The sequence below is a fragment of the Vibrio mexicanus genome (assembly GCF_001012815.1).
GTDB classification, from domain to species: Bacteria; Pseudomonadota; Gammaproteobacteria; order Enterobacterales; family Vibrionaceae; genus Vibrio; species Vibrio mexicanus.
In genome coordinates this window covers 1-57,671 of record NZ_JYJP01000026.1, presented here as the reverse complement: position 1 = coordinate 57,671, position 57,671 = coordinate 1, and the positions used below count along the sequence as shown (strand labels likewise).

Sequence of the window (57,671 nt, the reverse complement as noted above, 5' to 3'; positions counted from 1 at the left end):
GGTAGTGCGGGCGCTGGTTGAAGATTTTGAGCGAATCAAAACGTATCCAGAAAAAGGGTTTCAGACTTATCAAGAAGTCCCTGCCCATGTGGAATCTTCCTATCAGTACCTTAAGCAGCATTATCCCGACCTCTAAACAAATTCTGTTTTGAGCAGATACAAAAAAGCCAGAGTCTAAATCTGGCTTTTTGCTATTGCGACTTTCAAATCAATCAAATGCTTGATTAATGAAACGCCTCTTCTTTGGTACCTAAGTACTCAAACTTAAGCGAGTCTTCATCTAGCGTTACACGTACCGTACCGCCATCAACAAGAGAGCCGAACAATAGCTCATTTGCCAAAGGCTTCTTGAGCTGCTCTTGAATCACACGTCCCATTGGTCTTGCACCCATAGACTTGTCGTAACCTTTCACTGCCAACCAGTGACGAGCTTCTGGGCAAACTTCCAAAGAAACGCCTCTTGCATCCAGCTGAGCTTGCAGTTCAACGATAAACTTGTCGACCACTTGGTGGATAACGTGCTCATCCAAGCTATTGAACCAGATGATGTTATCAAGTCGGTTACGGAACTCGGGTGTAAAGACTTTCTGAATTTCGCCCATCGCATCTTGACTGTGATCTTGCTGAATTAGACCAATCGACTTCTTAACCGTCTCTTGAACACCCGCGTTGGTTGTCATCACTAGGATAACATTGCGGAAGTCTGCCTTACGGCCATTGTTGTCGGTTAGCGTACCGTTATCCATCACTTGCAGCAGCAGGTTAAAGATATCTGGGTGCGCTTTTTCAATCTCATCAAGAAGGACCACAGAGTGAGGATGCTTGATCACAGCGTCTGTCAGCAAGCCACCTTGGTCGTACCCAACGTAACCAGGAGGCGCACCAATTAGTCTACTAACTGAATGTCGCTCACCGTACTCAGACATATCGAATCTAAGAAGTTCAATGCCTAACAGCTTAGACAGCTGAACCGTCACTTCCGTTTTACCCACACCCGTTGGACCAGCAAACAGGAATGAACCGACAGGTTTGTTATCTGCACCCAAACCAGCACGGGTTAGCTTAATGGCTTCGCTTAGGACATCGATGGCATCATCTTGTCCGAACACCAGCATCTTCATCTTGTCATCAAGGTTTTGCAGGATATCTTTGTCTGACGACGAGACTGACTTTTCAGGAATACGCGCCATTTTCGCTACCATAGCTTCGATGTCCGCTACACCTACGGTCTTCTTGCGACGACTTGCCGGCGCTAAGCGGTGGCGTGCCCCTGCTTCATCAATCACGTCAATTGCCTTATCTGGCAGATGACGTTCATTGATGTATTTCGCTGACAACTCAACGGCCGCACGAAGTGCTTTGTTAGTGTAACGAACTTCATGGTGCGCTTCGTATTTCGGCTTCAAGCCAATCAAGATCTTCGTCGTGTCATCGAGTGATGGTTCGATAACATCGATTTTTTGGAAGCGGCGAGACAGCGCACGCTCTTTTTCAAAGATGTTGCTGTACTCTTGGTAAGTTGTTGAACCTATACAGCGTAGCTTGCCGCTACTTAGCAATGGTTTAATTAGGTTTGCTGCATCCACTTGACCGCCGGAAGCTGCACCCGCACCGATGATAGTGTGGATCTCATCGATGAATAGAATAGCGTCTTCTTCTTTCTCTAGTTGCTTTAAGATGGCTTTAAAACGCTTCTCAAAATCACCTCGATACTTAGTACCTGCCAATAATGAACCAATGTCTAGCGAGTAAATCACGCTGTCTTTGATCACATCCGGCACTTGGCCTTCAACAATACGCCAAGCCAGGCCTTCCGCTATCGCAGTTTTACCTACACCAGCTTCGCCAACCAGCAACGGGTTATTTTTACGGCGGCGACACAAGACTTGGATGGTACGCTCAAGTTCTTTGTCTCGGCCAATAAGCGGGTCGATATTACCTTGTTTAGCCACTTGGTTAAGATTCGTCGCGAAGCTTTCTAGTCGCTCTTCACCATTTGCCTCTTCAGCATTTTCAGTATTGAAGGAATCAGACTGCGGCTCATCGCCACCGCTTGACGCTTTAGTAATACCGTGGGAGATGAAATTAACAATATCCAAACGGCTAATGTCGTTTTTCTTCAGAAGATAAGCGGCATGCGACTCTTGTTCACTGAAGATAGCAACAAGCACGTTCGCACCTGTCACTTCATTGCGGCCAGAAGATTGGACATGGAAAACTGCACGCTGAAGAACACGTTGGAAGCTAAGCGTAGGCTGAGTTTCGCGTGTTTCGTCATTCTCTGGGATTAGAGGTGTTGTTTGGTCGATGAAAATATCGAGTTCTTGCTGGAGAGCATCAAGATCTGCCTGACATGCCAACAAGGCTTCTCTAGCAGCATCATTTTCTATTAACGCTAACAGGAGGTGCTCGACGGTCATAAACTCATGTCGTTTATCTCTCGCTCGCGCAAATGCGCTATTAAGACTCGACTCTAATTCTTTATTCAGCATAAGTACCTCCTTAAGGAACAACTTAGTTGCTCGAGCAAGCAGTTAGGCTTGCTCCATTGTACAAAGCAGCGGGTGCTCGTTTTCCTTTGAGTACATAGTGACTTGGGCCACTTTTGTCTCTGCGACCTCGGCGGTGAACGTCCCGCAGATCGCTTTTCCTTCATAATGTACCTTGAGCATGGTTTGCGTTGCTTTATCAATGTCCATCGAGAAAAAACGCTCAAGGATTTCAATTACAAAGTCCATTGGAGTGTAGTCATCGTTATTCAAAACAACGTTATACATCGCCGGCGGTTTAACTTTGGTTTTTTCTCTCTCCAATAAGTCTGAGTCTGGAGTAACCCATTCAAAATGTTTGCTCATGATTTCAATATGCTTAAGAGTGCTTTTCGGCTCAATTTTACCACTACTTTAACGGAAAGTTTTCGATATTGATCTTAAGATGTTCATCAAAACTGTTGGCGTTGAAAAGTGCCCTCACTTAAAGCCTAATCTAGCAATCGATCCCCTGCAAACTAATTTATGTTGTTTAGCTAGCAATCCCATCTCAAGTGATTAAAAACTCACCAGAAGTACCACCGATGCTACATTCTGTAATCTACAAATGAATAAGTTACATGAATGTGAATCTCATTAGTGATTTGTTTGCAATTATGTAGTGTTCTATACCTTTTTCCTATTGACTGTTTCGAATCATTGACTACATTGGTGAAATAGTGACTAGAAATTTGATTCAAATTGAATTGCTATTCACTAATCATTAGGGAAAAGATTTATTTCAAATGGTATGAAATGCCCTAGTAACAACATCAGACACAAAATGCATGAGGGATGTATAGCATGGCTACAGGTACAGTAAAATGGTTTAACAACGCCAAAGGATTTGGTTTCATTTGTCCTGAGGGGGAAGAAGGCGATATTTTTGCACACTACTCAACAATTCAGATGGATGGATACCGTACACTAAAAGCCGGCCAGCAAGTGGCCTACGAAGTTGAAAAAGGTCCAAAAGGCTCTCATGCCAGCTCTGTTGTGCCAATCGAGCAACAAGCAAAATAAGCTGTTCGTTGACAGACACAAGACATAAAAAAAGCCCGCATTTATGCGGGCTTTTTGTTTCTAACTCGTGGTCAATGGATTAGCCATTGATAATCGCGTTTAGCGTCGCGCTTGGACGCATTAGCTTAGAAGACAAGTCATCATTTAGCGCGTAGTAACCGCCTAGGTCACCAGCCACACCTTGAGCATCGTTCAGTTCTGTAACGATAGATGCTTCTTTCTCTGCCAGTGCTGCAGCAACTGAAGCAAACTCAGCAGCAAGTTCGGCATCATCAGATTGCTCTGCCAGTGCTTTCGCCCAGTATGCCGCTAGGTAGTAATGACTGCCACGGTTATCAAGCTCACCAACTTTACGAGATGGTGACTTGTTGTTGTCTAGGAACTCGCCCGTTGCTTTGTCTAGAGCATCAGCAAGAACTTGCGCTTTCGCGTTGCCTGTCACTGTTGATAGGTGCTCAAGCGAAGCCGCTAGTGCCAAAAACTCACCTAGAGAGTCCCAACGTAGGTGATTTTCTTTCTCAACTTGCTGAACGTGCTTAGGTGCAGAACCCCCAGCGCCCGTTTCAAACAAGCCACCACCGTTCATTAGTGGAACAATAGAAAGCATCTTAGCAGATGTGCCAAGCTCTAGAATTGGGAACAAGTCTGTTAGGTAATCACGAAGTACGTTACCCGTTACAGAGATAGTGTCTAGACCTTCTTTGATGCGCTCTAGAGAGAACTTACATGCTTCTAGTGGCGCTAGGATCTTAATTTCTAGACCAGAAGTATCATGATCAGGCAGGTAAGCATTTACTTTCTTGATTAACTGAGCATCGTGAGCACGATTTTCGTCTAACCAGAATACAGCTGGAGCACCAGTAGCACGTGCGCGAGTCACAGCCAGTTTCACCCAGTCTTGGATTGGTGCATCTTTAACCTGACACATACGGAAGATATCGCCTTCTTCTACCGATTGCTCTAGTAGAACTGTACCTGCGGCGTCAACAACACGGATTGTGCCAGCTGCATCTAGGATGAATGTCTTGTCATGAGAGCCGTACTCTTCCGCTTTTTGAGCCATTAGGCCAACGTTTGGTACGCTACCCATTGTTGTTGGATCAAATGCACCGTGCTCTTTGTTGAAGTCGATAACCGCTTGGTAGATGCTCGCGTAGCTGCGGTCTGGGATCATCGCTTTCGTATCTTTTTGCTTGCCATCTGGGCCCCACATTTGGCCTGATGAACGCAGCATCGCTGGCATAGAAGCATCAACAATGATGTCACTTGGTACATGAAGGTTCGTGATACCGCGATCTGAATCTACCATTGCAAGTGCAGGTTGAGTCTCGTAAACCGCTAGAATAGCTGCTTCGATCTCTTCTTTCTGCGCTTGAGGCAGTGAAGCGATTTTTGCGTACACATCGCCAAGACCGTTGTTTACATCAACGCCAAGCTTGTCGAATAGCTCACCGTACTTCTCAAACACATCTTTGTAGTACACTTTTACCGCGTGACCGAAGATAACTGGATCAGAAACCTTCATCATCGTTGCTTTCATGTGAAGAGAAAGCAGCACATCTTGCTCTTTCGCGTCTGCGATTTCTTTCTCGAAGAACTCAACTAGCGCTTTTTTGTTCATTACAGAACAATCGATGATCTCTTTGTCTTGAAGTGCTAGACCAGACTTAAGCTCTTTCACAGAGCCGTCGGCTGCAACAAATTCGATTTTCGCCTCTGTCGCGCCATCAATGGTCGTTGATTTTTCGCTACCAAAGAAATCGTTGCCAGACATGCTAGAAACGTGCGATTTAGAATCTGAAGACCAAGCACCCATTGAGTGTGGGTTCTTCTTCGCGTAGTTCTTAACAGATAGAGGCGCACGACGGTCTGAGTTACCTTCACGTAGCACTGGGTTTACCGCACTACCTTTAATCTTGTCGTAAGTTGCTTTAATTGCTTCTTCTTCGTACGTGCTTGGTTCTTCTGGATAATTAGGAAGTGCGTAGCCTTTGTCTTGAAGCTCTTTAATTGCCGCTTTCAATTGCGGGATAGACGCTGAAATGTTTGGAAGCTTGATGATGTTCGCTTCTGGTGTTTTCGCAAGCTCGCCTAGTTCAGAAAGTGCGTCACCGATGCGTTGTTCTTCAGTTAGGTGCTCAGGGAAGTTCGCAATGATGCGACCTGCTAGTGAGATGTCACGAGTTTCAACGTTAATACCTGAAGAAGCAGTGAATGATTGAATGATTGGTAGTAGCGAGTAAGTTGCTAACGCTGGTGCTTCATCGGTAATCGTGTAAATAATTGTAGGTTTTTCTGTAGGCATGAAATTTCCCTATTGTTCTAACAGCATCCTCTCTTAGTTATGCTGTGTTAAATGTCCGCCATTCGCTCTGATATAACCCAAAGGCTTCCTGACGATTTTTCACTCTTTTAAGTACTGAACTTCTTACGTTGAGCGGCAAGAAACCTTAGTCCGTGAGTGCAAGTTACTTATAATTAAACAAAACAGAGAGAATAGTCTATTATCTTCTGCGTTAATCTGTTTTTTGGGCGCGCAAATGATAGCTTATTCTGCTTCACCATCAAACTTTCAAACACACTTCGTTTACAATTTTGCAAGGTAGTTAACATGTCACCACGCTCACGTCGTGAGTCCTCGAAGAGTTCACCCCAGGGTAAATCCTCCACATTTAAACGCGGAACGAGTAAAAAACCAACAGGATTTAGCTCTTCACGTCGCAGGCAAAAACCAAAATCAACTAAACCAAAAGTCGCGCCTGAGGACCGTAAAGTGATCGCTTTTAATAAGCCATTCGACACGTTAAGCCAATTTACCGATGGTGAAGGCCGTAAAACCCTGGCGGATTATATTCCAGTAAAAGACATCTACGCGGCAGGTCGTTTAGACAGAGACAGCGAAGGCTTAATGATTCTAACCAATGACGGTATCTTGCAAGCCAAGCTCACTCAGCCTCAATCTAAGTCGCCCAAGACTTACTGGGTTCAAGTAGATGGCGCACCTTCTGAAAGTGACCTCGACAAACTTCGCAAAGGCGTTGAACTAAAAGATGGTATGACTTTACCTGCAAAGGTTGAAGTAATGGAAGCTCCACAAGTATGGGATCGCATCCCCCTGTTCGCTTTCGTGCCAATATTCCAACCACTTGGCTCTCTATTACGATCATCGAGGGAAGAAATCGACAGGTGCGCCGAATGACAGCAAACATTGGCTTCCCAACACTTAGGCTTATTCGTTACTCAATGGGAAGTGTTGTATTAGATGATTTACAGCCAGGGGAATGGAAAGAGATCCAGTTGTAAGAATTGACACACGCTTGTTTTGTTAAGTTTTTTTTCACCAAATAAAAAGCGGAGCGATTTTTAAGTACGCATCACATTTTGTTTAGGATGAGGAAGTTACTTTCTCATCCCCCTACTCTACGCCTACATCGACTAATTCCGCGGAACTATCGATCAAACATCACGCATTCAGTTGCTTATCAAACCAAATTCTGTGACCACGAGTCCCAAAACGTTAATTTTCGCACGTAGAAATAACTTAGCCTAAATTGCTCACAAATTGTTGATGTCATGTCCCCGTATGATCAGTTGACCTAACGGTAACAATGGACGTGAAACGTGAAAAAACAGATAAAAATAACCACTTTAACCAAAGCGATGGCACCGATACTCTCGCTGCCGCTACTGCTCGCTTGCCAGCAAGAAAGCGTAGACTGTGTCTCACCTCAGCAATCTGATGACCAGATCAACATACCTGCATGGTGTAAGATGCCGGAAGAACCGGAAATCGGTGAAAAACAGCGCCTCATTAGCTACATCACCACATTGAATGAACATAAATCGACCCTACCGGACCCTGCTTCGAAAAAAAACTGGCAGTTAGTCTGCGGCAACAAAAAGTATCGAGCCGATGGTGTGGACGAGTACGGACCGTACTGGATTATTAAGTCACATAAACAAGTTGGTGCTTGCACAATTAAGCACAAAGGTACTGAGATTATTTCCGCATCACTTGATTCTGACGCCAAAGTTCAAGGCATCACAGAGCAAGGCGAAGTCGTCAGTGAAAATCGTCGAGCGACGTTGCTGACTTCATTAGGTCTAGAGCAACAGGGAACTGACATTAAACTGCCTGAAGTAGAAGCCCCCGGAGAGCTTGCAGCGCCACCAGCTGGTCATTTTGCCATTCAACTCTATGACCCTATGGGCGATTATCAGGAAGCTGGGCAAGATCTAAACGGTTACGCTAACTACAACTTACATCTTTGGAACAACGGTACTCCTTGTGCCGCTGGCGACCCATCAGGCTTCAATAATGGCTGGGATGATACGTCAGTCACACCAGATGCCGCAGATCAATTCGGTCCTATTTGGTATGTCCCTGTAACGGATGACCCGAGCCAGTGTTTTAACACCATTATCCGTAATGGTAATAAAGACAAAGTCATTGGCGCTGATTTAACCATCGATATCTCTTCGATCGACACCCACCCTAGTGTGACTTTTGTACCTGGTGACAGCAATGCCTATGCAAGCCGAACTTATGTCTATGAAAACTTAGATCTTGGCTTTAATGTGGATACTGTCGGCGCAATCCTGCTAGATGAAAGAACACTGGTTTGGAAAGCGGCAGACAATGCAGACCAAGTCCAGATCATGTTCTCTGAGGATGGCAATTATCAAGTATCGGATGAGGGCATTGTTAGTGCATTATCAATCAAATTAACGCCAACCTCGTTAAGCGATGAGCAAACTGCAAAATACCCTCACCTAGCCGACTACCCAGCGTTTGAAGTACCGGCGGCACTATATGGCTTGGTTAAAACCAGCTTGGTTGCTGTCGCTTCAAGCAGTAATGGCTCAGAAGAGCCTGCGACACTGCGTTCGGTCACTGCTGTACAATACGCTGGAGCACTGGATGCTATGTTCGCTCAAGAAGCTACCGAGCTAGAATATGGCGCTGTCTTTGAGAATAGCAAAGTGACCTTTAGACTTTGGGCTCCGACGGCTCAAAGCGTCGAGCTTGTGGTATACGATGCGAACAAAGTTGAGCTTGACCGCTATCCAATGACTGAGGATATTTACTCTGGTAGTTGGAGCACTCGCCAGCGCATTAACAATGTAGACGGGAAATATTATCGCTACGCGATGAAAGTGTTCCAACCGAGAGACCAGGTCACGGTTGAATACGAAGTCACAGATCCTTACTCAGTCAGTCTGGCAATGAACTCCACCCATAGCCAAGTCATAAATCTCGATGACAGCTCACTAAAACCGTCAGGGTGGGATTCACTTCAAGCGCCGCACTCACAAAATGAAGAAAACGGCGATTTGGCTAACCTCACAATTTATGAGTCACACGTCAGAGATTTCTCCGCTCACGACTCATCAACGGTTAACAAAGGTAAATACCTTGCGTTCACTGAGTCTGGCTCGATGCCAGTTAACCACCTAAAAGAGCTTCAACAAGCAGGTATGACGCACTTGCATTTGATGCCAGTGTTCGACATCGCTACCATCAATGAAGACCCAGAACAAGTTGCTGACATCGATGAACCTTTCAGCAAGCTCTGTGATTTGGTGCCAGCCATCAAGCAAGACGCCAATTTCAGTGGCTACTGTGGTAGCAGCCAGACCATTGCGGATGTTTATTATGACGTTTTGGCCTCTGACGACAAAACTACACCACTTGTTCAGGACCTAACCCAATATGTACGTGGTGTAGACAGTTATAACTGGGGTTATGACCCATTCCACTACACCGTACCTGAAGGTTCTTACGCGACCGATGCCGAAGGAACCCAACGTATCGTTGAATTCCGTGAAATGGTACAAGCGGTTAAACAAGATATTGGAATGAATATCGTTGTGGATGTCGTTTATAACCACACCAATGCATCTGGCTATCAGAATGAAAAATCCGTTCTCGATAAAGTGGTGCCACTTTATTACCACCGACTGGTACCGGATACGGGTTTAGTGGAAACTTCGACCTGCTGTGACAATACCGCACCAGAACACACCATGTTCGCTAAACTCATCGATGATTCAATCCAGACTTGGGTTCGCGACTACAAGATCGATGCTTTCCGTTGGGATCTGATGGGCCACCATCCTCTCGACCAAATTCAACAAACATTAGCAGCGGCACGCGAAATTAACCCAGAAGTCTATTTCTACGGTGAAGGCTGGAACTTTGGTGAAGTCGCGGATGACAAGCGCTTTATTCAAGCAACGCAGAAGCATCTAGGTGGAACTGGCATTGGTTCATTCTCCGACCGATTACGCGACGCAGCTCGTGGTGGTAGCCCGTTTGAATCTGGTGATGACATTCGCCGCGCACAAGGTTTCGCAACAGGGGCCGCGGTGTTACCTAATGAGCTTACTGACTACAGCGGCGAAGAAGCTGAACAAGAGTTAGCTCGTGCGTTACATCAAGCCGACCTGATTCGCTTGGGTATGGCTGGTAACCTAAAAGCGTTCAAGATGATTGACTCAACCAACCAAACATTACTTGGTCAGGATGTCGACTACAACGGACAAGCTGCTGGGTATGCTGTTGAACCATGGGAAATCCAAAACTATGTCTCAAAACATGACAACCAAACGTTTTGGGATATCAATATGTACAAGGTATCTGAGTCTGCTAGCACTGATGTCAGAGTCAGAATGCAAACTATCGGCGCAGCATAGTTCTGCTAGGACAAGCGATGCCATTTAATCATATGGGTGGCGAGCTACTACGTTCAAAATCCATGCAGCGAGACTCTTACGATTTTGGTGATTGGTATAACCTCGTAGACTTTACCCGTGATGATAATAACTGGAACAAGGGTTTGCCTGCAGCTGAAAAAGATTTGGCTAACTATGATCAAATTGAGCGAGCGATCGCAGACGTGCATGCGCAACCTTCTCCATCCGATATTGATGTCATGTTTACAAACTACAAGGAGCTACTACACCTTCGTCAATCAAGCAAACTGTTTACTCTGCCAAGTGGTGAAGAAATCATCCGTCGTGTTGACTTCCGCAACACAGGCAGCGCTCAAACTCCGGGCTTGATAGTGATGACAATCGATAACGGTAACACCCAAAGTACCGATATTGACGCAGACATTGATGCCATTGTCGTGATGATCAACGCCACACCTGATCATCAATCATTTGGCAATTTCCGCGACCATACGGGCAACCAAATTGACCTACAAGGATTTGCACTAAGCGACACCCACAATGAAGGTAACATGGCCAATGGTGCATACTTTGATGGCAGTGCAAAGAGCTTTGAGGTACCAGCATGGTCAGTCGCCGTATTCTCTCAAGCTCGTCAAGGAGAGCGTGGACTCGGTCTACCAGTGTCAGAAAAGCTAGGAGACCTACCCCCATTTGGCGCTCGTAAGGTCTACATTGCTGGCGGGTTCCCACTGGCGGTTTGGGATCCAGCAGCCATTGAAGTGCCGTATCTAGGCGAAGGTGTCTATGGCGTAACTCGCGGGTTAGATAGCGATACGGGTTATAAATTCACGATGGGTTCGTGGGACGAGCAATACAGTTGTGGTGGCGGTGATTGCCCGTCAAACTATCAGGGCCTTGGGATGTACCAATTCAAGCTTGATGCAACGAACGTTGACTCACCCATTGTTTTAGATGCGCAACTTGTCGAGAGTTATGTTGGGAAAGGTTGGTTTATCCCTGGTTCAATATCCGGTGGTTGGGATCACACACCAGCTCGTCAAATGGTCGTTCAGGGTAGCGAGGCAGTATTTACCACATCGTCACTTTCTGCTGGTTCAGCGTATGAGTTCAAATTAACGTGTGGTAATTGGGGTGAATGTGAGCATGGAGCCGATGCGGTCACCGCTGGAGAGAACAGCCTTCCGTTTAGCAATAACTCAGGCAACATCAGCTTCGCGCCAAGCGATGATGGTGTATTCCAAGTGGAATTCAACTTCTTAACTAAGGCATTAACCATCAGCCCAAATTAATTGTTGAGTAACTAAAAAGCCGCCATAAATGGCGGCTTTTCTCGTTATTGTAGAAATCGAAAACTAGAGATTACTCTTCTTCTTTCTTCTCTGCAGCTTTAACGGCAATTGCTAGCTCTTCAAGCGCTGCTGGATTTGCAAGGCTTGGAGCGTCTGTTAGAAGACAAGATGCGTTCGTTGTTTTCGGGAACGCAATAACGTCACGAATGTTTTCAGTGCCACACAGTAGCATCACTAGGCGGTCAAGACCGAACGCTAGACCAGCGTGTGGTGGTGTACCGTACTTAAGTGCGTCTAGTAGGAAGCCAAACTTCTCTTGTTGCTCTTTCTCTTCTATACCTAGGATATCAAACACCGCAGATTGCATTTCGGCATTGTGGATACGAACAGAACCGCCTCCCACTTCGTAGCCGTTAAGAACCATATCGTAAGCATTCGAGTTAGCTGCTGCTGGGTTCGCTTTTAGCTCCTCTGCATTCACGCCTAGTGGCGAAGTGAACGGGTGGTGCATTGCGTGCAGGTTGCCTTCGTCGTCTTCTTCAAACATTGGGAAATCAACAACCCAAAGCGGTGCCCACGCATTAGTATCCGTTAGCTCTAGATCTGTACCTAGCTTCAGACGAAGTGCACCCATTGCTTCAGCAACAACGTTCGCTTTGTCTGCGCCGAATAGGATGATATCGCCAGACTCTGCACCAGTGCGCTCAAGAATGCCGTTAATAACTTCTTCGTTTAGGAACTTAGCCACTGGAGACTGGATACCTTCCATGCCAGCAGCACGGTCGTTCACCTTCATCCAAGCTAGACCTTTCGCACCGTAGATACCAACGAACTCACCGTAACCGTCAATTTGCTTACGAGTCAGTTTAGCACCGCCTGGTACGCGGATTACTGCTACGCGACCTTTCTCGTCGTTAGCTGGGCCAGAGAACACTTTGAACTCAACGTCTTTTACTAGGTCAGCAACGTCAACGAGCTCTAGCGGGTTACGTAGGTCTGGCTTATCAGAGCCGAAACGACGCATCGCTTCGCTAAATGGCATTACTGGGAAATCGCTAGATTTACATCTAAAAGCTCTTGCCACATATCGCGAACCATTTTTTCAGTGGTCGCACGTACTTCATCTGCCGTCATGAATGACGTTTCGATATCGATTTGGGTAAATTCTGGCTGACGGTCAGCACGCAAGTCTTCGTCGCGGAAACACTTAACAATTTGGTAGTAACGATCAAAGCCAGACATCATTAGCAGCTGTTTGAATAGCTGCGGTGATTGCGGAAGCGCGTAGAAAGAGCCTTTATGAACACGGCTTGGCACTAGGTAGTCACGTGCACCTTCTGGTGTCGCTTTGGTCAGTACTGGCGTTTCGATGTCTAGGAAACCGTTGTCATCTAGGAAACGACGAACAAAACTAGATGCTTTCGCACGCAGTTTGATACGGTCGCTCATCTCTGGGCGACGTAGGTCAATGTAACGGTACTTAAGACGCTGTTCTTCCGAGTTAGTTTGGTTGAAGTCCAGTGGCAATACGTCACTGCGGTTGATGATCTCAAGGCCTTTCGCGATGATCTCTACTTCACCCGTCGCCATATCTTTGTTGACTTGGCTGTCTGGACGAACGCGAACTTCACCAGTCAATTTGATACAGAATTCATTACGAAGTTGGTTAGCAACTTCGTACGCATCAGCCATATCTGGGTCAACGACTACCTGAACGATACCTTCACGATCTCGCATATCGATAAAAATAAGACCGCCCAAATCACGACGACGGTTAACCCAGCCGCAAAGTTCTACAGTTTGTCCTGCAAGGGACTTGTTCAGGTGACCACAGTAATGGGTACGCATAATGAATTTCCCAATATCTTTAAAATTGTTGATGTTTCTCCACCAGCACGAGAAATACTGATGGTTCAAAGTTCCATTTATACGCTGAAAGTCGATTTAGATCGACTCTCAAGCGGCAAATTTGTTTGGTTTTATACCGCACTGGCTGCATTTAGCTCAATTAGTATGCAAAAGTGTACCAATACGTCAAAATTTGGCGGCGATTATACCGAGTATTACTAGTGAGATATAGTCCATTTAAGTCTCTTGGGTCTCGCCGTCTATTGAGCTAACATGTCGTCAGTTGTGGCGGAGCATAGATGTAAATGGAACATTACCCAATTCAAGATTTTCCTATCAGATTAGGCTTGACCCTTTGGTCCCACAGCCAATGGCAGCAAAGCTTTTATGGTCGTGGCACCAAGCCCGCCGAAAGACTGGAAAAGTATGCTCAGGTCTTTAATACCGTTGAAGGCAACACTACTTTCTATGCAATGCCCAATCAGCAATCTGTGTTGAACTGGCGCGACGCGACTCCCGATGATTTTCGCTTTACGTTTAAACTGCCAAAGCAAATCACCCACGAGCAAATGCTCAAAGGGTCACAGGCCGAACTGGTGACCTTTTTGAATATCATGGAGCCCCTAGCAGAAAAAGTGGGGCAATGGACGATTCAGCTTCCCGCAGCGTTTGGTTTTGAGCATCTCGACAGACTCAAGCGCTTTTGTCAGCACTTTCCAAGCGATTTCAATCTAGGTGTCGAGGTCAGAAATCTTGAGTTTTTTGCCAAGCAAGAAGCGGAAACTCAGCTTAACAGTTGGCTCGTTGAAACAGGTATCAATCGTGTGATTATGGATAGCCGCCCAGTTTTTGCCGCAGAGCCAACAACAGAGGCGGTCATTGACGCTCATCAAAAGAAACCCAGAGTCCCAGTTCATGCCATCGCGACTGCAACACGTCCAATGATACGCTTTATTGGTCATCCGGACCTCGCGAGCAACAATGCTTTCTTTAAGCCTTGGTTAGCTAAAATCCCTAATTGGATCGAACAAGACATTCAGCCGTACTTGATGATTCATACCCCAGACAACGATCTCGCCCCGGAACTCGCGAAGCAGTTGTATCAATCACTGAGTGAGCAAATTCAGAGCACAAACCAGAATCTACCAAAATTGCCTGCTTTTCCCGTAGACCAAGAACGCCCCCGCAAATCACATTGTTCTAGCCTACGTTTCAGCGTGGCTATTTGATTTAACTTACCTTCTTTCATGGCCGTTTTAGATGAGTAGATCATTTATAAAACGACTCACAAACATGAACGATAGAACGGAAAATGAACGCCAGCACACTCGCTGGCAATATGATGAATCTGAACGGCCTTATGACCAACAAAGCCGTGGACTTGCCGTCGAAATCCATGAAACGGGATTTTTTGGTAAACGTATTGGTCGAGCAGTAGTAAAAGATATCAGCCTAGGTGGCGCAGGCATTTTAATCTCCAATCAACTCTCTATCCCTGAAAACATTAAGATCATTGGACCCGATAAAATTCGCTTTTATGCCAAGGTGGTTTACCAGCGCGCCGAAGGAGATAGGTTCAAGTTTGTTGGAGTCACATGGAACGACGGCAAAAACAAACAACGTGTTTCTTTGATTGCCAAGATACTCAAGCAAGCTGAAAAATCCGTCACAAACTAAACGTCAATCCTAAGACTGACCTACCTATTGAACTCTTCAATAATAATCCTTTGATTCTCTTGCCCAGTAAGATGACAAGCAACTAAAATTGCCCTAAAATACGCGCCTTTTTAATGCTTGCTTGTCTCTGACAATGCTATACGAGAATCGGTCATGAACCCCAAAAGTAATCCAGATACTATCTTTTCAGCACCTATTGATAAGATCGGTGATTTCACCTTCGACGAACGTGTAGCAGAAGTCTTCCCAGACATGATTCAGCGCTCTGTGCCGGGTTATAGCAACATAATTTCTGCCATAGGCATGCTCGCAGAACGCTTTGTTAAGCCGCACTCTACGATTTACGATTTAGGCTGCTCCCTTGGCGCCGCGACACTATCAATGCGTCGCCATATCAAGCAAGAAGGGTGTAAGATCGTTGCTGTCGATAACTCTGCGGCTATGGTTGAACGCTGCAAACTGCACGTTAATGCTTACCGAAGTGATACACCCGTTGAAGTTGTTGAAGCCGACATTCGCGACATTAATATCGAAAATGCATCCGTCGTCGTTCTGAACTTTACCTTGCAGTTCTTATCGCCAGAAGACCGTTACGCATTACTAGAAAAGATCTATACAGGCCTGCGCCCTGGCGGCATTCTGATCCTTTCGGAGAAGTACGTGTTTGAAGACCAAGTATCAAACGAGCTTATGATCGATCTCCATCACGACTTTAAACGCGCAAATGGCTACAGCGAACTCGAGATCAGCCAAAAGCGCAGCGCGATTGAAAACGTAATGCGCCCTGACTCAAAGAAAGAGCATAAAGAGCGCTTTGAGAAAATCGGCTTCTCTAGCTTTGATGTTTGGTTCCAGTGCTTTAACTTCGGCTCGATGTTTGCCATCAAGTAGACTTAATATACAAATTAATTTAATTGCTGTTTGCTCGTTAAACGGCATTACAAAACTTGAATTTTAGATTTCCAGTTACACCGACAATAAGACCCAAACGCTATGTTTAACTTTGCTAATTTCTACCAGTTGATCGCCCAAGATACTCGCCTTCAACCTTGGCTAAATGTACTTCCTCAGCAGCTTACCGATTGGCAAAATGCTGAACATGGTGATTTTGGTCGCTGGATAAAAGCTCTAAATAAGATCCCAGAAGGCGCGCCAGACCAGGTCGATTTGAAGAACTCGGTTACGATCGCTAATGACATCCCTTTTCATCAAGGTGAACTGAAAAAGCTTGAGAACTTGTTGCGTACATTCCACCCGTGGCGCAAAGGGCCATACACGGTTCACGGCATTCATATTGATACTGAATGGCGCAGTGATTGGAAATGGGATCGCGTTTTACCTCATATTTCCCCACTCAAGAATCGCTCGGTACTGGATGTCGGCTGTGGTAACGGTTATCACATGTGGCGCATGCTCGGTGAAGGCGCGCGTTTGTGTGTTGGCATTGACCCTTCGCACCTGTTCTTAATCCAATTTGAAGCCATTCGTAAGTTAATGGGTGACGACCAACGTGCCCACCTTTTACCTTTGGGAATTGAGCAGTTGCCAAAGCTTGAAGCGTTCGACACCGTGTTTAGCATGGGTGTGCTGTACCATCGTCGCTCACCACTCGATCACCTTATCCAGCTCAAAGACCAGTTAGTTTCAGGTGGTGAGTTGATTTTAGAAACACTCGTTATTGAAGGTGACGAGAAGGCGGTGTTAGTGCCTGTTGATCGCTACGCTCAAATGCGCAATGTCTACTTTTTCCCATCGGCGTTAGCATTAAAAGTATGGCTAGAGCAAGTTGGCTTTGAAAATGTGCGTATTGTCGATGAGAACACAACGACGGTTGGCGAGCAAAGAACGACTGAGTGGATGACACACAACTCACTACCTGATTACCTCGATCCAAACGACCCAAGTAAAACAGTGGAAGGCCACCCTGCCCCGCGTCGTGCGATACTTATAGCAAATAAGCCATAATTGACACAGTTCTAACTTGTTGCCAGAAATGTCACTGTACTCTCTGCAAAATTTTCTGGTAAGCATGCCGCTTACCAGAAGGTTCTACTACGCTACTGATTTACAAATAACTAATAACATCTCAAGGTTTACCATGTTACCAAGATTGGTCCCTATTCTTGCCCTTGGCCTGCTTGCAGGCTGTGCCTCATCAGATCGCGAAAGTTATCATCTAGCTACACTTGAGGCGATTGAACAATCTGAAGCCAACCTCAGCAACCAAATTAACAATCTTCAGCTTCAACTGAGCAATCAAACCGATTACATCGAGAGCTTAGAAACTGAAATTGAAGAAATGACGGTACACCTTTCTAAAGTGACAGCCCTTTTCTCACTCCCACCAGAACCAAAAGTTGAAGAAGAGGAAGAAGAGCCAATCGTCCAACAAAGCTACTCATACTCTCCAACTGCCACTTATGTGTTAGGCGAGATAGAGAAAGTCAGCATCGGTTCAATCCCAACTCAATTTGACGCTCGCGTCGATACAGGCGCGGCAACCTCTTCCATCAATGCGGTCGACATCGAAGAGTTCGAACGAAATGGTCAAACATGGGTGCGTTTTCACCTGACTGATGGTGAAACCACGCTCGATGAGAGCAATTGGATTGAAGCACCTGTAGTACGGTCCGTTAAGATTCGTCAGTCGACAAGTGAAGAGGTTGAACGCCGTAAGGTTGTGGAACTTTGGATTAAACTTGGGGAAATTCACGAAAAAGCACAGTTTACCTTGGCAGACCGCTCTCAAATGAGTCATCCTGTACTCTTAGGACGAGAGTTTATTCGCGACATTGCAGTTGTCGATATCAGTCGCAAATATCTACATACGGAAATTAAGTAAAAACAATAAGGTAAGTTATGACGTCAAGAGTTCCTTTTTACCTGTCTATTCTCCTTTTGGTCGTAGCAGGGATAACATTGAGTGTCTTACGACATCAATCCTATGGTGTGCCTTGGACACCGGGTGAAACACGTCAAGTTTGGGATATTGAGGCTCGCGTAGAATTCAACGCACAGCAACAACCCGTTAAAGCCTCACTGGCAATACCAGAGACTCAAACTGGTTACACACGCATTAACCGTTCAGCTTCTTCTCCAGGCTACGGTATCTCTTACATTCAAACTGAAGCGGGCTCTCGCGCAGAATGGTCTATTCGCGAAGCCTCTGGTGCACAAACCATCTACTATCGCACCCAGTTTCTTGTCGATCCTCAGGCTAAAGTACATTATGCAGCACCTACAGGCGATATCACTCCACCAACCTTTGATGGCCCAAGTGAAGCGGCAGCAAAAGCGCTGATTGAACGTGCGAACCAACGTTCAGCCGATGACGTTACCTTCACTCGAGAGCTAATCAAAACCCTTAACGATGGTGACAGCCAAAATGCAGCTCTTATCCTCAGCAAAATGGATAAAGTTGAGGCAATCAACAAATTGCTTTCCTATGCTCAGATCCACAATAAAGTTGTTGGTGTGATTGAGCTAGAAGATGGCCGACGCCGTCAAAGCATTCAACACATGAACCAAGTATGGAGCGGGACGGATTGGGTTCTCTACAACCCAGAATCTGCTTCTCCAGAAGAACAAGCCAATCTACTGGTTTGGGATGAATCTAACGTTTCTCTACTTGACCTAGTCGGTGGTCAGAACAGCCAAGTTCATTTCTCAATGATTGCTCAAGAAGTCTCACCTAAACAGGCAACAATGGAGAAGGTTGAAGCCGATAATCTCCTGAATCTATCCATCCACAGTCTCCCGTTGGAAGAGCAATCGATGTTTAAGACCATCATGCTTATCCCAATCGGAGCACTGATTGTAGTGTTCCTGCGCGTGATTGTGGGTCTTAAGACATCAGGTACATTCATGCCAGTTCTGATTGCAGTAGCCTTCGTACAAACCCAACTAGTCACGGGTATCGTTGGTTTCCTACTTATCGTGGGTACGGGTCTTGTTATTCGCAGCTACCTATCTAAACTCAACCTACTGTTGGTTGCACGGATATCCGCGGTAATCATTACTGTAATCATGATCATCTCAGTATTTACTGTGGTGGCGTTTAAGATTGGTCTTACCGAAGGTCTGTCTATCACCTTCTTCCCAATGATTATCCTTTCTTGGACAATCGAACGTATGTCGATTCTATGGGAAGAGGAAGGCGCGAAAGAGGTGGCTCTGCAAGGTGGTGGTTCACTATTGACCGCTGTACTTGTTTATCTGGCTATGACCAACCCGTACATCCAGCACCTGACCTTCAACTTCATCGGTCTACAACTGATTGTTCTAGCAGGTATCCTACTACTAGGTACTTACACAGGTTACCGTTTAACTGAATTACGTCGATTCAAGCCACTAGCGGAGGACTAAACGATGTTTTCACGTTTTACTTCGCAATTTACATCCCCAAGCAAGCTTCGTCATAAGGGCATCATGGGGATGAACCAACGTAACCATAGCTTTATCGGTCGTTACAACGACCGTTCAAAGTACCCATTGGTGGATGACAAGCTAAAAACTAAGATCATCGCAGAGCAGGCAGGTTGTACTGTGCCAAAGCTCATTGGTGTGATTAGTAACCAAGCAGAAGTTAAGCGCATCCACAAGATGGTAAAAGACTGGCCAGGATTTGTAATCAAACCTGCTCAAGGAAGTGGTGGTAAAGGCATCCTCGTTATCATCTCGCACAAAGACGGTGTTTACACCAAGCCTTCTGGTGCAACGATTAACGAAGAAGATGTAGAGCGCCACATCAGTAACGCCCTCGCGGGTTTGTTCTCGCTCGGCGGTAAGAACGATGTTGCCGTGGTTGAAAACTTAATTAAGTTTGATAACTGCTTCGATGGCTACAGTGTTGAGGGTGTGCCAGATGTTCGAATCATCGTGTTCAAAGGCTACCCTGTGATGGCAATGATGCGCTGTTCTACAACTGCATCGGATGGTAAAGCGAACTTGCACCAAGGGGCCGTCGGTATCGGTATTGATATCGCCACAGGCCGCGCCGTTCGCGCTGTTCAGTTTGACCAACCGGTTACGCATCACCCTGACACTGGCCAAGACTTAAGTCAGCTTCAGGTTCCCCATTGGGAGAGGCTACTCACCCTAGCCGCAAGCGCTTGGGAGATGGCTGGATTGGGTTACATGGGTACCGATATGGTGCTAGATAAAGAAGAAGGCCCAATGGTTCTAGAGCTCAATGCTCGCCCAGGCCTTGCTATCCAAATCGCCAATGGCGCAGGCTTACTGCCTCGCCTGCAGCACATCGAAAACATGGGTACTCCTGCAGAGTATCCTAAGCCTGCCGAGCGTGTAGCTTACGCAGCGAAACAGTTCGGTGTGTTTGCTAAAGAGATTAGCAAGTAGCTGATTGCTTCACTCATATTAGAAAAGCCCGCATCCGCGGGCTTTTTGTTTATCTGCACCTAATTAGTGAATAAGTGCTAGGTAGTATTTGTTCATCTAAAAAGCATAAAAAAGTAAGGCTAGGGTTTCCCCTAGCCTTTTTACTTCAGCGCATATTGCTACAACACTTCTTCTATTAGTTGCTCTGTTTGACTTTGCGGTTTCGACTCACTGCCAAAACCTCTCAAACCCACCACGTGTACATGTTCGTGGTCTTTAAACACTTTACGAACCAGCTTGTAGGTCGTGCCTTTCTCAGGGCTAATGTTCTCAGGTGCTGCGATGAGAAGCTGCATATCAAGACGGTCACAAAGCTCGAACAAGGTATTGATCGACTTGGTATCCAAACGTGCGGCTTCATCAAGGAACAACAGACGACAAGGCACAATGTCTTTACTGCGCAAGCGGCGGGACTCTTCTTCCCAGCTTTGCACTACCATCAATAGAATCGACTGACCGGTACCGATCGCTTCACCTGTCGATAACGCGCCAGATTCGGCTTGCAGCCAGCCATCAGAGCCTCGATTGACTTCAACGCTTAGCTCTAGGTAGTTACGGTAATCTAATAACTCTTCGCCTAAAACTTGCGGCGAGCGTTGACCCATATCGATATGAGGATTCACGCGCTGGAACAGCTTGGCAATCGCTTCTGAGAAGGTGAAGCGGTTACTTTCAAACAGGTCTTTGTGCTGAGCTTGTTGCTCGGCAAGACCGTTCAATAGAATCTCGTGACTTTCACGCACTTTTACGTTCAAGCGCACACCTTTCACCTGGCCAAAGCCAATGTTCGACAAACCTTGGTTAAGCATGCGAATACGGTTTTGCTCACGCTGAATGGTCTTCTTGATGATGCTTGCGACAGAATCCGAGCTGATCGCCAGTCGATTTTCACGCTGAGTCAGCTCTTCCGTTAGACGAGCAAGCTCAACTTCCATCTCTTCAATCGCTTCCACCGGATCGTCGGTATGGATAATATCCTGACGAATACGCTCACGCAGATGTTGGTAAACGGCGATGTAGAACAGAACTTTACGCTCTGGATGCGCGGTGTCTTCCGACAAACGCAGTGCATCACGCAGATCATCATTATCCGCAACCGCCAAACGCAGCGCACCTAGCGACTTATCCGACATCGAACGAAGCTCTCCTGCCGATAGGTAAGCCAGCTCGCGTTTATGAAGTCGGCGCTCAACATCGTTTGCACGTGCCAAGCGAAGAACCGAGCACCAACCTGCTTTCGCAGCCACCACGAAGGTACGCAGTTCAACATACTCTTTTTGTACTTTCTTAAGGCGCTTCGCCAAGCCTTTCATTTCAAGTTCAGTCGATGTCAGCGTACGCTCATATTCGCTCTTACGGCTACGTGAGGTATGCAAACGCTCTTGCAGCTCATCACGACGACGTACAGCACGCTCTTGCGCACCTTCGTCAGCGGTGACACCATACTCTTGTAGCTCTTGCTTGAACTCTTGTACTGTTTCAAGTTTCGCCTGATGGGAGCTCTTCAACGACGCCAATACTTGATTGTATTGGTTCATCTGACCTTGAGCTTGCTTCAACTCCTCGCGAGAACGGCTTCGAGCCTGCTCCGCTTGGCTAAGTTTCGCTTTCAGCTGCTCGCTCAGTTCGCTGCTCTTGTTAAGCAAATCAACCGAATCTGAGTAGTCAAAGTAGTGACGACGTTCCACAAGATCAGACAACGCAAAGATCTGTTTCTTTAGATTTTGTAGCCCTTCATCCGCCGCTTTGTATTGCGCTTCTAAAGCATCAAACTGCTCGGGATCGGCATCCAATGCAGAAGCTACTTTTTCAAGCTCCGTTGCCGCTTTTCCGTGATTGTTTAGGAACGATTTTGCTTCTGACAACTGAGCTATTTTCTCTTCCAATTCGTCAAAACGAGCTTGAAGCGTATCGTCTTCAATCAGCATCATGTTCGGCGCAAGCTTATCTAGAGACACAAGGGCTTGCTTGCTGGATTGAAGCTGTGAACGTTGCTGCTGTTCTTTAGACTCTAGGTCACTTAGGACACGAGACACCTGATTGCGTTTCTCTCGGGCAACATTCAGAGCTTGTTCAGGGTCCGATTCAAAAGCTACTTGAATGTGGCTTGCCACAAACTGGTTGAACGATTGGAATAAACGCTGCATTTTCTGAGAGTCAAATGCCGCTTTTGCGTGTTTCTCTACCACTTCTTCGCGCTCATTGCGAAGTAGTTCCAAACGCTGTTCACGCGCCGCGCGGCCAAACAGTGGAATTTCAGGGAAACGCGAGTAACGCATTTGGCGCTCGTTCATACGAACACAAACCGCGCCCTCTAGCTCTTCTGCGTCAAATGAACTGTCGTCGAAGGCATCAATGTCGCCTTCAATGATGTACAAATCTTCAGGGCAGTCATCTAGCTCAACGAGTTTTTCTTCGATGCGTGATAAGTCAGACACCACAATCGCATGGCGCGCAGGGCCATACATGGCACTAAAGTAAGGCGCGTCATCAATGGTAATGTCGTCGTAGATCTCAGACAGCAACACACCACCAAGCGTGTCTGCTAACCCTTTCAAGCGAGGGTCATTTGAACCACCCGGCGATGCTAGGCGTTCAATTTCACCGTCAAGTTCAGAACGGCGCTGAGCAAGCTTGTCCTTAGCCAAAGAAAGCTCTTTCTCTTGCTCAAGTACAACTTGCATTTGACCCATGACTGCTTGGCTATCTGCTAGCTCTACGCCACTTTGTTCGCGCAGTTTTTCTAGCGCATCATTTGCGGCAATCCATGTTGGTGCAATGGCTTCAAGTTTGGTGATTTCAGCATTGGCATCTTGTTCAATCCGGCGCTGGTCACTGCGCTGGTCACGCAGTTCCTCTTGAGCTATCTCAAGGGACTCGATTTGCATCGCATGACGTTCACGCTCTTGCTCAAAAGCCATTTCATCAACAAGCTCAACGTGGAACTGCTTCTGGTATTCAGTGAGAGATTCACGAACTTGACGCTGCTGATTCAGGTTGCGTTCTAAATCACGATGCTGAGCTCGCCACTGCTGATCATTTTGCGCGATTTGCTGAGACTCACGAGCTTTAACAAGCGCTTTCTTCGCATGCTCAGACGCATCTTTACGTTCGATTTGGCCAACAATGCTCTGAACAAGCTTTAGAGCAGTTTCGAATTGCTCTGCCGCTGCAGATGACATATCCAGACGATGCTTGATTGAAAGTAGCTCATTGGTACTTTGCGACTCTTTATTCTTAAGATCCGCCACCAAAGCCTGAGCCGACTCCGCAGTTAGACCATCTTCGCCAAGTAGCTGTTTCGCTTTATCCAACGCCTGTACAGCTTGCTGATATTGAAGCGCTCGGGTTTGCTGAACATCGAGTGCCTGTTGGTAATCCGCAAGCTGAGTCTTGAGGCTATCCACTTCCTCTTCAGAAACCGTCGCCTGCTCTTCAACCATCAGCACGCGCTCTTGGGCTTCTTCAACCACCATCATCTGTTCTTCAAGGCGCTCACTTAGTTCCTCGAGATCTTCTTGATAGCGTTCAATTTTCTCTTGTTGACGAAGCGCGTTTTGAACAAGCTGCAAGTGATCGGATGCCGCTTGATAGTCTTGTTCTAGCGCCGACTCAGATTCCACTAATAACTCGAGTTCTTCTTGAACTCGATTGAGGAGATTGTTTTGCTCAACTAATGTTTCACGAGAACCGAACAGTTCTGAGCGCAGTGAAAGCGTCTGTTCAAGCTTGTTGCGACGATCATTGGCATGGCGCATGTAGTCAGCAGCCACATAGTTAGTCGACTCAGTGATGAGATGCTTAAAGAGGTCACGATCTGCCTGCGTCGTTTTGATCGCTTCCAGCGTCATACGGTTTTCACGCAGCGCGGATTCCATATCTTGGAACGCTTTCTTCACCCCGCCGTTTTGCGGCAATAAGTAATCACGTAAAGATCGAGTAATCGCACTTGAGATACCACCGTATAGAGAGGCTTCAATCAGGCGATAGAACTTAGAGCGATCGCTTGAGTTACGTAGTTTTTTAGGCACTACGCCAAACTCAAACATCTGCGCGTGATAATCAACGATCGAGTTAAACGCTTTAAAATGCGCCGTTTCGTATTGCGCGATCGACTCTTTTACTTCCGCAATTTGACGCACGCGAGCGTGATTGCCCGAAACCGCTTCGATAAGGATATCCGTTGGCTTTACGTCACTTGGTAAGCCTTGAATCACGAAAGGCTTGATGTCGACTTTCTTATCACGACCCGCGACTTGCTGAAGCTTAACCGCAAACAATAAGCGCTGATTTCGTGAGTTCACCACATCCAGTGCTGCATAACAGGCACCAGGCTGAAGCTTACCGTACAGGCCTTTGTCTCGTGATGCCTGTGAGCTGCCTGCTTCAGTGGTATTTCTAAAGTGAAGTAGGCTCTGATCTGGGATAAGTGCGGTGATGAACGCCGCCATCGTGGTTGACTTACCCGCACCGTTACCACCAGAAAGTGTAGTTACGAGACCATCGATATCAAAGGTACGTGCAAAAAAGCCGTTCCAGTTAACCATGGTCAGTGATTGATATTTACCGCGTTCAATCATGCTTCACCTTCTTGTTCTTCTAATGACTCAGCATTATCTTGATTGTCGTCTTCTTTAAGCAAGCTGCCTTGGCTTGGCTCTTGGGTGTGCACTACAGCTTCACCATCGCGGATCAAACGTAGTTGCGCTTCACGCATATCATCGCCAACTCGTACATCCGCACCAAAGCGGAACACCGCCTCACTGATTCTGAATTTACCCGTTTCACCAATATGGATGATCATTCCTAATCGGCGAAGACGACGAAGTGACGTTCTCACTTTATCGAACAGTTTTTCTTTGTCTAAGTCAGATCCAGTAGCACGGTTAGTCACAAGCTTCATAAGCTTCTGCTCATCCGCTAACTGCATCAACTCATCGTACAGCTCTTGGTTGGTAAAAATACCTTCGTGAGCCAAACGCTCTGGGCTTAGGTAAAGGAAACACAGCACCTTTCCAACTAGCATATCTAGCTCAGAAAGCACACTACGGCTGATCAGTGTGGTAGAACGAGGACGCAGGTAAAAGAAGCCTTCTGGCGCTTTTACAAGCTCAGTGTTATAGCGTTGATAAAACAAAGCAAGCTCGGTTTCAAAATCGGATAGCAACGCATGGTTATCGAGATCTTCACTTGATATGTGACGCCCTGCACGCAACATGCTATCCAACGCAGGAAATAGCGGGTTGGAAATCGCTTTTACCAGATTCTCTGGCATGTATTCATTAGTATCTGTCGATGACATTTGCTTGTACCTTTGCGCCAAAATCGTTGATTGCTTGCCAGTCTGGTTGTATCGCTTGGTAATCAGATTCTGAGTAACCAAGGCGAACCGCTTGATCGACAACGATTCGAGCTAAATCAAAATGATGTGTTGTTGGATGCTGAGCTAGGTAGTCACGAAGCACGGTGCCAAGATCGATTGGCGTGCCGTGTTGCTTATGAACCACCAGCATCGAGGCGATCCTTTCGGACAACTCATCATTGACCTGTTGAAATTCTTCATATTCGACTTCGAGTGGTACCTGTCCGGTCACCTCATCATCACGGAGCACTAAGGCTTCATCGCGAAGATCACTCAAACGTTCGGCGTCTGCGTAAGTCAGGAACCAAGGTTGATCGAAGTAATCATTCACTGATTGACGTAAACGCTGACTGAAGGCGCGGTTTTTATCCATATCGATAGCGGTACGGATGAATTTATGGACGTGACGGTCGTAGCCAATCCATAGGTCGATCGCTTGTTGCCCCCAGCTTGTGATACGGTCGAGCTTCATCTGCAAGCCAAACAGAGTCTCACCGATAAACTCAAGTTCTTCGTCACCGTAGACAATTTCTTGAATATCAAGGATCTGTGTTTGCAGATCATCACCCGCCGCTTGAAGGGTATCTTGCAGCTCCTTCAAAGTGTTTGAAGTCTCTGACAGCAGAGTTTCACAGTTATTGATCGCTTCGCGCCAATCTTTGTTAAGTAGTTCTGCTATCTGTAGTTTGACGGCTTGTTGCTGCTCATCCATCACACGTTGGTTAAGATCGATCTGATCGAAGATCTCACCCACCGAGTATTTCAAAACGCCATAAACATTTTTCTTCCAGTGCTCTGGAGTACCGCCTTTTTGCGCCGCTTCAATGGCTTTTGCCATTTCATCCGCCACCATAGAAAGCTGAATCGAAAGCTTCAGCTTTGAGAACTCACGGTGACGAACGTAATAATCGGTAATACCAATCGCGAGTGGAGACAGCCTGTAAATACTTGCTCCATCAGTCACTTCACTAGTAAAGCGACTAATAAGCCTCTGCTTGACCAGTTCATTGATGGCATTGTTGGCTCTAAATGCTGACGCATCGCCAGTTTCATCGAACATGCGAGTGACGATAGCGAATGTGTCGTGCAACTCGCCTTCACCCAATTCCTCATCAAAACGTTCACTACTGAGTACGGCAATCGAAATTAAGAATGCCAGTCGTTCAGTCGATAAGTTTAGCGAGAAATCATTATGCTTAACCCAGGTTACCAATTCTTCGATTGGTTGTTCGGTAGCATTGAGAGTCATCCCACTCATTGTTTATCCTGTTTCTTCTTTGCCCATACATGTATGTATCGGCCTAACGAGAGGTAAGGCTCTTGGCGACATAACTGCCTTTCAAGTTCCAGTACATCTTCAAACTGGTAGTCACCCATGTATTCCATGTTTCCAATATAATCACTAAAGGAGCGAATACCTGACTTTCCACATATTTCAAATCCGCAAGCTTCTATCCATTGATAGACATCTTCCGGCTTCAGCCCTCTTTGAGGCTGAAGTTTAAACCGTTTTCTGTGCGGCATTCCATCTAATACATGAGGAATGTTTCCGCAAATAACATTTTTGTAAACCAAGCCGTGATGGTTGTAGAACATAATAGAAGCCATGCCTTCAGGCCTGACTTGTTCTAATACTTTTTCTAGCGCTGGCTTGGGATCCGCTAACCATTCCATCACTGCGTGAAACATCACCAAATCAACCGATTTATTGAGGTGTTCATCAATAGACTGGACTGGAGAATGGACGAACCGATACTGCTCAAGCAGGTCGTTCTTTTCAATATCCTGACGAGCCAGTTGTAGCATTTCCGAAGATAGATCACACAAAGTAATTCGGTGCCCTAGTTTAGCCAACTTTTGCGAAAGCTGCGCTAGTCCACCACCCGCATCCAGCACTTGGAGAGCACTTTCGCTCGCCGCCAAATCGGCCAGTATCTGCTGAAAATCTTCCCAGACAATAACTTGGCGGATCTCGCCTTTGTCAGAGCCGTAAATATTTTTTGCAAATTTGTGGGCAATATCGTCGAAATTACGGTCTTGAGTCACGTTGCTTAGGTTATGATAATGAATCGTGCCGCTATTCTGTCATAGGAATAGTAGGAATAAAGAGGGTTTCTCTCTTTTTATTATCAACTGATGTTTTTTCGGACTATTTAAGTATGTTTGAGCTGAAAAAAGTGGTTTCTTCTATACTCATGCCGTTACCTGCGATGCTAATCATCGGTTTTCTTGGCTTGATGTTGATAATGTTTACCACCAAACGAAAAACTGGATGTTTCGTTGTTCTGTTTTCCCTTTGCGGAATTTTTCTGATCGCCTTCCAACCATTTTCTAGCCGCCTATTACTGCCTATGGAGAGGCAACACACTGTATTTTTACCCGTCGACCAGTCCATTGACTATGTCATGGTGCTTGGCAGCGGACATGTGGTCGATGACCAAATTCCACCAACCTCTGAACTTAGCCGTGCAGGTCTAATGAGACTCACTGAGGGTATTCGAATTCTGCGAATGTACCCGGGTTCGAAATTGATCCTGTCTGGCTATGATGGCGGCTCGGGCGTCAGCAACGCTCGCATGATGGCTAAAGTCGCTCTTGCGCTCGGTGTGTCTAAGTCTGACATCATTTTGCTCGAAACTGCGAAAGACACCTGGGAAGAAGCTAGGCAAGCAGCTGCTTTTGTTAAGCAGCGCCAAATAGTTTTAGTCACTTCAGCAAGTCACATGCAACGTGCGCTTAATGAATTTCATTCTGCAGGCGTTAAACCCTACCCTGCACCGACAAACTTCTTAGCCCACGCCAACATTACGCAAGGCTGGGAAAGATTTACGCCTAAGGGGAAATACCTTGAGCAAACCGAACGTTACTGGCACGAAACGCTTGGCTTGGTATGGCAAAATTTACGTGACTGGGCTTCGGACTATGAAGAACAAGCCTTAGAGGCGACGGAAAGTACCCTTTAATCTGTCAATTGTGAAGTCACCAATCAAAAAAAACCGAAGCGATTAGCTTCGGTTTTTTATTTACTTTCTTGGGCAACTTTCGTCGGGTCGTTCTATGCGTCGCCAGCGAACATATAGCCTTCACCATGCACGGTGACAAAGATTTGCGGATTCTTAGGGTCGAACTCCATTTTGGCACGCATTCGACGAATCAGAACATCAATTGTTCTGTCATTTGGTGCATCAACGCGATGGCTGATCATGTTTAAAATACGCTCTCGGCTCAGCACTTGATTTGGGTGAGATGACAAAGCAACAAGCAGTTCATATTCAGCTTTAGTTAGCTTCACAGGCTCGCCGTTGCGGCTAAGTGCTCGCCTTTGAATATCAAATGTCCATTCAGCGAAACGGACAATATTGTCATTGTGTTCTTGAGGCTGTTGAACACTCGCATTACGTGCATTCGATATACGCCACAGCAAGTTCTTAACGCGCACCAACAGCTCACGAAGCTCAAAAGGTTTGGTCACGTAATCATCCGCGCCCATTTCAAGGCCAACAATTTTATCGATGCTGTCAGTTCGGCCGGTAACCAAAATAATACCGATGTCTGACTGGCTGCGAAGTTCTCGGGTCAACATTAAACCGTCACTGCCTGGTAGATTAATATCAAGCATAACTAAATCGATCGAGTGTTGTTTTAGCATGTCACGCATTTCATCCCCACTTTCAGCTTCACTGACCGTGTAGCCTTCATTCTGGAAATAACCAGCAAGTTTGGTGCGTGTTACTACATCGTCTTCAACGACTAGAACGTGATAACTCATAAATTTTCTACTTATATTGACCGAAATGTACCCAGCCATTCTATTCATAATCCTTAACAATTCTAGCACTAGTCTTGAATAAACTAAGAAAGATGTGACTTTATTGATTCAAAACAAGCTCTCTTTGCCCCATTCATAACCGCCAATATATTGAAATTAATCATCATACTATGCGTTACCCCTATTCATTTTTATTCGTTACACTAAAGGGATAGACATTCTAGGAATGATAACCATGCAAGAACTAAAAACATTCAATGAAAAGCGTGCAGAGATCTACTGGTGGCTTTCAAGCCTTTTCGCTAAAGAACTTACCGAAGAGGATCTAGAGCAATACCATAGCCAGACCATTCGAAGCTTTCTTACCGGCCTAGGTGAAAACGAAGAACTAAGCGGCCCAATTGAAAAGTTAATCGACTCACTAAACCGACTTCAGGACAGAGAAGATGCTCAACTGGAGTTATCTGCAGACTTTTGCGACCTCTTCTTAAAGTCTGAAAAGGAATCGGCGCTTCCTTACGCTTCCATTTACTTGTGCAAATCTGGTCTTTTGAACGAGCAGCCTGCAAAGGATATGGAAAAGGTGATGGCAGAGCATGGCATTGCCGTAGACTCCAAGCTCAATGAGCCGGCTGATCACATTGCTATCGAATTGGATTTCTTGGGCAACCTTGTTATTCGCTCGAACGAGCTGGAGCAAGAAGCGCATTTTAATGACGCTCTACTGGAACAAGAAACGTTCATACGTGAACATATACTCACTTGGGTGCCACAGTTCGTCAAGCAAGCTCAAAGCAAAGATGAGTTTGGGTTCTACGCTGCGGTTGCACTCGTCACCGAGGCTTTCCTAAGACTAGATAGCCGCTATTTGTTAGGTAACTAGCCTAAGTTTTCACTGCGGTTTTGTGACTAAGACGAACATTACATCGTTTTTCGTTGCGACCACACGTAATGCGGTCTAATATTGGCAGTGAAAACTATAGATTTATAATAATGATACAAACCGCTGCATATCGGCGGTTTTTGTGTTTCTGATGCATCCTGCAAAATGTTTCGTTGAAATGGGTGCACAGTAATCGACAGGACAAGACCCTATGGCAACCATTAAAGATGTCGCACGCCTTGCTGGCGTTTCGACAACGACTGTATCTCATGTCATTAACAAAACACGATTTGTTGCGGAAGCCACGCAAGAAAAAGTCATGGAAGCGGTTAAAGAGCTCAACTACGCACCAAGCGCAGTAGCCCGAAGCCTTAAGTGTAATACCACTCGAACGATTGGCATGTTGGTCACTCAATCGACCAACTTATTCTTCTCTGAAGTGATCGATGGTGTAGAGAGCTACTGTTACCGCCAAGGTTACACGCTCATTCTATGTAACACAGGTGGCATTTACGAAAAGCAGCGCGACTACATTCGAATGCTGGCAGAGAAACGTGTCGACGGCATCTTAGTCATGTGCTCAGATTTGACTGAAGAGCTTTTAGAAATGCTGGATCGCCATGCGGACATTCCAAAAGTTATTATGGACTGGGGCCCAGAGAGCTCTCAAGCAGACAAAATCATCGATAACTCGGAAGAAGGCGGCTACCTAGCGACTAAGTACCTAATCGATAAAGGTCACCAGAAAATTGCTTGCCTTAGCGGTCATTTCGAAAAAGCCGCATGTCAGGAACGTATCGCTGGATACAAACGCGCTCTGAACGAAGCCAATATTGATGTTATCGATGACTGGATCTTAGAAGGTAACTTTGAGTGTGATACTGCGGTTCTTGCAGCCGACAAGATTGTCGCGATGGACGAAATGCCCACTGCTATCTTCTGTTTCAACGACACAATGGCACTGGGTTTAATGAGCCGTCTACAGCAAAAAGGCGTTAGAATTCCAGAGGATATGTCAGTTATTGGTTACGACAACATCGAACTTGCGGAATACTTCTCTCCGCCACTGACTACCGTTCACCAACCTAAACGTCGTGTTGGTAAAAACGCATTTGAAATTCTACTTGAGCGTATCAAAGACAAGGAGCATGAGAAGCGAATCTTTGAAATGCGCCCAGAAATTGTGGAAAGAAAAACCGTTAGAGATCTACTTAAATAGTTGATTTGATAAAATAAATCCGTTTTGTGCATCACTATTTATGCACAAAACGCGTTATAATTACGGTAAATATTTGAAGCAATATCACACTTAGCGTATTAAAATGTGATACTAACCCAAAAAACTATTTATCCTTATTATTGAAGTCACGCACAGGGCAAACCATTCGAAAGGGTGGGACGCAAAGCCTCCGGCCTCAGTCTATTATTAAAATAGAACAGGTAGCGGGGTTGCCGATGGCAAATATGCAAAGATACACACAGTTATATTTAACTTTTCTCAGACACTCTCTCTGCATCGTTTTGCTAATCTCTCGGACCTGATTTGGTGGCGTATTGTTAATACACCGAGAATATACAGCATGGATAAACCAGTATTAAAAGATTCAATGCGACTTTTTGAGCAGCTAGGACGAATCAAATCTCGTTCAATGTTCGGTGGTTTCGGCATTTTCGCCGATGACACCATGTTTGCTCTAGTCGTCAGAGATAAACTTCACCTTAGAGCGAATGACAAAACCTCTAATGAGTTCAAATCCTTAGGCTACAAACCTTACGTTTATAAAAAACGTGGGTTCCCAGTAGTGACCAAGTACTTTGCGCTGCCAGAAAGCTGGAGTGAAAACCCAGAGAAAACGCTAAGCGACGCACGTGATGCCTTAGCTGCAGCTAAAGTCGAAAAAGAAACACAAGCGACAAGTAAACCTGAGCGCCTGAAGGATCTTCCAAATCTCCGTCTTGCGACTGAACGAATGCTAAAGAAAGCAGGTATCGAGTCAGTGCCAGAATTGGAAGCCAAGGGCGCTGTAGAGGCGTTTAAAGCGATTAGGCAAACTCACTCTTCAGATGTCGGTTTAGAACTTCTCTGGGCTTTAGAGGGCGCGATTAAGGGCACGCACTGGTCCGTAATCCCTCAGGCAAGAAGAGATGAACTCGCAAATCGAGTCAACTAGATAGCTTAAAAAACCAACGCTTAGCGTTGGTTTTTTTATTTCTTGAAAGTTTCTCGATAAACACCGTGTCTGTTTAAATAGAACAGCTGCATGTAAGAGGACATCATGAACAAAAAGCTAATTTTAGGACTTCTATTCGTTTTAGTAGTGGTATTACTCGCCACCAACTTTAGTCATCATCTGACCCTTGAGAACGCAAAAGCTCAGCAACAGGCTCTTAGCCAGTTCATTGATGATAACTTTGTCGTTGCCGCTTTAGGCTATTTCGTGTTCTACATCAGTATCACAGCATTTTCGGTACCCGGCGCTGCAGTTGTTACGTTACTAGGAGCAGCACTGTTTGGTTTTTGGACAAGTTTGCTGCTTGTCTCTTTCGCCAGCACGATTGGTGCGACTCTCGCGTTTTTGAGTAGCCGATATTTACTGAAGGACTGGGTTCAAGCCAAATTTGGCGATAAGCTGTCGACTATTAATGAAGGTATCGAGAAGGATGGTGCGTTTTATCTCTTTTCATTACGCTTAATTCCTATCTTCCCGTTCTTTTTGATCAACCTGCTTATGGGTCTATCCCCTATCGCTGTGAGTCGTTTTTACCTAGTCAGCCAGCTCGGCATGCTTCCAGGTACTGCGGTATACCTCAATGCGGGTACTCAACTTGCACAAATTGACAGCCTCGCTGGAATCGTCTCTCCTACCGTGATAGCGTCTTTCGTATTACTTGGCCTATTCCCAATTGTGTCTAAATGGATTATGAATAAGGTACGCAAGACTCCCACCACTCAAGAGGGCTAACGATTGAATATCTTTACAGCGCAAAACCCACCCGAAGCCCATCTAATGCTGCAGCTTTTACGAATGGAGGGCGTTAGGTGCGAGATAAGAAACGAAGCGCTGTTTAGCTTACAAGGGGAGTTGCCTGTGGGAGAGGACTCCTCTCCCCATATTTGGTTACTAGACCAGACACAAAAAATCTTTGCGCAATCTATTGTCAGCGATTATCTAAAACAGCGCGACAATACTGCTGGATTCCAAGACTGGCGTTGCGAGCACTGCGGTGAAACAAACGAAGGTCAATTTGCTGCGTGCTGGCAATGTGGAGAAGTGGCACCGGACTAACGAGTCTAAACCTACTTAATTTATATTCTGTTTGATGAACTCAATAGAATGGCGATTAAACTCGTCAGGCTGCTCGACGTTGCATACGTGACCGCAGTTAGGAATCTCATGTAGACAACTCGACTCATGCACTTCAACCATCTCTTTCACCGGTTGGATGAACATATAGTCACGTTCTCCCATAAGGTACAATGTAGGAATTGGCAATTCCTTCTCTTTGAAGTACCTCATCATAGGGTTGACTTCCGCCGCGAGCATAAACCAGCGCTTGAACTCTTTCTGGCAAAGCTTTTTAGCTTCTCGTACAAATAACAATCGCGATTCTTTCTGACTCTTCTGTGGCATCACAATGTAAGCAAACAGCCTGTATAACCACATGTAGGGAATCACATGCTTACTTAAGTTACCCAACTGCACCAATATCTGCGAACGTACATTAAATCGAGTAACAGCTCCGCCCAACACCATGGTTCTAACTCGTTCATTGGCTAACTCGGCCAGATTTCTCACGATAATTGTACCTAGAGACATGCCTACAAAATGAGCCGACTGGATCTTCAAATGATCCAGCACTTTTAAGATATCCATCGTGACGCATTTAAAGGTGTATTTGTTCGTGATGAGGTCTTTAATAAACTCATTGGATTTGCCATGCCCACGAAGGTCAATCAGCAGCAGATTAAAGTGTTCTTTGTACGCTTTGATCTGTTTAAACCAAATGGACGAGCTACCACCTGCTCCATGCACGAATACCACCCACTCGTTGCTCGTTGGATGAGTAAAAGTTTTATGAAAAAGTAAGGATTGAGACATGGTATTTATGGGTATTGCTATCACTAAAAATTCTGCAGGGAGAGTACCACAGCCCTGCCATTAAGTATCATCGAATTGTTAGCATGAAGCTTTAATGATACTGCTCTGACAAAGGATGGCACGAAAAAGCGCATACATCAAACAAAAGAAAAGGTGCCCTTAGGCACCTTATTTTCATGCTTTCGCACTCATATAGAGCTCTATATATTCTTTGGCACTTTCCACCCAAGAGAACTCTTGCTGCATTGCATAAAGCTGCACGCGTTTTACTTCATTCGGTTGCTGAACGTAGAGCAACAAAGATCGCATCATCACATTAAGCAATGCTTGAGGTGAAGGCTCTTCGAAAATAAAGCCCGTCGCAACTTCAGGGTTGGCGTCATAATCGTTGACGCTATCCTTCAAACCACCTACCGCTCGAACGATAGGCAGTGTGCCATAAGCCATGCTATAAATTTGGTTTAATCCACAAGGTTCAAACTCAGATGGCATCAAGAAGAAATCACTGCCTGCTTCAACGAGGTGAGCAAGCTCATTGTTGTACGCCTCGACAAACTTGAACCTGTCTGGATACTTATTCGAAATTGCCGCTAATTGATGAGCCAGCACAGGATCACCTGTTCCAACAATGACAAGCTGTACATCGAACTTTAGGAAATTTTCTAAGATGGGTAACAGGTAGTGAACACCTTTTTGATTCGTCAATCGACATACCATGCCATACATGGCAACGTCGGACTGACCTAATCCTACCTTTTCTTGTAACGCAGACTTCGCAGCGTTCTTGCCACGCACCATACTCTGGCGGTTTGCCTTGTAGGTTTTTGGCAATGCTGAATCCGTTTCTGGATTCCAAGCACTGTAGTCACAACCATTTAAGATCCCGACTAAATCGCAAGCTCTCGATTGAAACTCTTGCGCCATTCCATGACTGCCAAGCTCCGTTTTAAGCTCTTCAGCGTAAGTTGGGCTAACAGCATTGATCTTATCTGCGCAAGCCACCGCCGCTTTCAGCATAGTAACGTGCGAATTACTCACTGCCGCCTCGGGCACATAGAAGCTATGCATCTCGGGTAGACATTGCAGTTCGTTGTAGCTAAATACGCCTTTAAACACCGCGTTATGAATTGAGATAACGCTCTTCATCGATGCAAAGAACTCATCGTGACCATGGCGATGCTTAAGTAGATAAGGCACAAACCCCGTATGCCAGTCGTTTGCGTGAACAATGTCAGGCCTAAAGTCTAATTTAGGCAACATATCTAGACACGCTGCACTGAAGAATGCAAAGCGCTCGCCATTATCCATGTATGCCTGATTGTTCTCTGCATACATTGCCGGTCTGTCAAAATACTCATCACAACGAATACCATAAACAGGGACATCTCCGACCTTTAGGCTTACCACTTGATAAGCCGTATGCGGCCATGAGTTTAACGTTGTTTCGAGAATAACTTCGGCATGTTCTACATTTGGAATCAAGCTGTAAGCTGGAATGGCAATACGAACATCTTGATCGAGTGTAAGAAGTGCTTCAGGCAGTGCCTTGGCAACATCTGCCAAGCCACCGCTTTTAATTAACCCTTCAACTTCAGATGCTACAAAGAGAATAGAAAGGTGATTAGTAGCCAACTCTTGCTCCTTTTGGAATGACTACAATGCCATCTTCTGAGACGTGGAAATGCTTCTTGTCTTCTTGAAGATTAATACCAATTTGAGTTCCCGGTGCGATGTCTGCATCTTTATCGATAATCACGCGGCGCAGAACACACCCTTCGCCGATCTTCACATCGCCAAGTAGGATACTCTCACTGATGTCACATGTAGATGCGATGTTACTACGGAAGCCCAATACACTCTTTTCGATACGCGAACCGCGAACGTAACTACCGTTACACACCAAGCTATCGATGATCTGCACACGGCCATTGTCCGAGTCGCTGAATGTCGCAGGAGGAAGTGGTGGGTAGTAGGTATGCAGCGGCCACTTACGGTTGTAAAGAGAGAACGGTGCATCTTTCTCTAGTAGGTCCATGTGCGCTTGCCAGTAAGCATCAATAGTACCTACATCACGCCAATAAACCTCTTCTTTCTCACCCGTAATATGGTTGGTCGAGAAGTCGTAAACAAACACATCACCACGTGGGTACATGTTTGGAATAATATCTTTACCGAAGTCATGCGATGAACCTTCACGGTCAGCATCTTCAATAAGTTCGGCAAACAACGTATCCGCTTCGAATACGTAGTTACCCATAGACACAAGTGCGTGCTCTGGATCGCCTGGGATAGACTTCGGATTTTCTGGTTTCTCGGCAAAGCCGATCATTCGACCATCTTTATCGACTTCAATCACACCAAACTGTGAGGCTTCTGCAAGAGGCATTTTCAATGCAGATACCGTCAGCGCCGCTTCCTTCTCTTTATGGAAGTCGAGCATCTGTTTGATATCCATTTTGTAAATGTGGTCTGAACCAAAGATACAAACTTGCTCAGGCTCAGCGAGCTGCATGAAACGTAAGTTTTGGTAGATTGCATCAGCTGTGCCTTCGTACCAACGTTTACCTGTGCGCATTTGAGCAGGAATTGGGTCGATGAATCGGTCTGTGATGCCGCTGATGTTCCAACCTTTTTTCATATGGTGGAATAGCGACTGAGATTTGAACTGAGTTAACACGTATACTCGCATTAGATCAGCATTAACGAAGTTGTTTAAAGCGAAATCAATGAGGCGATAACTGCCTCCAAAAGGAACTGAAGGTTTACTTCTTGACTCTGTCAATGGTCTTAAACGCGAGCCCTCGCCACCGGCAAGAATCATTCCTAGTACACCAGCCATTTTTCTCTCCATATCATTTTTATATTTCTCGAGTAGTCATCTCTTGGGGGAGCTACTCTTTTATTCCAAAACAAGAATTTTGGTACTGACATTAACCCCATCCCATATATCCTTATGGGTACGAGTGCTTACGACTTTGCAGCATTTCATCCAAAGAAATAAGCAATATGTTTATTATAAGCTACGGAAAATAGCGAGAATTACAAACCTTAATACGCTATACCTTGCGCAACGGCTAAATTAGTTTCTTCAGCCCTGAAGTAGCTCACACTATAAACCGATAAAGACACATTGCCTTAACATCATTAACACAAGATCATGACTTCGCTCGTAATATCAAACCACTTATGTCCACTGACTTGAGTAAGTAATATCAAGATTTGATGTCAGTTCGATTACAACCGAAAAGGCTACGCATCTCAAGTCATATCAATAGTTATATGTCTCTGTAGCAAATTTAACGCACGACTAAGTGCTTAACATAGTCAAAAAACATAAAAAAAAGCCACTCAATCAATGAGTGGCTTTTTAATCAGTCTATTTTTTAGGTTTTTTACGTTTGTCCGTAATTTCCCATTTTCCGTCGATATACAAAGCAGTCCAACCGGATGGCTTACCATCGACTTCAGAACGTACATAGTTTTCTTTAGTCTTGCGGCTAAAGCGAACTACAGTTGGGCGGCCATCTGGATCTTCCGTTGGCGCCGTTGCCAAATACTGGAACTTAGGAGAAATACGTTCTTTAAATCGAACTAACTCTTCCACTAATGGCGCTCGAGTCTCTCTAGATTTAGGGAAATTACTCGCTGCCATAAACAGACCAGACGCACCATCTCGCAATACAAAGTAAGCATCTGAGTTCTCGCAAGGAAGCTCAGGGAAATGCACTGGATCTTCTTTTGGCGGCGCGACTTCACCGTTTTTAAGAATCTTACGAGTGTTCTTACAATCGTCGCTGGTGCAATCCATGTATTTACCAAAGCGGCCGTTCTTCAGAACCATATCAGAGCCACACTTGTCACATTCAACAACCGGGCCGTCGTAACCTTTTACTTTGTACTCGCCGTGTTCAACGATGTAACCCTCACAGTTAGGGTTGTTACCACAAACGTGCAGCTTACGCTTATCATCAATCAGGTAAGCATCCATCGCGGTTTCACAAATAGGGCAACGCTTTTTAGCACGTAGTGCTGCGGTTTCAACGTCCTCTTCTAGAACATTGATAATGCCTTCTTCGTCACCAAGGTTAATCGTTGTCTTACAACGCTCTTTTGGTGGCAGCGCGTAACCTGAACATCCTAGGAATACACCTGTTGATGCAGTACGGATACCCATAGGTCGAGAACAAGTTGGACATTCAATATTCGTTTCAACAATGTGGTTAGGCTTCATACCACCTTCGCCTTCATCAAGTTCAGCTTTACCTAAATCTTGCGTGAAGTCTTCGAAGAAATTGTTAAGTACACCTTTCCAGTTTGTTTGGCCTTCCGCGATTTGGTCGAGTTTCTCTTCCATTCGCGCGGTAAAGTCGTAGTTCATCAGATCGTCAAAGCTGCCATCTAATCGGTCAGTAACGATCTCGCCCATTTTCTCAGCGTAGAAACGGCGCTGGTCAACTTTTACATAGCCACGGTCTTGGATCGTAGAAATGATTGACGCGTACGTTGAAGGACGGCCAATACCACGTTTCTCAAGTTCCTTAACCAAAGCAGCTTCAGTAAAGCGAGCTGGCGGCTTAGTGAAGTGCTGTTTCGGGTCCAGAGCTTCAAGTGTCAGCGTGTCACCAATTTGTACTGCAGGCAGAATTTGATCTTCATTTTTGCCTAGTGGACGTTGTACACGTGTCCAACCGTCAAACTTAAGGATACGGCCTTTAGCTTTGAGTGTGTATTCAGCAGCCTTAACACTGACCGTAGTCGAATCATATTTTGCAGGTGTCATCTGACACGCTACAAACTGATTCCAAATCAGTGCGTAAAGCTTGTGTGCATCTGCTTCCATTCCTTGTAGGTCGTCAGCAGTCACGTCAACGCTTGATGGACGAATCGCTTCGTGCGCTTCTTGCGCGCCCTCTTTACTACCGTAAACTTTTGGTGCGTCCGGCAGGTATGCATCGCCAAAATTAGATTGGATATAACCGCGAGCAGCTTCCACAGCTTCCGAGCTCAAGTTGGTTGAGTCGGTACGCATATAAGTGATGTAACCTGCTTCATACAATCGCTGGGCAAGCATCATCGTCTTCTTAACACCGTAACCTAGGCGAGTACTTGCTGCCTGTTGCAGTGTTGAGGTGATGTAAGGTGCAGATGGCTTACTTGAAGTCGGGCGGTCTTCGCGCTTACAAACTTCATAACGCGCTTTTTCAAGTACAGATGTTGCAGCTTTGGCTTCATCTTCATTGGTTGGCTTGAATGCAACGCCGTCTTTTTGAGCGACAAGTAAACGGAAAGGCGTTTTGTCACTCGTCGCAGTATCTGCGTGAATATCCCAAAACTCTTCTGGGATGAATGCTTTGATTTCTCGCTCACGCTCAACCAATAGCTTAACTGCTACCGATTGAACACGACCAGCAGACAAGCCACGTGCGACTTTCTTCCAAAGCAGTGGAGACACCATAAAGCCTACCACGCGATCCATAAATCGGCGGGCTTGCTGCGCGTTAACGCCATCCATATTTAACTCACCAGGTGTCTGGAAAGCTTGCTGGATAGCATTTTTAGTAATTTCGTTGAAAACCACTCGTTTGTATCGCTCTTCATCACCACCGATGATCTCGCGAAGGTGCCAAGCGATAGCCTCTCCCTCACGGTCCAAATCGGTTGCGAGATAAACGTTGTCTGCGTTCTCAGCAAGTTTCTGTAGCTCCGCGACTACCTTCTCTTTACCCGGCAGTACTTGGTAGTTCGCAGCCCAATCGTCATATGGGTTAATTCCCATTTTCTTGATTAACGCTTTACGATCTTTCTCTTTCTTTATGCGTGCTTTTTCTTCTGCGCTTAACCCTTTTGTAGAGACAGCAGCAGCTTTCTTGCCAGTACTTTGACCTGCGGTCGGAAGATCACGGACATGCCCAACACTAGACTTTACGATGAAGTCTTTACCAAGGTACTTATTAATAGTTTTTGCCTTGGCTGGTGACTCCACGATAACGAGTGATTTACCCATAATTGACTCAAATGCCCTTAATCACATTGCGATTTTATCGCATGACATACTTAAAATATTGCTTCTTTTTTTACTATTGAGCGAGAATACAAGAAGATCAATATCTTTTTTGAAAATAAACTTTGATTGGTCGACAATTCATCGAAAAATATCCTCTCAATATGTTAGAGAGGTCTGTCGATTAAAGTGCCACATACTAGACGCGTAAACCCTTGCCTGACCAATCAGCGGCGTGTTTTTATGCCGCCCGTCACAAAAACGATTTGCGTCAAACCCACTGTGACCACTACACTAGCCCCTCGTTTTCCAATCAAATGTAGTAGGAATATCCAATGAGTAGCAAAAAAAACATCTCTAAGTTCGACCTGTTGTTAATTGCCAATCAGGTGATTCAAGAACACGACGACTATATAGAGGGAATGCGTGCAGACTCTGTGGAAGAAAAAGAGGGAGTGCTTGTGTTCAAAGGTGAGTACTTTCTAGATGACAATGGATTGCCTACACCAAATACAACCGCTGTATTCAATATGTTCAAGTACTTAGCGCATCACTTATCTAAAGAGTTCACTTTAGAAAACGCCTAACTCCAAGGCATTCATCACCTAGCGCACTTGATGATTAAAGGTCGTTACCTATAACGACCTTTTTTAGCACTGGTTGCTTTACCCGCTAACGCCACCAACGTTTTATTGGTGTTGGCATGACAAATCGCTACACCCAAGGCATCTGCCGCATCGGCTTGAGGCTTAGCAGGCAACTTAAGCATATGTTGCACCATATGCTGTACTTGGGCTTTATCTGCTCCACCGGTTCCAACTACCGCCTGTTTAATCAATCTTGCAGCATACTCATAAACGGGGAGATCCATATTCACTGCAGCAACAATGGCACTGCCTCTCGCCTGCCCGAGTTTCAACGCAGAGTCTGCATTTTTTGCCATAAATACCTGCTCAATAGCAAACACATCCGGCTGAAATTGAGTAATGATCTCCGACACACCAGCGTAAATCTGCTTTAAACGCCCTGGTAGCGCTTCTTCTGACATTCTGATACAACCACTACCCATATAGTGTAAATGTCGTCCCTGTTGCTTTATAACGCCGTATCCGGTCACTCTTGAGCCGGGATCTATCCCCAAAATTATCGACACAGATTCACCCACTCTACAACCATAACAACTTCCAATTCCTAAAATAAAAAACGCTGTATCAAGCTTAAAGCTCAATACAGCGTTTGTATACGATCGGTTGATCTAAGTGGTTACTTATGACGCTCTTTTAGCTTATTCACCACATCGTTCATCGATAAACCTTGATCTTGAAGGAGCACCAATAAATGGTAAATCAAATCAGCCGATTCACACACTAACTCCGCCTTGTCACCCGACGTTGCCGCAAGCGCGACTTCAACGCCCTCTTCGCCCACTTTCTGCGAAATACGCTTGGTGCCACGGGAGTATAGGCTGGCAGTATAAGAAGAGCCTGGATCGGCGTCCTTGCGGGCAGCCAATAGCTGCTCAAGTTGATGAAGCCACACCATTTGGCTCTCTTCCTGCGGATCAACATCCCAACACGTGGTATTACCTAGGTGGCAAGTTGGGCCGATAGGGTTCACTTTAACTAGCAAGGTATCGTTATCGCAATCCAACTGCATATTTACTAAACGAAGCACATTGCCTGATGTTTCACCCTTAGTCCAAAGACGCTCTTTGGTTCGAGAGAAGAAAGTCACCTGCTCCGTATCTACGGTTTTTTGCAGCGCGTCTTGGTTCATGTAACCCATCATCAACACTTGGCTTGATTGGAAGTCTTGAACAATTGCAGGGACAAGGCCATCGACCTTCTCCCAGTTAATTTTTTCTATCAGAGTGTTTACTTCTGCGGTGGCAAAACTCATACACGCACCTCTACACCTTGTTGTTTTAGATATTGTTTAAGTTCACCGATGTTGATCACTTGCTTGTGAAATACCGAAGCGGCAAGTGCACCATCTACATTCGTTTGCTTGTAAGCATCAGCAAAGTGCTCCATTGCACCAGCACCGCCTGAAGCAATCAGTGGCACCTTACACACTTCACGAACCATATTGAGTTGCTCAAGGTCGTAACCATTACGCACACCATCTTGGTTCATCATGTTTAGTACGATTTCACCCGCGCCACGTTTTTGCACTTCTTGCACCCAATCTTTGGTTTCCCACTGAGTTGCCTTGGTACGCGCTTCATCGCCCGTGAACTGATAAACCTGATATTTGCCAGTGTCTTTATCGTAGTATGAGTCGATACCCACTACGATACATTGAACACCAAACTTGTCGGCAAGCTCAGTGATGAGCTCTGGGTTTGCCAGTGCAGGTGAGTTGATTGATACTTTATCAGCGCCAAACTCTAGAATACGTGCCGCATCTTCCGCAGACTTAATACCACCAGCTACACAGAAAGGAATGTCGATAACCTCTGCTACACGTTGAACCCAGCTTTTATCAACGACGCGACCGTCACTGGAAGCAGTAATATCATAGAAAACCAGCTCATCGGCACCTTCTTCAGCGTAACGCTGAGCAAGAGGAACGATATCACCGATGATTTCGTGGTTACGGAACTGAACGCCCTTAACCACTTGACCATCACGTACGTCCAAACACGGGATTATTCGCTTTGCCAACATGCAAATGCCTCCTCTGCAGTGAACTTACCGTCTAAAAGCGCTCGACCAACAATCACGCCTGACACACCCGTGCCTTTCAATGCTTCAATATCCGCTAATGAGCCAATACCGCCCGAAGACTGAAATTGCACCTGTGGGTATTGCTTACATAGGTCAACGTATAGCTCTACGTTTGAGCCCGCTAGTGTGCCGTCGCGTGAGATATCAGTGCAAAGCACGTGCTGAAGGCCAACGGTTAGGTAGTCATCGATTAGCTTCGATTGTGACGCCAGAGTCTTCTTGCCAACCAGAAATCGCCACTTTACGTGTGCCGCTTTCATCGATGTTGATGTCTAACGCCAGTACGATCTTCTCTGCGCCGTATTTTTCCATCCAACCTTTAACAAGCTCTGGTTGTTTTACTGCAGTCGAGCCAACAACCACTCGCTGAGCACCAGCTTCGAGTAGATCAACGACGTCTTGTTCACTTCGAACGCCACCACCAATTTGAATGTTTGCTGGTGTGCTCGCCAGTAACTTAGCAATCAAGTCAAGCTGACGTGCTGTCGTATCTTTTGCGCCAGTTAGGTCAACTAGGTGCAGCCAGTTAGCACCGGCTTGGTGGTAAAGGTTAAACTGCTCTGCTGGGTCAACTTTATATTCGGTTACTTGTCCGTAATCGCCTTGATATAGGCGTACTACCTGACCTTCAATTAAATCTAATGCTGGAATAATCACGTAGTTATGTCCTTATTCTTGAGTAAACGAGAGCTCAAGGAAATTTTGAATGAGCTTGGAACCGGCTTTTGAAGAACGTTCTGGGTGGAACTGAACACCGTAATAGTTGCCACTTTGCACAGCCGCAGTAAATGGTTGTCCGTACTCACATTGTGCAATAGTGTAATCACCAACTGGCATACCAAAACTATGAACGAAGTAGAAATATTCACCCTCTTCAATGTCTTTAAAGAGAGGATGTTCAGGGGTCGACTTAACCGTATTCCACCCCATATGCGGCAGAGGCAAGTCGCCTGTCTCTAAAAGCTTAACTTCGCCATCACACAGCCCCAAACACTCGACGATTTGATCCGCTTTCTGGCCCTTCTCTTGCGAGAGTTTGCCTAGTAGTTGCATACCCAAACAAATACCAAGTAGCGGTTTTTCAACTTGCTTAACAAGCTCAATCAAATTGCGCTCTTCGAGGTTTTTCATCGCCTCACTTGCTGTCCCTACACCCGGTAGGAACAGTTTATCTGCCGCTAATACAACTTCAGGGTCTTTCGAAATGGTTACCTGATAGCCGAGTCGCTCGATAGCAAACTTAACCGATGAAACGTTGGCACAACCCGTATCAATAATGACGACTTTTTGATCCGACATTAGTTACTCTCCCTTAAAGAACGCCTTTACTACTTGGCAGCTCATTTCCTTCCACTTTGATCGCTTGACGCAGTGTGCGGCCAAATGCCTTAAACAAGCTTTCAATGATGTGGTGATCATTGTCACCAGTAGAAGAAAGGTGAAGCGTACACGCTAGCGTATCGGTTAGCGAACGGAAGAAGTGGACCACCATTTCCGTCGAGAGGTCACCCACTTGCTCGCGGCTAAACTGAGCATCAAACTTCAGGTATGGGCGACCAGAAAGGTCTAGACCACATTGAGCTAGACACTCATCCATCGGCAAGCTAAAACCAAATCGGCCGATTCCACGCTTATCGCCAAGGGCGTCTTTCAGTGCTTGACCAAGTGCTAAAGCAGTATCTTCTACGGTGTGGTGATCATCAATGTGAAGGTCGCCTTTCACCGACAGCTTCAACTGGAAACCGCCGTGAGTAGCAATCTGATCCAACATGTGGTCAAAGAAGCCCATGCCGGTGTCAATCGAGTTACCACCCGTTTCGTCAAGATTTACCGCAACCTTGATGTCCGTTTCTTTAGTGGTTCTCACAACGTCTGCAGTACGAGCATTTACCGTCAAGTCTTTAACAATCTGTGCCCAACCCATAGTCTCCGGATTGTATTGGATACCACGAATCGCCATATTTTCCGCTAGCTGCAGATCAGTCTCACGATCGCCAATCACCACAGAGTGTTTAAAATCGACTTTACCGTCTTGCAGATATCCTTTTACCAGCCAAGATTAGGCTTACGGCATGAACAGTTATCTTCAGGGAAATGAGGGCAGATTAAGACATCATCAAACTTAACACCCTGTGATTCGAAGATTTCCATCATCATGTTGTGTGGAGCATCGAAGTCCGCTTGTGGGTAGCTGTCTGTACCCAAGCCATCTTGGTTTGTCACCATCACTAGGCGATAACCTGCGTCTTGAAGCCTCAAAAGACTTGGAATGACCAAAGGCTCTAGTTTGAGTTTGTCGAGTCGGTCGACTTGAAAGTCAACCGGTGGCTCAACAATCAAAGTACCATCACGGTCAATAAATAAGATTTTTTGTTGATTGCTCACAAGAACATCCTTTTACTTATAATTTTGTCTTCCATAGCAAAGCGCTCTGCACTCCTCTACAGGTAGAAATTTCGAATAAACCCAAGTGTTTTTTCACACTCTTCACGATTGCCAACGCTGATTCGAACGCAGTATCAATCGGCGAATTACGCAAGATAATCCCGCTATCCCACGCGGCTTTGAAAATAGCATCGCCATCTGGGAACTTAACCAATAGGTAGTTACCCCACCCCTCGAAGACTTCCAGACCTTCAATCATAGATAAGCCGACTTGCAGGTAAGCGCGATTAGCGTTCAAATCGAGTACCTGATACTTCGCTCGCGCTAAACCAGATTCAGAGAGAGCTTGAGTGGCGATTTCTGCAACCGGCACTGGCACTGGGTACGGAGCGATGACTTTCAGTAGAACATCGATAAGCTCTTTATTGGCGAGTGTAAAACCACATCTTAAGCCAGCCAATGCGAATGCTTTGGAAAGCGTTCGCAAAATTGCCAAATTAGGGTACTTAGCTAATAGATCTACCGTTGAGGCTTCAGGACAGAAGTCGATATACGCTTCATCCATCACGACAATGGCGCGGTCTTTAGTCATCTCAAGCAGCGAAACGATGTCATCGCGATTCACCAAATTGCCAGTTGGGTTATTTGGACTACAAACGAAAACGAGCTTGGTGGAATCTAGATTTTGCTTGATACCTTCAAGGTCTAATTGCCAATCCGATGTCAATGGAACAGTTTTGCGTTCAACCCCTATCGTTTCCGCGCTGATGGAGTACATTCCATAAGTTGGTGGACAATACAAAATGGCATCTTCACCCGGTTCACAGAAAGCTCGAATAAGTAACTCGATACCTTCGTCTGCGCCACGGGAAGTTAACGTCTGCTCAGGTTTCACGCCAGCATAGGCTGCATAAGCTTCAATTAGCTCCTTTGGCTGACATTCGCTGTAGCGATTGAGCCTTGCAAAGTCGGTCTTGTATTCATTATTGAATGGTGACTCATTGGCATTGAGCCAAACATCGCCACTACCGCCGATGCGGCGCGCTGACAAATAAGGGGTCAGCGCTTGAACTTGTTTACGTGCTAATTTTTCCATATCAGCCATCCTTACCCTTGTTGCGCCGCTAGCTTCTCAACTCGAATCGTCACAGCGCGCTTGTGCGCGTCTAGGCCTTCCGCTTCTGCCATTGTTACGACAGTAGGTGCTAAGTTACGCAGACCATCAGCAGAGAGCTCCTGAACTGTCATGCGTTTAGAAAAGTCAGCCAGACCTAAGCTTGAGTATGTGCGAGTGTAGCCGTAAGTCGGCAAAACATGGTTGGTTCCAGAAGCATAGTCACCTGCCGATTCAGGAGACCAATCACCCAAGAAAATAGAGCCTGCATTGTCTAATAGTGGCAGTAACTCTCTTGGCGCTTTTGTCTGAACAATAAGGTGCTCGGGGCCGTAAAAGTTAGAGATGGAGATACACTGAGTTAAAGACTCTGCGATGATGATCAGGCTTGACGCAAGCGCTTGCTGAGCGATGTCTGCGCGTGAAAGCTCTTTGAGCTGACGCGCTACCGCATCGGTTACTTGGTCAGCTACTACTTCCGTAGGTGTTACCAGCACCACTTGCGAATCCGGGCCGTGCTCTGCTTGGCTTAGCAAATCTGCTGCGATGAAATCTGCGTCTGCCGTTTCATCAGCAATAACCAGTACTTCTGATGGGCCAGCTGGCATATCAATCGCCGCGCCACGGAAGTCATTGCTCACTTGACGCTTAGCTTCTGTTACATAAGCGTTACCTGGGCCAAAGATCTTGTCGACTTTAGAAACGGTTTCTGTTCCATAAGCCATTGCAGCGACAGCCTGACCACCACCCACATTGTAGACTTCGTCAATGCCACACAGCTTTGCTACATAAAGGATCTCATCGGCAATTGGCGGTGGAGAACACAGCACGACTTTGCGACATCCAGCAATTTTTGCTGGCACACCTAACATGAGCACTGTTGATGGTAGTGGCGCACTGCCACCCGGAATGTATAGGCCCACAGTGTTAATCGCACGGGTTACTTGCTCACACACTACACCTGGTTGCGTTTCGACTTGAATAGGCTGAGGCTTCTGCGCTTTGTGGAATTTGGCAATATTACTATAAGCTTGCTCAAGAGCAGATTTCATTTGCTCAGTTAAGCGTGCGGAAGCTTGTTCAATCTCATCATTACTAACACGAATCGATTCAGGCTTAACCTTATCGAACTTCTCAGTCAGTTCGATAAGCGCAGCGTCACCTTTGCTGCGTACTTGGCTAATTACATCACTGACTGCAGCAGTAATGTTTGCCCCTTCAGTAATCGCAGGGCGCTCCAACACGCTATCTTGCTGCGACTCACTAAGTGATTGCCAAACAACTGTTCTCATGGCGAATTACCCCATCATTTTTTCAATAGGCAGTACAAGAATCGAGCTAGCACCTAGCTCCTTAAGTTGCTCCATCGTTTCCCAGAACAAGTTTTCTGTACTAACTAAATGAATGGCAACTTTCTCAGTGTCCATTGAAAGTGGAAGAACAGTTGGATCTTCTGCACCAGGTAGAAGGGCTTTAACTTGCTCTAATTGAGCTACTGGTGCGTGTAGCATGATGTACTTAGATTCTTTTGCTTGCTGAACGCCTTGCATGCGCGTCAGTAGCTTTTCGACTAATGCCACTTTGTCTGCATCAAATTCGCCAGTACGTTGAATAAGAGTCGCTTTCGATTTGAAAATGACTTCCGCTTCTTTTAGGCCGTTCGCTTCAAGCGTCGCGCCAGTAGAAACTAAGTCTGCAATCGCATCCGATAGGCCAGCGCGTGGAGCAACTTCTACAGAACCCGTCAGCATACAAGTGCTGAAGTTAATGCCTTGCTCATCCATGTAGGCTTTAAGAAGTTGAGGATAGGTCGTAGCAATACGCTTACCCGCAAGATCTTGAGGGCCGTTGTAAACCTCATCTTTATCAATCGCGATTGAAAGGCGGCAGCCACCGAAATCTAAACGACGCAGTTTTACGAATTCGTTTGGCTCACCTAGAGCTTTACGATCAAGACGAACTTCTTCTAACTCATTTTCACCGATGAAACCTAGGTCCACGACACCATCCATGATGAGGCCTGGAATGTCATCGTCGCGCACCAAAAGAAGATCGATTGGCATATTTAATGAATGAACCACTAAGCGCTCACCCATAATATTAAACTTAACACCGCATTTTTTAAGCAAGTCTTGGCATTCTTTACTTAGGCGGCCTTTTTTCTGGATTGCGATTCTTAAGCGCTGTGTCTGCATTGCGGTATCCCTGTGCAAAATATTGAATTTATTAAATTTTGTTAAGCTAAAAACTGAAAAACCCTCGGGAGTCTTTGGTCTCCCGAGGGTTTGAAATCTGTATTTTATGATTTAACCTCCGGGAGCTTCCTGCCTCCCGGGTATACGCATATCTCCCCGAAAGACTAGATAGGGTGATGATGGTGATGAATATTCATTACTAACTGGCGCATACTTATCAGCTCTTGGTTGTTTGCTGTCTTGGTATCCACACTAACTAAGCTAGTTGTGATTTGCAACAATTAATTAGCAGTTTTTCTATTAATTTTTTCATACACACGCAACTTATAAAAAAAGGAGGCCTAAGCTCCTTACTATATATTGCACTATGCAACTTACTTAATTTTGCAATTTATATACTAAGCGCTTTGACAGCTTGCCATTTTCGCTTTTGACATTACTGACAGACCAAAGCACACAATAACAAAAGTCACTGAGGCCGCCGCAAATGAAGCCGCTACAGATGCAGTCATACCCATAACAATAAAGCCAACACACGATACCAGTGCCACTGACAGTGCGTAAGGTAGCTGAGTAGCTACGTGGTCAATGTGATTACAACGCGCACCTGTTGAAGACAAAATCGTAGTATCTGAGATTGGAGAACAGTGATCACCAAATACTGAGCCTGCAAGTACTGCACTTAGCATTGGGAGCATTAGTGCAATATCAGTCGCTGCAGACATATCACCAGCGATTGGCAACATGATACCGAACGTACCCCATGATGTACCTGTCGAGAATGCCATCAAACCAGAAAGCAAGAACAGGATTACCGGTAGCCAATGTGGACCAATGCTTCCTTCAACCATTGATGAAAGGTAAGCACCGGTTTTCATGTCACCAATCACGGTACCAATTGTCCACGCAAAAATTAGGATGAGAATTGCACCGAACATGGATTTTGCACCAATCCACATAGTGATAACAATATCGCTAACCAATAGCTTTTGTTTTACCACTGTGATGATTGAAACCAACAAGCCTGCAATACCACCGTAGATTAGAGACGTGCCAACATCGGTATTCTCAAAAGCGCCTAATAGGTTAAACGCTTCACCGTCACCAGCGAGTGCTTGTCCACCTGTGTATAGCATCGCTGCCACAGTAGCAACAATCAAAGTCGCAATAGGAAGCACGAGGTCAGAAACTCTGCCATGCTCACTCTCTTTAATATCCAGCTCTTCATTAAGCTCGTGGGCTTCTTTAGTGTCATTCTCTTTGTCACCTTCAAAGCCACGACCTTGAGATGCTTCAATTTCATGCTTACGCATTTGACCAACATCTAGGCCGAACCAAACCACAGCAAACACCATAAGTAGTGCGAATACTGCATAGAAGTTCATCGGGATCATACGGACGTACGCACCAATTGCTGAATATTCAGTGACACCGTGCGCCACTAAGATACCTGCTACGATGGTCATAATGTATGCGCCCCAGCTAGAAGCCGGCATAAGAACACACATAGGTGCCGCGGTAGAATCTAGGATGTAAGCTAGTTTCGCACGTGATACGTAGTATCTGTCGGTGACTGGTCGCGAGATAGCACCCACGGCTAAGCTATTGAAGTAGTCATCGATAAAGATGAAAACACCCAAAAAAGCTGCTAGAAGCTTTGAGCCGCGTTTACTCTTCACTCGAGATTGCGCCCATTCAGCAAATGCGCGTGTACCACCTGACAACGTCAGTAGCGCTGTCATCATGCCAAGCAATACGAGGAATCCAACAATGCTCATGTTCCAGCTATTGATAGCGCCATCTTCGATGAACACGCTAGAAACCGTTGTACCAATGTAGCTTGCACTGTGAGAAATTGAGTAGTTTGATAGAAGCAATGCGCCTAGCACTACGCCCATACCCAAAGAGAGTAGAACGCGACGTGTGATGATCGCTAAGCTTAGCGCGACGATCGGTGGCAGCAAAGATAAAGGAGATGATGCAAAATCGATTAAATTCATGATCTTCAAAAACCAGTTATAAATGGTTAGAGATCTACTGCAGACAAATTACTCAAAGTCATTTTCAAGCAAAATGCTTATATAAGCGAAAGGGAAACGAATGCTTCACCCAACCCCACAGTAGCGCTCCATAGTGTTACAAAATTATAGACTATGGCAGTGTTGTTCCTATTCGGTAACAACCCCAGCAAGCTGCTTTGATTTGCAAGCATGCTTCGGCGAAAGCACCTTTCATAACCCGTCTTTGGTATCACCCTATTGGTTACTACTGATCGCTTTCGCTCCTCTACCGCCCTGATAACATGAAAAACTGTTGAAACTTCACTTTAACAACAATTTAACCATACAGAGCATTAGGTGGCGGCCATTCTACTTACATAGAGCCCAATTGCAATATCTTTAACTTAATAAAACATCAATTATTCTCGATATCACTCTTGATTAGACTTGGATGGAGATCACATGTATTCAATTTATGAAACTAAGCACTTAAAAATATACTAGTCTTATTTTCTCGTGTTTATTTTTACTCATCAACGCACATATATGGAATTTAAAACTAATACTTTGGTTCAATTAAAATAATCTAGATTCATAAATGAACTTCTTAGCTGAGTGTGACTCTCATTAGTTAAATCACATGTTTTTACACAGTAAACATCATATTTTGCATAAAAAATTGACCAAAATATTACGTAGCTAAGTAGTTATACTTAATTTACGCAAATAATATTGTCTAAATTAAAAATGCGGTTTAATATTGGTTTGTCGGCGAAATTTAATCCATAGGAATAGTCATGTCGGAATTAACAAAAACACTAACAAATATTCGCAGCTTGCGTGCGTTTTCTCGTGATTTAACTCTAGAGCAACTAGAAGAAGCTCTGGAGAAATTAACGATTGTTGTTACTGAGCGTCAAGAATCAGAAGCAGCAGAACGCGAAGCTAAAGCTGAACAAGAAGCTAAACTTGCTGCTATTGCTGATCAAATTGCTAAAGATGGTATCGATGTTGATGCCCTTATTTCTGCGCTATCTGGGGAAGCAACGAAAGGCAAATCTAAGCGTGCACCTCGCCCTGCTAAATACAAATATGTAGATGCTTCAGGCGCAGAAAAAACTTGGACAGGTCAAGGCCGTACGCCTTCTGTTATTCAAGCAGAGCTTGATGCAGGTAAATCGTTAGAAGACTTCGCTATCTAACCTTCTGAAAAGTTTGCATTTTCAAATTGCAGATTAAAAAAAGGCTCCTAATTAGGAGCTTTTTTTATTTTATTATCTTTCCCAGTATGCTTCTTCCAAGCTATCTTCACGCTCTGGAAGCCCACGAGAAAGTCTTGGAGAGTGTTGAACTAATACCTCATAACTTGCTCGGTTAGAATATTTACATACTTGTGAAAACGACGAGTAAGTTAAGAATGTATGCGCATGCTTGCTTGAATTAGGCACATTCTCTTTATGGTATTTATTCGCTGCCATATCATGAAGCAGAGCAGATAACGCGGCATCACCGGCACCGTTGGTATTTTTAATTTTCTCTGGTCCGCCCATATAGGGTGCAATATGAGAATAAACTTTAAGCGGCTCTTCGCATAATGACTTCGAAGCAGGGCGACTAAATTCAAATCGATTAAACTCTGCAATTGAGCCCGGTAATAACGGCAATGACGTCTCACGCTTTGCACTGTTTTCGGTATAACCCGCCATAAACAAGCCAACTGGGCCTGCAGTACATAATACTAAGTCGACCCAATCCAAAGCTTTATCTGAAGCAGCAAGTGGATCAGACTCACCGGTTAAGGCTTCTGCCTCATCTTCATTCATTGCAACCACAGCAACGTGATCATTTAGAAAATCTTGCCAGAACTTAGGATCATCTTGAATAACGAATTTAGTCCCTAGAGTTAATACTACTGGCACATCATATTTCTTCGCATACTCAATGGCTTTCATTGTTGCTTCTGGCATTGGGTCGCCTTCTTTACAACGAACTAGATAAGCCGTCAGAACCAATGCAGACGCATCTTCAAATATTTCTTCAGGGATATTCTCTGGGCTGAGTTTGTTCATTTGGCCTTCGCTAATTGCAAAGGTGCGTTCGCCATCTTCGGTAATTAATGCGAAACAGCGACCAATTGCACCGTCAACACCCTGCAAGTAATTAAGATCCATACGGCTAGAGGTATTACACAGATAACGGTATCCGTAGCTGCCAATTTTAATATCCTGACTCATAACACCGAGTAACGTTGACCGGTCATCGGCGAGAACAGAATAGTTATGAAGCGTATTACCGATAGTGCCACCAGCATACTCGTTAGTAATGAGTTCTTTGTCTTTTAGTTCGTTGTAGAGAGATTCGGCCGTTTCGTCATCAATAACTAATGAATGTCCTTTACTCAATTTGTACTTTTCAATTAACTCTGAGGTCACCGTCGCTTCTATATCAACCAAAGTTTGGTCAATCCCAATGATATGGGTAGAGGACATTGTTTTACTTTCTTGAGCTTGGCTAACAAGCGGATCACGAGCATCCACAGGAAAATAATGCTTCGACTTACGTTGACCAGGAAATTTCATAGTATAAATTCTGAACTAGAGGGACAAGGGACGGCGATTCTACCGCGCAGATCTTCAAGCGGCAATATGACTCATTATAGCAAACGTTTGCGAACGCAATTCAGAATGATGTGCTTCAGATAAGGCTCTTTAATTGGGTCAATTACAAAAAGAGCAGCTCTAAATAGCCGCTCTTGGTTCAGGTGCACGCACCTATTTAGATGGTAACGTGTTCGCAGTATTCACGCCCTAGTTACTCGCCTTCCATGAAGCTCAAATCCGGCAACATATCTAGATGTTCACTGTATCGTTTTAGATTGAATTCGCCTTCATTCTTCATTACATCAAAGATTTCAATTGCCACAGCACAAGCCATCATTGCTATCGCCTCATCACGGGGAGTACCTGTCATCATTAAACGCATTAACGTTTCTTTGGCTTTAACTGGATTGCCATCTTCCAGCTGATTTTCGACAACTTCGATCAGCTCAGCCTCTTGCATAAATTCGTTTTCAACAGTCATTATTCATCTCACACTTGTTTTCGCTAGACTATGCCATATATATGACTTAAATAGAAAGAAGATTAGCCACATAGGAAGTGTGATTTTGGTCTCGGATCTGTCCCCTAACCTCCCTTTCTGATAGAATCTGCGTCCAGTTAAATTGAGTGGTACTAAATCATGCCTAACACCTGTTCTGATAACAGCCAAAAGAAAGTCATCGTCGGTATGTCCGGTGGTGTTGATTCATCCGTTTCTGCCTATCTTTTAAAACAACAAGGCTACCAAGTGGAAGGCCTGTTTATGAAGAACTGGGAAGAAGACGACAACGAAGAGTACTGCACGGCAGCTGAAGACCTCGCCGATGCTCAAGCCGTATGTGATAAGTTAGGCATCCACCTTCACACCATTAACTTTGCAGCGGAATACTGGGACAACGTATTCGAGTACTTCCTTGCCGAGTATAAAGCGGGCCGCACTCCTAACCCTGATATTCTTTGTAATAAAGAAATCAAATTTAAAGCGTTCTTGGAGTTTGCCGACGAAGTCTTGGATGCGGATTACATTGCAATGGGCCACTACGTTCGTCGTTCATTTCCAGAGGGCGATGAGAAACCAAAAATGTTGCGTGGCTTAGACGGCAATAAAGACCAAAGTTACTTCCTATATACGCTAAGCCACGACCAAGTAGCACGCAGCTTATTCCCTGTAGGCGATTTAGAAAAGCCTGAAGTTCGTCGTATCGCCGAGGAGCAAGGACTCATCACTGCGAAGAAGAAAGACTCAACGGGCATCTGCTTCATCGGTGAGCGTAAGTTTACTGACTTCTTAGGCCGTTACCTACCTGCTCAACCAGGCAAAATTGAAACTCCAGAAGGCAAAGAGATTGGTGAACACCAAGGCCTTATGTACCATACACTAGGCCAACGTAAAGGCTTACACATCGGTGGCCAAAAAGGCGGTGGCGGTAATGAAGAGCCATGGTATGTTGCGGACAAAGATCTCAAACGCAATGTTCTAATTGCTGTTCAAGGTGCAGATCACCCACTGCTGAAGTCTCAAGGTTTGATCGCATCCCAACTTCATTGGGTTGACCGCGAAGTCATCAAAGAGCCAATGAGCTGCACAGTAAAAACACGTTACCGTCAAACAGATATCCCATGTACAATCATCCCTATTGATGATGAAAACATTAAAGTTATCTTTGACGAACCTCAAGTTGCAGTAACGCCAGGTCAGTCAGCTGTTTTCTATAAAGGTGATGCTTGCCTAGGTGGTGGTATCATTGAGCAACGCATTTAAATTTTAGGAGTATCACCAACGTGGCGAACACCATTTACGACCGCACTATCGCATTCGCAGGGATCTGTCAGGCCGTAGCTCTTGTTCAAGAGGTAGCGAAGAATGGTCATTGCGACCGAGACGCACTTGCAACCTCATTAAACGCGGTACTCAACACCAATCCAAACAGCACATTAAACGTGTTTGGGAAAGAGTCAGACTTAAAGCTAGGTTTAGAGTGCCTAGTGAAAGGCATTGACAGCACACCAGCGGGCAGTGAAGTAACACGCTATATCATCAGCTTGATGGCGCTTGAGCGTAAGCTTTATAGCCGCAACGATGCGATGGCTCAGCTTGGCGATCGCTTACAAATGCTTGAAAGACAGCTTGATCATTTTGAACTCCTTGATGAGCAAATGATCAGCAATCTAGCCAGTGTATACCTTGACGTGATTAGTCCGATTGGACCGCGCATTCAAGTAGCGGGTACGCCTTCCGTGCTGCAACAAACGTCGAATCAACACAAGGTAAGAGCGCTGTTACTATCTGGCATCAGAAGCGCTGTACTTTGGCGCCAAGTAGGCGGCAAACGACGCCACCTAATCTTTGGACGCAAAAAAATGGTTGAGCAAGCAAAGATTCTTCTTGCTCGCATGTAACACCAAACACAGAATTTTTAGCTCGCGCATGTCGCGAGCTTATTTTTTATAACGCCCTTTTTCATAGCTGGTTACCGATTCCTTCTATTACAGAACAAGCCAAACGCAAACGTTTGCGCAATGTTCGTGACAATTGTCAAAGTTATTGGTATAAAGCTCTCGAAATTTTGAAATTTGATTCAGGAGACCCCATGGAACTGTCAGCATTGACTGCTGTTTCACCAGTAGACGGCCGTTACGGAAGTAAAACTATTGCATTACGCAGCATCTTTAGTGAGTTCGGTCTACTTAAGTACCGCTCTATCGTTGAAATTCGTTGGCTACAAAAACTAGCAGCAACTGATGCGATCACAGAAGTACCAGCTTTCAGTGCAGAAGCGAACGCATTTCTAGACGAGCTAGCAGCTAACTTCAACGAAGAAGACGCAGCACGCATCAAAGAGATCGAGCGCACGACTAACCACGACGTTAAAGCAGTGGAGTACTTCCTAAAAGAGAAAGTAGCGGGTGTTCCTGAACTTCACGCAGTAAACGAATTTATCCACTTCGCTTGTACTTCAGAAGACATCAACAACACGTCTCACGCGCTAATGCTAAAAGAAGCACGTGACGAAGTTATTCTTCCTGAAATCCAAAACATCATCGATGCTATCAAAGCACTTGCTGTTGAATACCGCGATATCCCTCTTCTATCTCGTACACACGGTCAGCCAGCGTCTCCTTCTACTATGGGTAAAGAGATGGCAAACGTGGCGTACCGTATGGAGCGTCAATACAAGCAAATCGCTAACGTTGAAATCCTTGGTAAGATCAACGGTGCTGTAGGTAACTACAACGCTCACCTGTCTGCTTACCCAGAAGTTGATTGGCACCAGTTCTCTGAACAGTTCATCACTGAGTCTCTAGGCGTAACTTGGAACCCATACACAACTCAGATCGAACCACACGATTACATCGCTGAGCTATTCGATGCGGTTGCACGTTTCAACACTATCCTAATCGACTTCGATCGTGACGTTTGGGGCTACATTGCGCTAGGTCACTTTAAGCAGAAGACTATTGCTGGTGAGATCGGTTCATCAACGATGCCTCACAAAGTTAACCCAATCGACTTTGAAAACTCTGAAGGTAACCTAGGTCTTGCGAACGCAGTATTCGGCCACCTAGCTCAAAAACTGCCTATCTCTCGCTGGCAGCGTGACCTAACTGACTCTACAGTTCTTCGTAACCTAGGTGTGGGTGTTGGCTATGCAATCATTGCGTACACTTCTACTCTGAAAGGTATCAGCAAGCTAGAAGTTAACCGTGAAGCGCTTCTAGCAGAACTAGACCAAAACTGGGAAGTTCTTGCAGAACCTGTACAAACAGTCATGCGTCGCTACGGCATCGAGAAGCCATACGAGAAGCTAAAAGAGCTAACTCGTGGTAAGCGAGTTGACGGTGAAGCAATGCGTAACTTCATCGATGGCCTAGAGCTTCCAGAAGCTGAAAAAGCACGCTTGAAAGAGATGACGCCAGCAAACTACATTGGCCAAGCAATTGAGCTAACTGACAAGCTATAAGCGTTATATGAATTAGAAAGGCTTCCCTCGGGAAGCCTTTTTTGTATTCAAACTGCATTAGTAATTATTGAACAGCAAACACGCAGACACAAAAAAGGCCGCATTACGCC

The 57,671-nt window shown here is 45.4% G+C and carries 43 protein-coding genes, 5 pseudogenes, 2 riboswitches and 1 other annotated feature (1 of these 51 running past the window's edge); of the genes and pseudogenes, 23 read left to right on the top strand and 25 right to left on the bottom strand.

The window, feature by feature from the left end; translation table 11 throughout:
• Nucleotides 1-136, top strand: the final stretch of a protein-coding gene (locus UA76_RS04595) for a YdcF family protein (protein WP_157617568.1). The gene continues 497 nt to the left of window position 1, outside the view; only the last 136 of its 633 coding nucleotides appear in the window; the start codon falls outside the window, past its left edge; the stop codon is at nucleotides 134-136.
• 88 nt (nucleotides 137-224) lie between these two features.
• Here UA76_RS04595 and clpA read toward each other — a convergent pair whose 3' ends face one another.
• Nucleotides 225-2,492 (bottom strand): ATP-dependent Clp protease ATP-binding subunit ClpA, encoded by a 2,268-nt coding sequence (gene clpA, locus UA76_RS04590; protein ID WP_047043573.1) that lies wholly within the window; start codon nucleotides 2,490-2,492, stop codon nucleotides 225-227.
• A 42-nt stretch (nucleotides 2,493-2,534) separates the two neighbouring features.
• Nucleotides 2,535-2,855 carry an ATP-dependent Clp protease adapter ClpS gene (clpS, locus tag UA76_RS04585; RefSeq protein ID WP_047043568.1) on the bottom strand — a complete coding sequence of 107 codons (321 nt, stop codon included), beginning with the start codon at nucleotides 2,853-2,855 and terminating at the stop codon, nucleotides 2,535-2,537.
• 477 nt (nucleotides 2,856-3,332) lie between these two features.
• On the opposite strand from clpS, the gene cspD reads away from it, so the two are divergent.
• Nucleotides 3,333-3,551 carry a cold shock domain-containing protein CspD gene (cspD, locus tag UA76_RS04580; protein ID WP_047043565.1) on the top strand — a complete coding sequence of 73 codons (219 nt, stop codon included), beginning with the start codon at nucleotides 3,333-3,335 and terminating at the stop codon, nucleotides 3,549-3,551.
• A 79-nt stretch (nucleotides 3,552-3,630) separates the two neighbouring features.
• Here cspD and UA76_RS04575 read toward each other — a convergent pair whose 3' ends face one another.
• Nucleotides 3,631-5,856 (bottom strand): NADP-dependent isocitrate dehydrogenase, encoded by a 2,226-nt coding sequence (locus UA76_RS04575; protein ID WP_047043563.1) that lies wholly within the window; start codon nucleotides 5,854-5,856, stop codon nucleotides 3,631-3,633.
• A gap of 306 nt (nucleotides 5,857-6,162) precedes the next feature.
• Between UA76_RS04575 and UA76_RS04570 the strand changes: the two are divergent.
• From UA76_RS04570 to UA76_RS24440, 3 genes and pseudogenes are all read left to right on the top strand, one after another.
• Nucleotides 6,163-6,854: pseudogene (locus tag UA76_RS04570) on the top strand (pseudouridine synthase).
• A gap of 318 nt (nucleotides 6,855-7,172) precedes the next feature.
• A complete protein-coding gene (gene pulA, locus UA76_RS04565; RefSeq protein WP_238322184.1) occupies nucleotides 7,173-10,247 on the top strand; it encodes a pullulanase-type alpha-1,6-glucosidase in 3,075 nt (1,024 codons plus the stop codon).
• Nucleotides 10,248-10,264: 17 nt separating this feature from the next.
• Complete coding sequence (locus UA76_RS24440) at nucleotides 10,265-11,539, top strand: alpha-1,6-glucosidase domain-containing protein (protein WP_238322183.1); 1,275 nt, start codon at nucleotides 10,265-10,267, stop codon at nucleotides 11,537-11,539.
• Nucleotides 11,540-11,609: 70 nt separating this feature from the next.
• Here the strand turns inward: UA76_RS24440 and aspS are convergent.
• Nucleotides 11,610-13,387, bottom strand: a pseudogene (gene aspS / locus UA76_RS04560) (aspartate--tRNA ligase).
• Nucleotides 13,388-13,692: 305 nt separating this feature from the next.
• Between aspS and UA76_RS04550 the strand changes: the two are divergent.
• The 7 genes from UA76_RS04550 (at nucleotide 13,693) to UA76_RS04520 (ending at nucleotide 20,422) form a co-directional block, all read left to right on the top strand.
• A complete protein-coding gene (locus tag UA76_RS04550; protein ID WP_047043557.1) occupies nucleotides 13,693-14,616 on the top strand; it encodes a DUF72 domain-containing protein in 924 nt (307 codons plus the stop codon).
• A gap of 64 nt (nucleotides 14,617-14,680) precedes the next feature.
• Nucleotides 14,681-15,064: a PilZ domain-containing protein gene (locus UA76_RS04545; protein ID WP_047043554.1), complete on the top strand. Its 384-nt coding sequence runs from the start codon at nucleotides 14,681-14,683 to the stop codon at nucleotides 15,062-15,064.
• Nucleotides 15,065-15,217: 153 nt separating this feature from the next.
• Nucleotides 15,218-15,955: a carboxy-S-adenosyl-L-methionine synthase CmoA gene (gene cmoA / locus UA76_RS04540; RefSeq protein WP_047043551.1), complete on the top strand. Its 738-nt coding sequence runs from the start codon at nucleotides 15,218-15,220 to the stop codon at nucleotides 15,953-15,955.
• Between the two features lie 102 nt (nucleotides 15,956-16,057).
• The gene (gene cmoB / locus UA76_RS04535; protein ID WP_047043549.1) at nucleotides 16,058-17,029 is read left to right on the top strand and encodes a tRNA 5-methoxyuridine(34)/uridine 5-oxyacetic acid(34) synthase CmoB; all 972 of its coding nucleotides are present in this window, start codon (nucleotides 16,058-16,060) and stop codon (nucleotides 17,027-17,029) included.
• A 133-nt stretch (nucleotides 17,030-17,162) separates the two neighbouring features.
• Nucleotides 17,163-17,906, top strand: a complete 744-nt coding sequence (locus UA76_RS04530) for an ATP-dependent zinc protease family protein (protein ID WP_047043547.1) — start codon at nucleotides 17,163-17,165, stop codon at nucleotides 17,904-17,906.
• Nucleotides 17,907-17,923: 17 nt separating this feature from the next.
• Nucleotides 17,924-19,429: an inactive transglutaminase family protein gene (locus tag UA76_RS04525; protein WP_047043546.1), complete on the top strand. Its 1,506-nt coding sequence runs from the start codon at nucleotides 17,924-17,926 to the stop codon at nucleotides 19,427-19,429.
• Between the two features lie 3 nt (nucleotides 19,430-19,432).
• A complete protein-coding gene (locus tag UA76_RS04520; RefSeq protein WP_047043543.1) occupies nucleotides 19,433-20,422 on the top strand; it encodes an alpha-L-glutamate ligase-like protein in 990 nt (329 codons plus the stop codon).
• A 158-nt stretch (nucleotides 20,423-20,580) separates the two neighbouring features.
• Here the strand turns inward: UA76_RS04520 and mukB are convergent, their stop codons facing one another.
• From mukB to cmoM, 4 genes are read right to left on the bottom strand one after another with little or no spacing between them, the layout of a single operon-like run.
• Nucleotides 20,581-25,041: a chromosome partition protein MukB gene (gene mukB / locus UA76_RS04515; RefSeq protein WP_047043540.1), complete on the bottom strand. Its 4,461-nt coding sequence runs from the start codon at nucleotides 25,039-25,041 to the stop codon at nucleotides 20,581-20,583.
• Nucleotides 25,038-25,763 (bottom strand): chromosome partition protein MukE, encoded by a 726-nt coding sequence (mukE, locus tag UA76_RS04510; RefSeq protein WP_047043537.1) that lies wholly within the window; start codon nucleotides 25,761-25,763, stop codon nucleotides 25,038-25,040. Before mukE ends, mukB begins: the two co-directional genes overlap by 4 nt.
• Nucleotides 25,744-27,081, bottom strand: coding sequence for a chromosome partition protein MukF (mukF, locus tag UA76_RS04505; protein ID WP_047043534.1), 1,338 nt, complete (start codon nucleotides 27,079-27,081; stop codon nucleotides 25,744-25,746). The genes mukE and mukF overlap by 20 nt, the downstream gene beginning before the upstream one ends.
• Nucleotides 27,078-27,869, bottom strand: a complete 792-nt coding sequence (gene cmoM / locus UA76_RS04500) for a tRNA uridine 5-oxyacetic acid(34) methyltransferase CmoM (RefSeq protein ID WP_047043532.1) — start codon at nucleotides 27,867-27,869, stop codon at nucleotides 27,078-27,080. The genes mukF and cmoM overlap by 4 nt, the downstream gene beginning before the upstream one ends.
• A gap of 113 nt (nucleotides 27,870-27,982) precedes the next feature.
• Here cmoM and elyC point away from each other — a divergent pair, with 113 nt between their 5' ends.
• Nucleotides 27,983-28,786, top strand: coding sequence for an envelope biogenesis factor ElyC (elyC, locus tag UA76_RS04495; RefSeq protein ID WP_047043530.1), 804 nt, complete (start codon nucleotides 27,983-27,985; stop codon nucleotides 28,784-28,786).
• 92 nt (nucleotides 28,787-28,878) lie between these two features.
• Here elyC and torR read toward each other — a convergent pair whose 3' ends face one another.
• Complete coding sequence (gene torR / locus UA76_RS04490; protein ID WP_047043678.1) at nucleotides 28,879-29,592, bottom strand: two-component system response regulator TorR; 714 nt, start codon at nucleotides 29,590-29,592, stop codon at nucleotides 28,879-28,881.
• 235 nt (nucleotides 29,593-29,827) lie between these two features.
• Between torR and torD the strand changes: the two genes are divergently transcribed.
• From torD to UA76_RS04465, 5 genes are all read left to right on the top strand, one after another.
• Nucleotides 29,828-30,475, top strand: coding sequence for a molecular chaperone TorD (gene torD, locus UA76_RS04485; protein WP_047043527.1), 648 nt, complete (start codon nucleotides 29,828-29,830; stop codon nucleotides 30,473-30,475).
• 211 nt (nucleotides 30,476-30,686) lie between these two features.
• The gene (gene purR / locus UA76_RS04480; RefSeq protein ID WP_047043524.1) at nucleotides 30,687-31,694 is read left to right on the top strand and encodes an HTH-type transcriptional repressor PurR; all 1,008 of its coding nucleotides are present in this window, start codon (nucleotides 30,687-30,689) and stop codon (nucleotides 31,692-31,694) included.
• A 146-nt stretch (nucleotides 31,695-31,840) separates the two neighbouring features.
• Nucleotides 31,841-31,932, top strand: a riboswitch (cyclic di-GMP riboswitch).
• Nucleotides 31,933-32,055: 123 nt separating this feature from the next.
• Nucleotides 32,056-32,646 (top strand): TfoX/Sxy family DNA transformation protein, encoded by a 591-nt coding sequence (locus UA76_RS04475; protein ID WP_047043521.1) that lies wholly within the window; start codon nucleotides 32,056-32,058, stop codon nucleotides 32,644-32,646.
• Nucleotides 32,647-32,751: 105 nt separating this feature from the next.
• Nucleotides 32,752-33,438: a TVP38/TMEM64 family protein gene (locus UA76_RS04470; protein ID WP_047043518.1), complete on the top strand. Its 687-nt coding sequence runs from the start codon at nucleotides 32,752-32,754 to the stop codon at nucleotides 33,436-33,438.
• Between the two features lie 3 nt (nucleotides 33,439-33,441).
• The gene (locus UA76_RS04465) at nucleotides 33,442-33,762 is read left to right on the top strand and encodes a putative signal transducing protein (protein ID WP_047043516.1); all 321 of its coding nucleotides are present in this window, start codon (nucleotides 33,442-33,444) and stop codon (nucleotides 33,760-33,762) included.
• Between the two features lie 15 nt (nucleotides 33,763-33,777).
• On the opposite strand, the gene UA76_RS04460 is transcribed toward UA76_RS04465, so the two are convergent.
• The 4 genes from UA76_RS04460 to topA form a co-directional block, all read right to left on the bottom strand.
• Nucleotides 33,778-34,575, bottom strand: coding sequence for an alpha/beta fold hydrolase (locus UA76_RS04460; protein ID WP_047043513.1), 798 nt, complete (start codon nucleotides 34,573-34,575; stop codon nucleotides 33,778-33,780).
• Between the two features lie 174 nt (nucleotides 34,576-34,749).
• Nucleotides 34,750-36,207, bottom strand: coding sequence for a glycogen synthase GlgA (gene glgA / locus UA76_RS04455; protein ID WP_047043510.1), 1,458 nt, complete (start codon nucleotides 36,205-36,207; stop codon nucleotides 34,750-34,752).
• The gene (gene glgC / locus UA76_RS04450; RefSeq protein ID WP_337588501.1) at nucleotides 36,197-37,426 is read right to left on the bottom strand and encodes a glucose-1-phosphate adenylyltransferase; all 1,230 of its coding nucleotides are present in this window, start codon (nucleotides 37,424-37,426) and stop codon (nucleotides 36,197-36,199) included. Before glgC ends, glgA begins: the two co-directional genes overlap by 11 nt.
• A gap of 525 nt (nucleotides 37,427-37,951) precedes the next feature.
• On the bottom strand, nucleotides 37,952-40,579 hold the full coding sequence (topA, locus tag UA76_RS04445; protein WP_047043504.1) for a type I DNA topoisomerase: 2,628 nt from the start codon (nucleotides 40,577-40,579) through the stop codon (nucleotides 37,952-37,954).
• Nucleotides 40,580-40,911: 332 nt separating this feature from the next.
• Here topA and UA76_RS04440 point away from each other — a divergent pair, with 332 nt between their 5' ends.
• Entirely contained in the window at nucleotides 40,912-41,163 is a 252-nt protein-coding gene (locus UA76_RS04440) for a YciN family protein (protein WP_047043501.1), read from the top strand.
• Between the two features lie 44 nt (nucleotides 41,164-41,207).
• On the opposite strand, the gene ruvC is transcribed toward UA76_RS04440, so the two are convergent.
• The 10 genes and pseudogenes from ruvC to UA76_RS04390 form a co-directional block, all read right to left on the bottom strand.
• On the bottom strand, nucleotides 41,208-41,729 hold the full coding sequence (ruvC, locus tag UA76_RS04435; protein WP_047043676.1) for a crossover junction endodeoxyribonuclease RuvC: 522 nt from the start codon (nucleotides 41,727-41,729) through the stop codon (nucleotides 41,208-41,210).
• A gap of 110 nt (nucleotides 41,730-41,839) precedes the next feature.
• Nucleotides 41,840-42,475, bottom strand: a complete 636-nt coding sequence (hisIE, locus tag UA76_RS04430; protein WP_047043498.1) for a bifunctional phosphoribosyl-AMP cyclohydrolase/phosphoribosyl-ATP diphosphatase HisIE — start codon at nucleotides 42,473-42,475, stop codon at nucleotides 41,840-41,842.
• Entirely contained in the window at nucleotides 42,472-43,245 is a 774-nt protein-coding gene (gene hisF / locus UA76_RS04425; protein ID WP_047043496.1) for an imidazole glycerol phosphate synthase subunit HisF, read from the bottom strand. The genes hisIE and hisF overlap by 4 nt, the downstream gene beginning before the upstream one ends.
• Nucleotides 43,227-43,962: pseudogene (hisA, locus tag UA76_RS04420) on the bottom strand (1-(5-phosphoribosyl)-5-[(5-phosphoribosylamino)methylideneamino]imidazole-4-carboxamide isomerase). The gene hisF and the pseudogene hisA overlap by 19 nt, the downstream one beginning before the upstream one ends.
• Nucleotides 43,963-43,974: 12 nt before the next feature.
• Complete coding sequence (gene hisH, locus UA76_RS04415) at nucleotides 43,975-44,604, bottom strand: imidazole glycerol phosphate synthase subunit HisH (RefSeq protein WP_047043495.1); 630 nt, start codon at nucleotides 44,602-44,604, stop codon at nucleotides 43,975-43,977.
• A 13-nt stretch (nucleotides 44,605-44,617) separates the two neighbouring features.
• Nucleotides 44,618-45,690 (bottom strand): annotated as a pseudogene (hisB, locus tag UA76_RS04410) (bifunctional histidinol-phosphatase/imidazoleglycerol-phosphate dehydratase HisB).
• Between the two features lie 56 nt (nucleotides 45,691-45,746).
• Nucleotides 45,747-46,786, bottom strand: a pseudogene (hisC, locus tag UA76_RS04405) (histidinol-phosphate transaminase).
• Nucleotides 46,787-46,797: 11 nt separating this feature from the next.
• Nucleotides 46,798-48,096: a histidinol dehydrogenase gene (hisD, locus tag UA76_RS04400; protein ID WP_047043492.1), complete on the bottom strand. Its 1,299-nt coding sequence runs from the start codon at nucleotides 48,094-48,096 to the stop codon at nucleotides 46,798-46,800.
• A gap of 6 nt (nucleotides 48,097-48,102) precedes the next feature.
• Complete coding sequence (gene hisG, locus UA76_RS04395) at nucleotides 48,103-48,999, bottom strand: ATP phosphoribosyltransferase (RefSeq protein WP_047043489.1); 897 nt, start codon at nucleotides 48,997-48,999, stop codon at nucleotides 48,103-48,105.
• 52 nt (nucleotides 49,000-49,051) lie between these two features.
• Nucleotides 49,052-49,188, bottom strand: a sequence feature (His leader region).
• Nucleotides 49,189-49,397: 209 nt separating this feature from the next.
• A complete protein-coding gene (locus UA76_RS04390; protein WP_047043486.1) occupies nucleotides 49,398-50,999 on the bottom strand; it encodes a Na+/H+ antiporter NhaC family protein in 1,602 nt (533 codons plus the stop codon).
• Nucleotides 51,000-51,112: 113 nt separating this feature from the next.
• A riboswitch (Lysine riboswitch) is annotated at nucleotides 51,113-51,296 on the bottom strand.
• Between the two features lie 500 nt (nucleotides 51,297-51,796).
• Here UA76_RS04390 and UA76_RS04385 point away from each other — a divergent pair.
• Entirely contained in the window at nucleotides 51,797-52,201 is a 405-nt protein-coding gene (locus tag UA76_RS04385) for an H-NS family histone-like protein (protein ID WP_047043482.1), read from the top strand.
• A 72-nt stretch (nucleotides 52,202-52,273) separates the two neighbouring features.
• Here the strand turns inward: UA76_RS04385 and UA76_RS04380 are convergent, their stop codons facing one another.
• A complete protein-coding gene (locus tag UA76_RS04380) occupies nucleotides 52,274-53,578 on the bottom strand; it encodes an inosine/guanosine kinase (protein ID WP_047043479.1) in 1,305 nt (434 codons plus the stop codon).
• Between the two features lie 232 nt (nucleotides 53,579-53,810).
• Nucleotides 53,811-54,080 (bottom strand): hypothetical protein, encoded by a 270-nt coding sequence (locus tag UA76_RS04375; RefSeq protein WP_047043475.1) that lies wholly within the window; start codon nucleotides 54,078-54,080, stop codon nucleotides 53,811-53,813.
• A gap of 159 nt (nucleotides 54,081-54,239) precedes the next feature.
• On the opposite strand from UA76_RS04375, the gene mnmA reads away from it, so the two are divergent.
• The 3 genes from mnmA to purB all read left to right on the top strand — a co-directional run bounded on the left by mnmA (nucleotide 54,240) and on the right by purB (nucleotide 57,561).
• Nucleotides 54,240-55,361: a tRNA 2-thiouridine(34) synthase MnmA gene (gene mnmA / locus UA76_RS04370; RefSeq protein ID WP_047043472.1), complete on the top strand. Its 1,122-nt coding sequence runs from the start codon at nucleotides 54,240-54,242 to the stop codon at nucleotides 55,359-55,361.
• A 20-nt stretch (nucleotides 55,362-55,381) separates the two neighbouring features.
• Nucleotides 55,382-55,999 carry a high frequency lysogenization protein HflD gene (gene hflD, locus UA76_RS04365; protein ID WP_047043469.1) on the top strand — a complete coding sequence of 206 codons (618 nt, stop codon included), beginning with the start codon at nucleotides 55,382-55,384 and terminating at the stop codon, nucleotides 55,997-55,999.
• A 191-nt stretch (nucleotides 56,000-56,190) separates the two neighbouring features.
• The gene (purB, locus tag UA76_RS04360; protein ID WP_047043465.1) at nucleotides 56,191-57,561 is read left to right on the top strand and encodes an adenylosuccinate lyase; all 1,371 of its coding nucleotides are present in this window, start codon (nucleotides 56,191-56,193) and stop codon (nucleotides 57,559-57,561) included.
• Nucleotides 57,562-57,671 lie beyond the last annotated feature (110 nt).

Bases quoted from the DNA above. Each gene is read 5' to 3' on its own strand.
- clpA (WP_047043573.1), bottom strand. From the start codon at position 2,492: ATGCTGAATAAAGAATTAGAGTCGAGTCTTAATAGCGCATTTGCGCGA.
- clpS (WP_047043568.1), bottom strand. From the start codon at position 2,855: ATGAGCAAACATTTTGAATGGGTTACTCCAGACTCAGACTTATTGGAG.
- cspD (WP_047043565.1), top strand. From the start codon at position 3,333: ATGGCTACAGGTACAGTAAAATGGTTTAACAACGCCAAAGGATTTGGT.
- UA76_RS04575 (WP_047043563.1), bottom strand. From the start codon at position 5,856: ATGCCTACAGAAAAACCTACAATTATTTACACGATTACCGATGAAGCA.
- UA76_RS24440 (WP_238322183.1), top strand. From the start codon at position 10,265: ATGCCATTTAATCATATGGGTGGCGAGCTACTACGTTCAAAATCCATG.
- UA76_RS04550 (WP_047043557.1), top strand. From the start codon at position 13,693: ATGGAACATTACCCAATTCAAGATTTTCCTATCAGATTAGGCTTGACC.
- UA76_RS04545 (WP_047043554.1), top strand. From the start codon at position 14,681: ATGAACGATAGAACGGAAAATGAACGCCAGCACACTCGCTGGCAATAT.
- cmoA (WP_047043551.1), top strand. From the start codon at position 15,218: ATGAACCCCAAAAGTAATCCAGATACTATCTTTTCAGCACCTATTGAT.
- cmoB (WP_047043549.1), top strand. From the start codon at position 16,058: ATGTTTAACTTTGCTAATTTCTACCAGTTGATCGCCCAAGATACTCGC.
- UA76_RS04530 (WP_047043547.1), top strand. From the start codon at position 17,163: ATGTTACCAAGATTGGTCCCTATTCTTGCCCTTGGCCTGCTTGCAGGC.
- UA76_RS04525 (WP_047043546.1), top strand. From the start codon at position 17,924: ATGACGTCAAGAGTTCCTTTTTACCTGTCTATTCTCCTTTTGGTCGTA.
- UA76_RS04520 (WP_047043543.1), top strand. From the start codon at position 19,433: ATGTTTTCACGTTTTACTTCGCAATTTACATCCCCAAGCAAGCTTCGT.
- mukB (WP_047043540.1), bottom strand. From the start codon at position 25,041: ATGATTGAACGCGGTAAATATCAATCACTGACCATGGTTAACTGGAAC.
- mukE (WP_047043537.1), bottom strand. From the start codon at position 25,763: ATGTCATCGACAGATACTAATGAATACATGCCAGAGAATCTGGTAAAA.
- mukF (WP_047043534.1), bottom strand. From the start codon at position 27,081: ATGAGTGGGATGACTCTCAATGCTACCGAACAACCAATCGAAGAATTG.
- elyC (WP_047043530.1), top strand. From the start codon at position 27,983: ATGTTTGAGCTGAAAAAAGTGGTTTCTTCTATACTCATGCCGTTACCT.
- torR (WP_047043678.1), bottom strand. From the start codon at position 29,592: ATGAGTTATCACGTTCTAGTCGTTGAAGACGATGTAGTAACACGCACC.
- torD (WP_047043527.1), top strand. From the start codon at position 29,828: ATGCAAGAACTAAAAACATTCAATGAAAAGCGTGCAGAGATCTACTGG.
- purR (WP_047043524.1), top strand. From the start codon at position 30,687: ATGGCAACCATTAAAGATGTCGCACGCCTTGCTGGCGTTTCGACAACG.
- UA76_RS04475 (WP_047043521.1), top strand. From the start codon at position 32,056: ATGGATAAACCAGTATTAAAAGATTCAATGCGACTTTTTGAGCAGCTA.
- UA76_RS04470 (WP_047043518.1), top strand. From the start codon at position 32,752: ATGAACAAAAAGCTAATTTTAGGACTTCTATTCGTTTTAGTAGTGGTA.
- UA76_RS04460 (WP_047043513.1), bottom strand. From the start codon at position 34,575: ATGTCTCAATCCTTACTTTTTCATAAAACTTTTACTCATCCAACGAGC.
- glgC (WP_337588501.1), bottom strand. From the start codon at position 37,426: ATGGAGAGAAAAATGGCTGGTGTACTAGGAATGATTCTTGCCGGTGGC.
- topA (WP_047043504.1), bottom strand. From the start codon at position 40,579: ATGGGTAAATCACTCGTTATCGTGGAGTCACCAGCCAAGGCAAAAACT.
- UA76_RS04440 (WP_047043501.1), top strand. From the start codon at position 40,912: ATGAGTAGCAAAAAAAACATCTCTAAGTTCGACCTGTTGTTAATTGCC.
- hisIE (WP_047043498.1), bottom strand. From the start codon at position 42,475: ATGAGTTTTGCCACCGCAGAAGTAAACACTCTGATAGAAAAAATTAAC.
- hisF (WP_047043496.1), bottom strand. From the start codon at position 43,245: ATGTTGGCAAAGCGAATAATCCCGTGTTTGGACGTACGTGATGGTCAA.
- hisH (WP_047043495.1), bottom strand. From the start codon at position 44,604: ATGTCGGATCAAAAAGTCGTCATTATTGATACGGGTTGTGCCAACGTT.
- hisD (WP_047043492.1), bottom strand. From the start codon at position 48,096: ATGAGAACAGTTGTTTGGCAATCACTTAGTGAGTCGCAGCAAGATAGC.
- hisG (WP_047043489.1), bottom strand. From the start codon at position 48,999: ATGCAGACACAGCGCTTAAGAATCGCAATCCAGAAAAAAGGCCGCCTA.
- UA76_RS04390 (WP_047043486.1), bottom strand. From the start codon at position 50,999: ATGAATTTAATCGATTTTGCATCATCTCCTTTATCTTTGCTGCCACCG.
- UA76_RS04385 (WP_047043482.1), top strand. From the start codon at position 51,797: ATGTCGGAATTAACAAAAACACTAACAAATATTCGCAGCTTGCGTGCG.
- UA76_RS04380 (WP_047043479.1), bottom strand. From the start codon at position 53,578: ATGAAATTTCCTGGTCAACGTAAGTCGAAGCATTATTTTCCTGTGGAT.
- UA76_RS04375 (WP_047043475.1), bottom strand. From the start codon at position 54,080: ATGACTGTTGAAAACGAATTTATGCAAGAGGCTGAGCTGATCGAAGTT.
- mnmA (WP_047043472.1), top strand. From the start codon at position 54,240: ATGCCTAACACCTGTTCTGATAACAGCCAAAAGAAAGTCATCGTCGGT.
- purB (WP_047043465.1), top strand. From the start codon at position 56,191: ATGGAACTGTCAGCATTGACTGCTGTTTCACCAGTAGACGGCCGTTAC.